This window comes from Streptomyces sp. NPDC104313 (assembly GCF_055583985.1).
This window is the reverse complement of record NZ_JBVJMW010000001.1, coordinates 673,450-730,392: the sequence shown is the minus strand read 5'-3', so window position 1 is coordinate 730,392 and position 56,943 is coordinate 673,450. Positions and strand designations below refer to the sequence as shown.

Sequence of the window (56,943 nt, the reverse complement as noted above, 5' to 3'; positions counted from 1 at the left end):
GTTCCCGATCGTGTACGACGAGGACGGCATCGCCCACGCGCTGCCCGAGTCGATGCTGCCGCTGGAGCTGCCCGAGGTCGAGGACTACTCCCCGCGCACCTTCGACCCGGAGGACGCGACCGCCCAGCCCGAGACCCCGCTGTCGCGTAACGCCGACTGGGTCAACGTCACGCTGGACCTGGGCGACGGCGCCGGACCGCGGAAGTACCGCCGCGAGACCAACACCATGCCCAACTGGGCCGGTTCCTGCTGGTACGAGCTGCGCTACCTGGACCCCGACAACGACCGGCAGCTGGTGGACCCGGCGATCGAGCAGTACTGGATGGGGCCGCGCGAGGGGCAGCCCACCGGCGGCGTCGACCTGTACGTCGGCGGCGCCGAGCACGCCGTGCTGCACCTGCTGTACGCGCGTTTCTGGTCCAAGGTGCTGTACGACCTGGGCCACATCTCCTCCGCCGAGCCGTTCCACAAGCTGTACAACCAGGGCATGATCCAGGCCTTCGTCTACCGCGACAGCCGGGGCATCGCCGTCCCCGCAGCCGAGGTGGAGGAGCGCGACGGCGCGTTCTACTACGAGGGCGAGAAGGTCAGCCGCGTCCTGGGCAAGATGGGCAAGTCCCTGAAGAACGCGGTCACGCCGGACGAGATCTGCGCCGAGTACGGTGCGGACACCCTGCGCCTGTACGAGATGGCGATGGGCCCCCTGGACGTATCGCGCCCCTGGGACACCCGGGCCGTGGTCGGTCAGTACCGGCTGCTGCAGAGGCTGTGGCGCAATGTGGTCGACGAGGAGACCGGTGAGATCACCGTCGTCGACACGGAGCCCGGCGAGGACACGCTGCGCGCCCTGCACAAGGCCATCGACGGGGTCGGCCAGGACATGGCGGGAATGCGGTTCAACACCGCCATCGCCAAGGTCACCGAGCTGAACAACCACCTGACCAAGGCCGGCGGCCCGCTGTCGCGCTCCGTCGCCGAGCGGCTGGTCCTGCTGATCGCCCCCCTGGCTCCGCACATCGCGGAGGAGCTGTGGCGGCGACTGGGCCACACCGACTCGGTGGTGCACCAGGACTTCCCGGTGGCGGACCCGGCCTACGTCGTGGACGAGACCGTCACCTGCGTCGTCCAGATCAAGGGCAAGGTCCGGGCCCGTCTGGAGGTCTCGCCCGCTATCACGGACGAGGAGCTGGAGGCACTGGCCCTGGCCGACGGTGCGGTCGTCGCGGCACTGGGCGGGGCCGGGATCCGCAAGGTGATCGTGCGCGCGCCGAAGCTGGTGAACATCGTCCCCGCGTGACGACGGCTGGGTGATGAGGTGGATGGGGCGGATGGGGTGATGGCAGCGGTGTGACGGGCCCCGTGCCTGGTGAGGGCCATCCCCTACGGGCAGGTTGGGGGTTCCGAAGGAACCCTCGGCCCGCCCGTTCCGTTTACGGTGGAGGGGCGACCGGTATCGGCGGCCGCATCGAGATATCGAGGGGCATTCATGGAAGCCGCGATCACGATCCTGGCGTTGTTCTTGGTCGCGTTCGTCGCGCTGGGTGTCTACGCGACCGTGAAGGCCGTCGGCGCGGCCAAGCGAGGCGTGGACCGCACGATCACGCAGGCCCGGCGCACGGTGGAGGACACCACGCTCCGGGCCAAGAGCTTCGGGCAGACGGGTGTCGCCGGCGAGCTGGCGCAGCTCCGGCTCGCCCTGCGTACCTCGATGCGGGCCACGCAGGACGCCCTGCACGCCGGCGCCGCCGAGGACGCGTCCCTGGCGGAGTCGGTGGCACTGTTCCGGAGGCTGAGCGAGCACGGCCTCGAACTGGACGACGAGCTGAAGCGGCTGGAGCGCGATCCTGACCGGGCGACGATCGGGGGCCTGCTTCCCAAGCTGAGGGAACGCACGCAGCGGATCACGCACTCGGCGGAGTCGCTGCGCTGGGCGGCGCGGGACCGGGCGAGGCAGTTCGCCGACGACGACCTGGACGCACTGAACGCGCAGATCGACATCGAGGCCGGCGCGCTGCGGCACTGGACCGTCGAGGAGCCGTCGCAGGCATCCGGTGCGGGGACACCCGCCTCGGCACCGGGCCACGACCCCGGGACGGACTGGCCCGAGCCGGCCGCCTCGGCGGATCCCTCGGCCGGGAACAGCAGCACGGCCGACCAGGTGTGGTCCGGACCTGCCCGCGAGGAGAGCCCGCAGGCGATCACCGCACCGGACCCGCGGCTGCGCACGACCTACCCCTGGCAGAAGTCCACCCGGCGGGAAACGACGAACTGACGCGCACCTGACCGTGCGACCCCGCCCGCACGGGTATGACCCGGCTGGATACGCTCCGAAGCGGCCATGGATGATCAGGGGGCCGGGGCCGGGGCCGGACTGCCGCGCTCCCACCAGGCCAGGTAACCTCCGGCTCATGTCCCGCCATGTCGCTATCGTCACCGATTCCACGGCCTACCTGCCGCGCCCGACGATGGAACGGCACGGCATCACCGCAGTGCCGCTGACCGTCGTCCTGGGCGATCGGGCGCTGGAGGAGGGCACGGAGATCTCGGCCCGCTCGCTCGCCCTGGCTCTGCAGAAACGCCACTCCGTGACCACGTCCCGCCCCAGCCCCGAGGTCTTCGCCGCGGCCTACCGGACGGCGGCCGAGGACGGGGCGGACGCGGTGGTGTCGCTGCACCTGTCGTCGGAGTTCTCGGGCACGTACGACGCCGCGCTGCTCGCGGCGAAGGACGCCCCTGTCCCGGTACGTGTGGTGGACACCGGCATGGTCGCCATGGCCCTGGGATTCTGCGCTCTGGCGGCTGCGGAGACCGCCGAGGCGGGCGGCGGCCCGGACGAAGCCGTGTCGGCCGCGGAGAAGCGGGCCGCAGGCACCTCGGCGTATTTCTACGTCGACACTCTCGACTATCTGCGCCGGGGCGGACGCATCGGCACGGCGCAGGCCCTGCTGGGATCCGCGCTGGCGGTGAAACCGATCCTGGAGCTCGACGCGGGACGGATCGAGATGCTGGAGAAGGTGCGGACGGCGTCCAAGGCCATTGCCCGGCTGGAGGAGATCGTCGCCGAGCGGGCGGGGACGGCCCCGGTGGACATCGCCGTCCACCACCTCGCCGCCCCGGAGCGCGCGGAGCGCCTGGCCGAGCGGCTGCGCGAACGTGTTCCCGGTCTGGTCGAGCTCCATGTCAGCGAGGTCGGCGCGGTGATCGGGGCTCACACGGGCCCGGGGCTGCTCGGCGCGGTGATCTCGCTGCGGTGATCCGGCTCCGGTGAAGGCGCTGGTCGCGTCGTGCTGAGCGGCTGATGGTGTGGAGCTTCACTCCGAGGGGTGGCCGAGTTGTCCACAACTGCCGGAGTGTCCACAGGAATCGGTGCTGTTCAGCGGGTTCGGGCGGATGTGCCTAACGTCGTGAGGCATGGCCCTTCGATCTCCTCGGGCGTCGACTCCCGACGCTCTGCCCAGTTCTGCGCCGCCGCCCGACTCCTCGTCCACCTCCACCCTCATTCCCACCTCCGCGTCCACCTCCACGTTCCTGCCTCCGCCCGACCCGTTGTCCGGGCGAAGGCCCGCACGGACGCGGCACGGATCCGGCACTCGCCCGAGCGGCCGGGCGGGTGTGGGCCCCGGCGCTCGTTCCGGGGCACGCCCCGGTGGTCGGCGGCCCGTACGAGGGCGTTCCGCCCGTGCGGCGGCGGCTGCGCGTCGCCGGGCGGATGCGCTGATGGCGAGCGCTCCCGGGCTGGGGAGCGATGTCGCTCCCGCATCGGCACGTGAGCCTGTACCCGTACCGGCACGTGAGCCTGTACCCGTACCGGCACGTGAGCCCGTACCCGTACCGGCACGTGAGCCCGTACCCGTACCCGTACCCGTACCCGTATCCGGGGCAGAGGGGGAGGGGGAGGTGCCCGGTGGCACGCCGAGTGTGCGCCGGCTCGTATCGGCCGTCCGGGAGCGGCTGCCGTTGTGGGTGCGGCTCCGGTGTGGGATGGCGCCGCGCACGCCGTTGGTGCTCGGGCTGGTGCTGATCGCCGCTGTGGGTGTCGCGGCGTTTCACTTCTGGTCCGTACGCCCGCACACCGTACGTGCGCCGGAACCGGTCGCGGACGGAGCGGCGGCGCCCGTGTTGCCACCGGATCCGTTACGGTCCGGGGCCTCCGGTCCGGCGGCGGGGGAGCCGTCCGAAGCGGGCGGGAGTGGGCCTGGAAGCGGGCAGATCGTCGTCGATGTGAGCGGTAAGGTGCGTCGGCCGGGGGTCCGTCGGCTTCCTGCGGGCTCGCGGGTGGCGGACGCGCTTGATGCGGCGGGCGGTGTGCGTGCCGGCACGGATGTGACGGGGCTCAATCGGGCGCGGGTCTTGATGGACGGTGAGCAGGTCGTCGTGGGTCCCCCGCCCGGCCCGCCGGTCTCCGGGACGGTCGGTGGCGGGCGTGCTGGGGCCGAGGGGCCGGGCGGCGCGCCGGGCGGGCCGTCCGGCCCCTCGGCACCGCTGAGCCTGAACACGGCGACCGCGGAGCAGCTGGAAACGCTGCCCGGGGTCGGGCCCGTGCTGGCCCAGCACATGATCGACTACCGCACGGAGAACAACGGATTCCGGTCCGTCGACGAGCTCCGGCAGGTCAACGGGATCGGCGACCGCCGTTTCGCCGAACTCCAGCCGCTCGTACGGCCATGAGCAGCCGGGAGGCCCGGTCCGGCCCCCGGAGCGCGGGCAGGAACATCGCCGGAAGCGGTCACCGGCCCGGCGGCGCGGGCGACGGTACGGGCAGTTCGGTGCGTGCACCACGTATCCCGGGAGCGCCGACTCGTGCGGGAACGCCGCGTACTCCGGGAACGCCGACTCATGCGGGAACGCCGAATGATTCGGGTGCGTCGGGTGGTGCCGGCCCGCGAGGGGAGGGGCCCACGGACCTGCGGCTCGTTCCGCCCGCCCTGGCGGTCTGGGCGGCTGCCGCGTCGACGCTGGGGCTGCCGGGGAGGTGGGTGGTCGCCGTGGTCGCCGCCTGTCTGGTTCCGGCGGTCGTTCTGCTGGTGGCGGCCTCGCGCACCTCGCGGGCGGGGAGGTACGCCGGACGGTCCCGGGCCGCCGCCGGGGGAGCCGTCCTGCTGTGCGCGGCGGCGGGCGCGGCCGTGGCCGGACTCCACGGGGCCGATGTGCGGCGCGGTCCCGTCCCCGGGCTGGCAGAGGAGTACGCGCGGATCGACGTCGACGTACGGGTGACCGCGGATCCCCGGACGACCCGTCCGGCGGTACGCGGCAACCACAGTGCCCCGGCCCTTCTCCTGATCGACGCCGAGGTCACGGAGGTGCGGACGCCGGACGGCCCGAGCATCCGGGTCCGGACGCCGGTGGTGCTCATGGTCGCGGCGGGCGACCACCGGGCGGACTGGCAGAAGCTGCTGCCGTCCACCCGGCTCCGGCTCGGCGGCAGGCTCTCGCCTCCCGCGCACGAGGGCGAACGCCTGGCGGCGGTCCTACGGGTGGACGACGAGGGGGCGCCCCGGATCACCGGGCCGCCGACGTGGATACAGCGCACGGCCGGGGAACTGCGCGCCGGATTGCGGGAGGCGACGGACGATCTGGACGCCGATGCGCGTGCGCTGTTGCCGGGACTGGTGGTCGGAGACACCTCCAGGGTCCCGTCCGAACTTCACGACGCCTTCAAAGCGACCGATCTGACACACCTTTTGAGCGTTTCCGGAGCCAACCTATCGATTCTGCTCTTTCTCCTCATCGGGCCGCCGGGGGCGGCGCTGAGCGCGGAACGGCGTGGTCTTGCACCTGTGCTGGGACTTTCCCTGCGGGGGACCGCGTTGATCGGCGGTGGGCTGACCCTCGCCTTCATCGTCGTGTGCCGCCCGGAACCGAGCGTGCTCCGCGCGGCAGCCTGCGGTCTCATCACGCTCCTCGCGATCGGAACGGGCCGTCGGAGGTCCCTGATTCCCGCCCTGGCGGCGGCTGTCCTTCTCCTGCTCCTCTACGATCCCTGGCTCGCCCGGAGCTACGGTTTCCTGCTGTCGGTGTTGGCCACCGGTGCGTTGCTGATCCTCGCGCCACGGTGGAGCGTCGCCCTGCGGGCGCGGCGGGTGCCGGGCAGGCTCGCCGAGGTACTGGCCGCGGCGGCGGCCGCGCAGGTCGTGTGCGCGCCCGTGGTGGTGGTCCTGGCCTCGAGGGTCAGCCTGGTGGCGGTCCCGTGCAATCTGCTCGCGGAGTTCGCGGTGGCACCGGCGACGGTGCTCGGGTTCGCGGCCCTCGCCGTAGCCCCGGTCGCCCCGTCGGTGGCCGAACTGCTGGCCAGGATCGCCGGCTGGCCGGTCGGGTGGATCGCCACGGTCGCCCGCACGGGTGCGGGCCTCCCCGGGGCGGAGGCCCAGTGGCCCGGAGGGTGGCCCGGCGCGGCGCTGCTGGCCGGCCTCACGGTGTCGGCCGTGCTCCTGGCGCCGAGGCTGGCCCGCCACCCCTGGATCTGCGCGGCCACCGGGCTGCTTCTCGTGCTGGCGGTGCTGAGGCCGGTTCCGCTGACCCGGATCATGACTGGCTGGCCGCCGCCCGACTGGGCGTTCGCGCTCTGCGACGTGGGGCAGGGCGATGCGATGGTGCTCATGGCGGGAGAGGGCGCGGGCGTGGTCGTCGACGCCGGACCCGACCCCCGCGCGGTCGACCGGTGCCTGCGCGACCTCGGGGTGACCCGCGTCCCGCTCGTGGTCCTCACCCACTTCCACGCCGACCATGTGCGCGGGTTGCCGGGTGTGCTACGGGGCAGGGCGGTGGGCGCGATTCAGACGACGAGCCTCCAAGAGCCGCCCGAACAGGCCGCGTTCGTACGGCGGACAGCGGCTGCGGCGCGGGTCCCGACGCTGCGGGCCGTGGCCGGTGAGCACCGCCGGGCGGGCCCGGTCGACTGGCGGGTCCTCTGGCCGCGCCAGGGCCCGGAGGGAGCGGGGGCGATGGTGCTGGAGCCGAACGACTCCAGCGTCACCCTGCGCGTGCGGGCGGCCGGCGGGCTGACACTGCTGCTCCTCGGCGACCTCGAACCCCTGGCCCAGCGGCAGTTGCTGCGCGGCCCGGAGGCTTCGGGCCCGGTGGACGTCCTCAAGGTGGCCCACCACGGCTCGGCCTTCCAGGATGCCGGGCTGCTCCACAGCGTACGGCCGAGGCTGGCGCTCATCTCCTGCGGCGCGGACAACCCGTACGGACACCCGTCGGCCCGCACGGTGGGCGCGCTCAGAGCGGCCGGGGCCCGGGTCCTGCGTACCGACACCGACGGCCCGATCGCGGTGACGGGCGCCGGGAAGGAGCTGCGGGCGGTCGGCCGGTCATGACATCGCGCGGGTCAGACCAGCCACGTTCCGGCGAGCATCAGGTCGCGGTCGGCGAGTTCGTTCACCTCGCGCCAGGCGCGCACGGTGTGGGGGGTGATGCGGAGGAACACCCAGACGGGGCTGCGCGGGTTCCATCGGAGCTTCGCGACGAAGGCCTCCCTTGTCGCGGCGGGAAGGTCGGCTCCCTCCAGAACGCTCGCCTCGCCCTCGATCAGCACCACATCGCGGGTGAGGCCGAGGGTGATGCGGATCGGGCCGTCGGGAGTCACGTTGGCGGCGGTGGGATTGGTCCGCCGGGTGGCCATGGCCAGGGTGCCTGTGTCGTCGTCCCAGAGGAACGACAGCGGGACCAGTGTGGGCACGCCGTCCGGGGAGGCCGTCGCCACCCACGCGTCGTCGTCGTGTCGCAGACGGTCCAGGGTGTCCTGCTTGCGCTGCTCCCGGCTGCGGGCGGAATCGGGTTCGGTCATGCCCGCCACGCTAGACCGTGATCACCGTGCCACGCCTCGGGCAAGTGTCCTCCGTCAGGAGTCCTAGGACCGGTGGTGGGACCGGTGTGGGACCGGTGGTCCCGGGGCGGGGGCGGGCGCAGACTGGGCCCATGACCTCGCAGACACCCACGGCGTCCGGCGCCTCCGGCCCGGGACCCGACAACGGCGACGACCGCGACGGCGGTGACGACAACGGCGCCAGCGCCAGCGGTGACGACAACGGCATCACCGCCACCGCCGTTGACGCCTATCTCGCCCGGATCGGCGCGGACCGTCCGGCGCGGGCCGACCTCGAAGCGCTGCGCGACCTGCAGCACCGGCATCTGCTCGCCGTGCCCTTCGAGAACCTCTCGGTCCATCTGGGCGAGGACATCGTGCTGGAGGAACGGGCGCTCATGGACAAGGTGACCGGCGGTCGCGGCGGCTTCTGCTACGAACTGAACGGCGCGTTCGGGGCGTTGCTGCGCGCCCTCGGCTTCCGGGTGGCCCTGCTCCAGGCCCGGGTCTTCGGCGACGGCGGCCGCCTGGGCATTCCGTACGACCACATGGCGCTGCGGGTGGAGACCGACGACGGTACGGGGCCCTGGCTGGCGGACGTCGGGTTCGGCGACAACGCGCTGTGGCCGCTGGCGCTCGACGACCGGGCGGATCAGGAGGACCCCCGGGGCGTGTTCCGGCTCCGCCAGGCACCGCAGGGGGACCTGGATCTGCTGCGCGGAGGATCACGGCAGTTCCGGCTCGACCTGAGGCCAAGGACGCTGCCGGAGTTCCGGGGCGGGGTCTGGTACCACCGCACCTCGCCGGACTCGCACTTCACCCGGTCGCTGGTGTGTTCCCGGTACACGGAGACCGGGCGGGTAACGCTGAGCGGACGGACCCTGGTCACCACGGTAGGTGGGGATCAGCACCGTACGGAACTGGCTACGGACGAGGAGGTGCTCGCCGCCTACCGGGACCACTTCGGGGTGCGGCTCTCCCGGGTTCCCCAGCTCCGGGAGGCGGTCGCGGTGCCGGGTCGCGATCCGGGCCGGTGACTCGCGAACGCCGCGAACGGCTGATCCACACAAGCGGAACTCGTCATTCGGACCTTCGGTAATACCTGCATATAGCTCATCGCATCTCATGGCAGATCGCTGCAGCTCGTCATATATCCACGCGCCTCACTACACCTTGGAGTAGATCCGTGCAAGACCCTTCGAGGTGATCCGTTTGCCTCGAACGCCGCAATAGTGATCGAATGCATGCTCGTCGGCGGGCCACTGATCCGACAGGGACGTCCACCCGTCAGGGGCCCGAAGCGCGAAGCGCCCTTGGGGGTACGTAGAGATGTTCGGCCGTTGGCTGGGAAACAGAGGCCAGGCGGGTGGGCGCGGTGGGGCCCTCGCCGGATTCCAGGTGCCCCGTACCGCGGGCGTGCTCAACTGCCGGGTGCTGGACCCGGTCAACGAACCGGTTCGGCAGGCCGCGTTCGTCGTGACCGACAGCACGGGTCGCAAGGTGGTAGGCGGGGAGACGGACCTCTTCGGCAGCGTTCTCGCCACGGTCCCGGCGGGCGACCACCGGCTGGCGATCACGGCCGAGGGCTTCACCCCGTTCCACGGAGCGGTGACGGTGGCCGAGGGGGCGCACGCCACTCTGGGCGATGTGACCCTCCAGGTGGCGCAGCCGCCGCAGCTGCCCGCCCCCGGAGACTGGGACATCGAACCGAGCCACTCGCAGATCGGTTTCACCGCCCGGCACATCGGGCTGGCGCGCATCCACGGCAGGTTCAACACCTTCGCCGGGGCGGTCCGGATCGCCGACCGCATGGAGGACTCGGCCATGCACGTGATCATCGACGCGGCCTCGATCGACACCAATGCGCAGATGCGCGACGACCACCTGCGCTCCGGCGACTTCTTCGACGTCGGCCGCTACCCGACGCTGGAGTTCTACAGCGAGCGGTTCGTCCACCGGGGCGGTAGCCGGTGGGGTGTCACCGGGGCGCTGACCCTGCACGGCGTCAGCCGTACCGTGACCTTGGACACCCAGTACCTCGGCATCGGCAACGGCCTGGAGGGCGAGACGCGTGCCGCCTGCCGGGCCACCACCGAACTGCACCGCGAGGACTTCACCCTCACCTGGCAGACCATGCTGGCGCGCGGGATCGCCGTGGTCGGGCCGAGCATCGTCATCGACCTGGACATCCAGATCGTTCCCAAGGGCTGAGCCGTCGGGACCGTTCCCACGGGCTGGGACGGCCGGGCGTCACGGCTTCTCCAGCCAGCCTTCGTACTCCTGCACGAACGCGTCGAGCGCGGCCGGGTCCAGGCGCCCGGCCGCGTCCTCCACGACCACCAGCCACTGGGCGTCCTCGGCGTCGTCCTCGCCGGCCAGTGCGTCCCGTACGAGCTGAGGCTCCTCGGCGACCCCGAAGCGGTCCGCCAGCTCCCCGGCCACCTCCTCCGCGGCGTCGCGGTCGGGCAGCACCAGTACATGTCTCACATCGCTCACCCGGTCATTCTCCGGTACGGGCATCCGTGCCCCGTGCCCGGGCGGCCGGGGCACGGCGCTGTCCGGGCTGTCCGGGCTGTCCGGGCTGTCAGTGGGGCGTGGGATGCTGGATCGCGATGGCCACCAGGAAGAATTCCACCGACGATCCGCTCGCGCCCCTCACCCTCGCCGTGGGCCAGGAGGACCTCCTCCTGGACCGTGCGGTGCAGCAGGTGGTGGCGGCCGCCCGTGCTGCGGACGCCGACACGGACGTACGTGATCTGGCGTCCGACCAGGTGCAGCCCGGCACGCTCGCCGAGCTCACCAGCCCCTCGCTCTTCGCCGAGCGCAAGGTCGTGATCGTGCGCAACGCGCAGGACCTCTCGGCCGACACGGTCAAGGACGTCAAGGGGTATCTCGGCGCGCCGGTCGAGGAGATCACGCTTGTCCTGCTGCACGCGGGCGGGGCCAAGGGCAAGGGGCTGCTGGACGCGGCGCGCAAGGCCGGGGCACGAGAGGTCGCCTGCCCGAAGACCACCAAGCCCGCCGAGCGGCTCTCCTTCGTGCGGTCGGAGTTCCGGACACATGGACGGTCCGCGACGCCGGAGGCCTGCCAGGCGCTGGTCGACTCCATCGGCAGCGATCTGCGGGAGCTGGCGAGTGCGGTCTCCCAGCTGGTCGCGGACGTCGAGGGCACGATCGACGAGGCGGTCGTCGGGCGCTATTACACCGGGCGGGCGGAAGCCTCGTCGTTCACCGTCGCCGACCGGGCGGTCGAGGGGCGCGCGGCGGAGGCGCTGGAGGCGCTGCGGTGGTCGTTGTCGACCGGGGTCCCGCCCGTCCTGATCACCAGTGCGCTGGCGCAGGGGGTGCGGGCGATCGGGAAGCTGTCCTCGGCCCGGGGTGGCCGGCCGGCCGATCTGGCCCGGGAGCTGGGCATGCCGCCGTGGAAGATCGACCGGGTGCGGCAGCAGATGCGGGGATGGACGCCGGACGGGGTCGCGGTGGCCCTGCGGGCGGTGGCGGCGGCGGACGCGGGGGTGAAGGGCGGGGGGGACGATCCCGAGTACGCCCTGGAGAAGGCCGTCGTCGTTGTCGCCCGGGCCGCGCGGGCGGGGCGGTAGCCCTTCGAGGGAGCCTCGGTGTGCGGAGCCCTAGGCCCGACGGTGCCGTCCTCAAGCGCTGGACGGGCTGGATGTCCCGCCCGACGGGCTGGGACGGTTTCGGACGGGCTGGATGGCCCCGGCACCGCGCTCGGAAGGCGCGGTCCCTCGTGTGAGCACCGGTTCCGCCCTCAAAGAGCCGGCACGGGCTGGAACAGCCCCACGGACGGATGCCCCACGCACGGAAGCCCCGATCCTCAATCTGGGGAGATCGGGGATCGGGGCTTCCGGTTCACACTCTTGGTGCGCCGCACCCGCGTGGCGAACGCAGGTTCGGTGTGCGGCGCGGGATGCCGGTCAGGGGCGGGAGAGAGGGCCCGTCTGGTCCGTTCCGGCGGTCACATCAGTGAGCTTCGGGAAGAAGCTCAGGCCTGCAGGGCGGCAACCTTGGACGCCAGCGCCGACTTCTTGTTGGCGGCGGCGTTCTTGTGGATGACACCCTTCGAGACAGCCTTGTCGAGCTGACGGGAAGCGTCGCGGACGGCCGTGGTGGCCTTCTCGACGTCACCGGCAACGGCGGCCTCGCGGGCCTTGCGGATCGCGGTCTTGAGCGACGACTTGACGGCCTTGTTGCGCAGGCGCGCCTTCTCGTTGGTCTTGTTCCGCTTGATCTGGGACTTGATGTTCGCCACGAAAGAGCCTTTTCAGGTTCGTTGGATCTTCTAGGTGAGCCTCGCCGCTCGTGAGAGCCACGAGGCACAGCTGCCCACGGTAGCAGTCACCCTCCGACCGGCCCAAACCGGTCACTGGCCCGCAGGCGTGGGACGATGGAGCCTACGTATCGATCCGACCGACCCGACATCGACCCGAGACACGGCGTTCGGCGTCTCAAGAAACAGGACCCTGCGTGCCCGCGACTCCTTCCAACGTGCCCGAGCCGAGCCGTACCGACCCGGCGCTGATCCGCAATTTCTGCATCATCGCGCACATCGACCACGGCAAGTCGACCCTCGCCGACCGGATGCTTCAGCTGACCGGAGTGGTCGACCAGCGGCAGATGCGTGCTCAGTACCTCGACCGGATGGACATCGAGCGCGAGCGCGGCATCACCATCAAGTCCCAGGCGGTCCGGCTGCCCTGGGCGCCCAACACGGGTGAGGACACGGGCACCACCCACATCCTCAACATGATCGACACCCCGGGCCACGTGGACTTCACCTACGAGGTCTCCCGTTCGCTCGCGGCCTGCGAGGGCACGGTCCTGCTGGTCGACGCCGCGCAGGGGATCGAGGCCCAGACACTGGCCAACCTCTATCTCGCGATGGAGAACGAACTCACCATCGTCCCGGTGCTCAACAAGATCGACCTTCCCGCCGCGCAGCCGGAGAAGTTCTCCGAGGAGCTGGCCAACCTCATCGGCTGCCAGCCCGAGGACGTGCTCAAGGTCTCCGCGAAGACCGGCGTCGGCGTGGAGGCGCTGCTCGACCGGGTCGTACGGGACGTGCCGGCCCCGGTCGGCGTCGCGGACGCCCCCGCCCGCGCGATGATCTTCGACTCGGTCTACGACTCGTACCGCGGTGTCGTCACCTATGTCCGTGTCGTCGACGGCCAGCTCAACAAGCGCGAGCGCATCCGGATGATGTCGACCGGCGCCACCCATGAACTGCTGGAGATCGGGGTGTCCTCCCCGGAGATGACCCCGGCCGACGGCATCGGCGTGGGCGAGGTCGGCTACATCATCACCGGTGTGAAGGACGTCCGGCAGTCCAAGGTCGGTGACACGATCACCTCCCTGCACAAGGGGGCGACCGAGGCGCTGGGCGGGTACAAGGACCCGAAGCCGATGGTGTTCTCGGGGCTGTATCCGCTGGACGGCTCGGACTACCCGGACCTGCGCGAGGCGCTGGACAAGCTCCAGCTCAACGACGCCGCCCTGGTCTACGAGCCGGAGACCTCCGCCGCGCTCGGCTTCGGCTTCCGCGTCGGCTTCCTCGGCCTGCTCCACCTGGACGTGGTCCGTGAGCGGCTGGAGCGCGAGTTCGGCCTCGAACTGATCGCCACCGCGCCCAACGTGGTCTACCGCGTCGAGATGGAGGACGGCACCGAGCACGTCGTCACCAACCCGAGCGAGTTCCCCGAGGGCAAGATCGACAAGGTGCACGAGCCGGTCGTCCGCGCCACGGTGCTGGCCCCGAGCGAGTTCATCGGCGCGATCATGGAGCTGTGCCAGAACCGGCGCGGCGCCCTGCTCGGCATGGACTACCTCTCCGAGGACCGGGTCGAGATCCGCTACACCCTGCCGCTCGCGGAGATCGTCTTCGACTTCTTCGACCAGCTGAAGTCCAAGACGCGGGGTTACGCCTCCCTCGACTACGAGCCCACCGGCGAGCAGTCGGCCGAGCTCGTCAAGGTCGACATCCTGCTGCACGGCGACAAGGTGGACGCGTTCTCCGCGGTCACCCACAAGGACAAGGCGTACGCGTACGGTGTGCGGCTCGTCGCCAAGCTGCAGAAGCTCATCCCCCGGCAGAACTTCGAGGTGCCGATCCAGGCGGCCATCGGCGCCCGGGTCATCGCCCGTGAGACCGTCCGTGCCATCCGCAAGGACGTCCTCGCCAAGTGCTACGGCGGTGACATCTCCCGTAAGCGGAAGCTGCTGGAGAAGCAGAAGGAAGGCAAGAAGCGGATGAAGATGGTCGGCAACGTGGAGGTTCCGCAGGACGCCTTCATCTCCGTCCTGTCGACCGACGAGTCCGCGGGTGAGAGCAAGGGCAAGAAGTAGTCCACACCCCAAGGGCCCCCACGCCGCGGTACCGGCGTGAGGGCCCTTTCGTTATGAAAACCGCGGTCCGTTGCCTCTTACGTGGCGGACAGGCGCGCTCTAGTCTGATCACGACTCGATGGTTACTGGTCAGTTAAACAAGCCCGAACAAGCAGGTTGCGCAACAGAACGAGAGCAGTAGGCAGCAGGACGACAGCAGCTGGTCGCCGTATCAAAGAAGCCGGTCGTAGCAATGCCGCAGGCCCGGAGGACGTCGTGAGCGACACACAGACCTTGATCGATAACCGGCCGCCCTCCGTGGCGGCCCTCTTCATCGACCGCGTGGCGGCGACCCCGGACGGGGAGGCGTACCGCTATCCGGTGCCGTCGGCCTCGGGCTCGGGTCCCGACGACTGGAGGTCGCTGAGCTGGGGCCAGGCCTCGGAGCGGGTCTACGCGATCGCCGCCGGGCTGATCGCGCTGGGCGTGCGGCCGGAGCAGCGGGTCGCGCTCTCCTCGGCCACCCGGGTGGAATGGATCCTCATCGACCTCGGGGTGATGTGCGCGGGCGCCGCGACGACCACCATCTACCCGTCCACGAACGCGGAGGAGTCCGCGTTCATCCTGGCCGACTCCGAGAGCCGCGTTCTTATCGCGGAGAACGCCGAGCAGCTGGCCAAGGCCCGTGAATGCCGTACCGAGCTGCCCGACCTCGCCCATGTCATCGTCATCGACCCGGCCGGCGTCGAGCCCGCCGATGACGACCCCGAGGGCTGGATCATCACCCTCGCCGAGCTGGAGTCCCAGGGCAACGAGCTGCTCGCCAGGACTCCGGACGCGGTCACCGAGCGGGTCGCCGCGATCACCGCCGACCAGCTCGCCACCCTCATCTACACCTCGGGCACCACCGGCCGCCCCAAGGGTGTACGGCTGCCGCACGACAACTGGTCCTACATGGCCAAGGCCACCGTCTCGACCGGGCTGATCAACGCCGACGATGTGCAGTACCTCTGGCTGCCGCTCGCCCATGTCTTCGGCAAGGTCCTCACCTCCGGGCAGATCGAGGTCGGCCACGTCACCGCTGTCGACGGCCGCATCGACAAGATCATCGAGAACCTGCCGGTCGTCCAGCCGACCTACATGGCCGCCGTGCCCCGGATCTTCGAGAAGGTCTACAACGGGGTCGCCTCCAAGGCCCGCGCGGGGGGCGGTGCCAAGTACAAGATCTTCCAGTGGGCCGCCGGAGTCGCCCGCGAGTACGCGAAGGTCTCCCAGGACAACTTCCGCCGCACCGGCAGGGCGTCCGTTCCCTTCGCGCTCGGCGCCAAGCACAAGGTCGCCGACGCCCTCGTCTTCTCCAAGATCCGTGCGGCCTTCGGCGGCCGGCTGCGTGCCTGTGTCTCCGGCTCCGCCGCCCTGGCCCCGGACATCGGCTACTTCTTCGCGGGCGCCGGCGTCCACATCCTGGAGGGCTACGGCCTCACCGAGACCAGCGCCGCCTCCTTCGTCAACCCGGGCGAGGCCTACCGCACCGGCACCGTCGGCAAGCCGCTCCCCGGCACCGAGGTGCGCATCGCGGAGGACGGCGAGATCCTGCTGCGCGGCCCCGGCGTCATGGAGGGCTACCACAACCTGCCCGACAAGACCGAGGAGGTCCTGGAGTCGGACGGCTGGATCCACACCGGGGACATCGGCGAGCTGTCGGCCGACGGCTACCTGCGCATCACCGACCGCAAGAAGGACCTCATCAAGACGTCCGGCGGCAAGTACGTCGCCCCGGCGGAGGTCGAGGGCCAGTTCAAGGCGGTCTGCCCGTTCGTCTCCAACATCCTGGTGCACGGCGCGGACCGTAACTTCTGCACCGCGCTCATCGCGCTCGACGGCCCCACCCTCCTCGGCTGGGCCGCCGAGAACGGCATGGGAGGCAGGTCGTACGCGGAGGTCGTCGCCGCCCCGCGGACCGTCGAGCTGATCGACGGGTACGTCAAGCGCCTCAACGAGGGCCTCCAGCGCTGGCAGACCATCAAGAAGTTCCGCCTCCTGCCGCGCGACCTGGACGTCGAGCACGGCGAGCTGACCCCCAGCCTCAAGCTGAAGCGGCCGGTCGTCGAGCGGGAGTACCAGGGGCTCATCGACGAGATGTACGCGGGCTCGCGCGAGGTGTGAGTTACGCGGGCTCGCGCGAGGCGCAGGCCTTTCGCGGCAACCGTTCCGTCCGGGGGCTCGGCCCCGGACGGGCACAGGCGGGGCGGCCGGACACCCAGGTGTCCGGCCGCCCCGTTCGCCGGTTCCTGGACGGCCTGCTCGGCCGGGAGGCGCGTAGCGCGCACGTCGACGGGCGCGCTACGCCGGCTCGTTCGCCACAGGGGCCGAGTTCAGGCCGCGGCGGCCTCGCAGGACCCTGGCGAGCACCACCACCAGCAGCCCGGCGAAGGGGATCACCAACAGGCCGGTGCGCAAACTGGTCGCGTCGGCGACGTGACCGACGACCGGTGGGGACAGCAGGAAGCCCAGGCGCATGAGCCAGGAGACGATCGTCAGACCTGATCCGGGTTCGAGGCCGGGCAGAGCGTCGGCTTCGTGCATCGCCGCGGGCACCAGGGTCGCCACTCCGAAGCCGGCCAGAGCGAAACCCAGGATGGTTCCGGGCAGCGTCGGCACCGCCAGCGCGAGTCCCATGCCGACCGTGGTGATCAGGCCGCCGGTCCGGGCCACAGCACGCTGACCGAAGCGGTCGACGAGACGGTCCCCGATGATGCGCCCGATGAACTGGGCGCCCACCAAGGCGATGAAACCCCAGGCGGCGAGTGCCGCGGAGGTTCGCAGGGTGTCCGTCAGGTAAAGGGAGGCCCAGGAGTTTCCCGCGTCCTCGACGAGAGCTCCGGCCATGGCGATCAGGACGAGTGCCGCCAGCACGTACCCGACGCGCGAGGCGCCGACCGTTCCCTCGGCGTTTCGTTGTTCCGGGCCGGTCGCCTCCGGTTCGTGGTCCGGGCCGGGCAGACGGAAGCGCCATGCGGTCACGGCGGCGAGAGCGAGGACGGTCGCCGAGACCGCGAGGTGGACGCCGAGCGACAGGCCCAGCGACATCGCTCCGGCGGCCATCAGTCCTCCGGTGACGGCGCCGATGGACCAGATCGCGTGGAACGAGTTCAGAATGGAGCGTCCGTAGAGTCGCTGCACCCGTAGACCGTGAGCGTTCTGCGCGACATCCGTCAGTGCGTCCATCGCTCCGGCCAGGAACAACGCGCCCGCGAACAGCGCAGGCGACGGGGCGAGGCCGGCGGCCAGGATCCCCATGGCCGTCAGCAGGGTGCCGACGACCGCGACCTGTGCCGAGCCCACACGGCGGATCAGCACCCCTGCCGCGAGGCCGGCCGCGATGGCGCCCGCCGGGAACGCGGCTACCGCCAGTCCGTAGGCGCCATTGCTGATCGCGAGCTCTTCCTTGATCTGCGGATACCTCGGCAGCAGGTTGGCGAACAGGGCCCCGTTGGTGAAGAACAGGACGGCTACAGCGGTCCGTGCGTGCCGCTCGGCGCGGAGAGGCCGTGCCCCGATGTCGACGGTCATGCGGACGACCATAACCTCGGAGCGTACGAACGTACACTCGCCCTGACGGTAAATCCCGACCGAGTGGTAAGTATTCTGCCCGGCGGCCCGAACCCGCGACCGTCGTCGTGGCACTCCCGCTTCTTGGCCGCCTGTGCGTACTCCGCGCCCCGCTCGCTCTCGTCCGCGGTGGTGAGCGCGCACTCGCCGGGAGTCCCGCGTCCGCCGTGTACGCGTTCGGTTAGGCTGGCCTCTCCTTGGGCGGGGGCCGGGGGCCGAGGCCCGGGGGCCCGGAGCGTGCGGGTCCAGGTTCGGGCGCCGCGGGTGAAGACCCGGCGGACCGAACGGACAGTGGCAGGGCGCAGGTGAGAGACGGCGACCGGACTCGCGCGCGTACGTAACGCGCCGGGCCGGGCGGGACCGCTCCTGCGGGTGACGAAGAACGCGGGTCTCGGGCCTGCGCGCAAGGTGGGGCACTGTGGACAGGATCGCGCTCGCGGCCGGAGCCCTGTACGTCATCGTCCTGCTCCGCGCCGGAGGGACGTTCGCCGTCGGCCGGCTCGCGGCAGCCGGTGCCCGGCGTGGCAGGTTCGCGGGGCTGACCTCTTCGGAGAAGTTCCGGCGCGCCGAGCGCGCCATCCAGCGGTGGGGCGCGCCGGTGGTGGCCGTCTCCTTCCTGACGGTCGGGTTCCAGACCGCCGCCAACTTCCTCGCCGGCAGCATGCGCATGCCGTTGCCGCGCTATCTCCCCGCGCTGTTCGTGGGGGGAGCGGCCTGGGCGCTGATCTACGCGACCGCGGGGCTCGGCGTGCTGAAGGTACTGGCGAGACTCTTCGCCGAGCGGACGGTCTTCGGGGTGTCCGCCGTGGCAGTGCTCCTGCTCGCGGTGTGCGGGGCCGTGGTGTACCGCAGAAGAAGGAATGCTCCGTCCTCCGGCGACACCGCCGCCGACGCGTCGTGAATCCGTTCCGCACGGCCGGATTCCGCCTTGTCGCGACTGATCGCCGTGGGCGGCCCGTCCGGCCGGCTGCCCGCACAGCCCGCACAGCCCAGGCCGCTTCCCGGCGACCGTGGCACCCTCGGCGCGCGCATCCGACCGGCTCGCGCACGTGTTGCCGAACGCCGCGTTCCCGGAACACGCGCTGTCCCGCAACCCCCGCTCAGGAGTGGTCGTGCACGCCCTCGCCCACGCCGAGCACGAGCTCGGTGCGGGTCCCGCCCCCACCCGGATACTGGACGCGTGGCTGGCGGAGGACGCCCAGGCTGTGCAGCTGGGGCATCTGATCTGGCACGCCGCTCTGCACTCCATCGCCTGCGGAGACTTCGCCGATGCCCGCCACCGGGCCGATACGGCGTTGCGGCGTGAGGGCGTGGGCATGCGGGCGGCGACGAACTGGCGCCTGATGCTCGTCGCGACCGAGGACCTGGAGATCCTGGCCGGTCGGGCTGCCGCCGACCCGCGCCCCGATTACCACGAGGTCCTGGCACCCGTTGTCCGGGCACTGGCGCACCTCACCGCCGGCCGCCCCCGCGCCGCGGCCGACACACTCGCCGCCCTCGGCGGGAAGACGGAACGCATCGGAGGCGTACGGGTGGAACGGGAGATCGTCCAGGACACCCTGGCCCGCGCCCTCATCGACGCCGACGACCCCACCCGCGCGGCGGCTCTGCTGCACCACCGCACCACCACCCGCCACCACCACAGCTACGAGGATCTCCTCCTGGCCCCACGCTGACGACCGGCCGTGGTTCCGCTTGCCGTCCCCGTTGCGTTTCCCGAAGCCTTGCGTTCGAATCTGCTCGATTTTCTGCCCACTTCGGTGACTCGGTGCTTATGGCTGCGGCCGGTCTGTCACGCTGTCGGTGTCGTCGGACCGTAGGAGCCGCACCGTGGCGCCCATTCCCCTGCAGCGGGACACCCCGCAGCGTTCCGGTACCCCCTGTGCCGGGCACGCGTACGGCCCGTGCCTGGCCAGCCGCACCAGCCTGCCCGGCATTCCGCTCGCCCCGTCCGCCGCCCGCCGGTTCGTGCGGGCCGCACTCGCGGAGTGGACCGGCATCGGGGTGCCCGCGGCCGTGGGCTTCAGCGACCGGCTGGCCGACGACGCCGTGACCGTCACCAACGAGCTGGTCACCAACGCCGTGGTGCACGCCGGAACCACCGTCGACCTGGTCATCGGGCTGGAGGAGGAGGGCGGTGACGAGCCGTCCGCCGCCCTCGTCCTGGAGGTCACCGACCACCACCCGGCCCGCCCGGTGAGCGGCGACGAGCCCGGGGCGGGCCCCGGACCGGCCGGGGCGCGCGCGGGGGAGCTGCCCGACCCCGCCGAGTACGGCCGGGGCCTCCAGCTCGTCGCCACCCTCGCCGACTCCTGGGGCATCACCTACCGAACCGGCCGCAAGACCGTCTGGGCGCGCCTCCCCGTCGACGACTGGAGCGCTCCGCCCGCCCCGCCCGACGGGGAGTTCCTCAGACGCGGCCTGCGTGCCGCCGAGATCCTCGCCCCCGCCCCGCGGCGTGCCGAGCGCGACGACGCCGTCTGGGACAGCCGGGGCGCCCCGGCCTTCCTCGCCGAGGCCTCCGACCTGCTCGCCGGGCAGCTCGACGAGGACCTGGTGGCGGCCATAGCGGGCCAGCTCCTGGTGCCCCGGCTGGCGGACTGGTGCGCGATCTGGCTGGAGACCGAGGGCGGGGGCCCGGCCGCCGAACCCCGGCTCGCCCGCGTCTGGCACAGCGACGAGACCGGCACCGAGCCTCTGCGCGCCGCCCTGGAGAGACAGCCCCTGCGCCTCCCGGCCGGCGCCGGCTCCGGTCCCGTTTCCGTCCCCGTGCCCTGGACCGCCCACTCCGTCGAGGAGGACCGGGAGGACACCCCCGCCCCGCCCCCGCACCCCGGCGGCCGGGACGGGGCCGCGCTCGCGTTCCGGATCACCGCGGGCGGCCGGGCGCTCGGCACCGTCCTCGTCGGCCGCGAGGGCGTCGCCCAGGTGCCGGAGGCGGTGGCGTCGCTGATCGAGGACTTCGTCCGCCGTCTCGGCCTCGCCGTGGGCGCGGCCCGCGCCTACACCCGGCAGGCCACCATCAGCCGGATCCTCCAGCGCGGCCTGCTCCCCAGCAAGGTCGCCGAGATTCCCGGAGTCACCAACGCCCTCGTCTACGAACCGAGCGACGACGGGGTGGTCGGCGGTGACTTCTACGACATCTTCCCGTGCCCCGGCGACCGCTGGTGCTTCGTCCTCGGTGACGTCCAGGGCTCCGGCCCCGAGGCCGCCGTCGTCACCGGCCTCGCCCGCCCCTGGCTGCGGCTGCTCTCCCGGGAGGGCTTCGGCGTCGGGGAAGTCCTGGACCGGCTGAACCGGCTGCTCCTGGACGACGCCATGGAGGCCGCCGAGGCCGCCGCCCTGATGGTCGCCGCGGCCGGGGGCCGGCAGCTCCACGACGGCACCCAGTCACGCTTCCTCTCCCTGCTGTACGGGGAGGTCGTGCCGCTCCCCGACGGCGGGGTCCGCTGCACGGTGGCCAGCGCCGGGCACCCCCTGCCGCTGCTGCTGCGCCCCGACGGCTCCGTATGCCCGGCCGCCGAGCCCCAGGTGCTGCTCGGGGTCGTCGAGGACGTGGCGTACGAGAGCCAGGTCTTCGACCTCGCGCCCGGCGACACCCTGCTCTGCGTCACGGACGGGGTGACCGAGCGCCGGTCGGGCCCGCTGATGTTCGACGACGGCGACGGGCTGGCCCGGGTGCTGGCCGGGTGCGCCGGTCTGCCCGCCGAGGCGACGGCCGAGCGGATCCGGCGGGCGGTCCACGAGTTCGCCGAGCGGCCGCCCGACGACGACGTGGCCCTGCTGGTGCTGCGCGCGGACTGAGGACCGGTGCCCGGTAGGGGAAGCTCCCGCGGCGAGCGACAATGGGCGGTATGCCTTCCGTACTGCCCGATGGTGAGCCCGTGCCCGACGACGGGGCGCTGCCCCGCCACGCCCTGGAAGGCGCAGCCGACCGCCCGCTCGGCTTCTACCTGCACGTCCCCTACTGCGCCACCCGCTGCGGCTACTGCGACTTCAACACCTACACCGCCACCGAGCTGCGCGGCTCCGGCGGGGCGCTGGCCTCCCGCGACAACTACGTCGCCCACCTGATCGAGGAGGTCCGCCAGGCCCGCAAGGTCCTCGGCGACGACCCCCGGCCGGTGCGCACGGTCTTCGTCGGCGGCGGCACCCCCACCCTGCTGCCCGCCGCCGACCTCGTGCGCATGCTGGCGGCGATCAGGGAGGAGTTCGGGCTCGCGGACGACGCGGAGATCACCACCGAGGCCAATCCGGAGTCCGTCGACCCGGCCTACCTCGCCGCGCTCCGCGAGGGCGGCTTCAACCGGGTCTCCTTCGGCATGCAGAGCGCCAAGCAGCACGTCCTGAAGATCCTGGACCGCACGCACACCCCGGGCCGCCCCGAGGCCTGTGTCGCCGAGGCCCGCGCGGCCGGCTTCGACCACGTCAACCTCGACCTGATCTACGGCACCCCCGGCGAGTCCGACGACGACTGGCGGGCCACCCTGGACGCCGCGATCGGCGCGGGCCCCGACCACGTCTCCGCGTACGCCCTGATCGTCGAGGAGGGCACCCAGCTCGCGCGCCGTATCCGGCGCGGCGAGATCCCGATGACCGACGACGACGCGCACGCCGACCGCTACCTCATCGCGGACGGGGCCTTCGCCGACGCCGGCTTCGACTGGTACGAGGTCTCCAACTGGGCCACCACCGAGGCGGGCCGCTGCCTGCACAACGAGCTGTACTGGCGCGGCGCCGACTGGTGGGGCGCGGGCCCCGGCGCCCACAGCCACGTCGGCGGGGTCCGCTGGTGGAACGTGAAGCACCCCGGCGCGTACGCCCAGGCGCTCGCCGAGGGCCGCTCGCCCGGCGCGGGCCGCGAGATCCTCGGCCAGGAGGACCGCCGGGTCGAGCGCGTCCTGCTGGAGCTGCGGCTGCGCGAGGGGTGCCCGCTCTCCCTCCTGAAACCCGACGGTCTCGCCGCCTCCCGCCGCGCCCTGACCGACGGGCTGCTGGACCCGGAGCCGTACGGGAAGGGCCGCGCGGTCCTCACCCTGCGCGGGCGGCTCCTGGCCGACGCCGTCGTCCGCGACCTGGTCGACTGACCCGGAGCGAGGGACTCACGGCTTGCAGTCCCTCACCGTCAGCGGCGGCGCGATCCCGGCCGGTTTGCCGCACACCAGGGTCCGCTCGGCGTCCGGCCCGGGGCGGACCACCTTGACGATGTTGAGACCGTGCACGTTGTCGGAGACCGAGGACCTCGCCCGGCTGAACGAGATCGTCCCCGTCGGCATGTTGTTGAGGTCCACCGTGTGCAGCGTCGCCCACGTCTCCGCCGCGCTCCGGCGCTTGTCGCCACGTGCGGCGGCGTCGTACAGGGCGGCCGTCGCGCTGTAGGAGATGACGGTCTGCCCGCTGGCGAACAGATCGTCCTCGTACGCCGGACGCCCCGACGCCAGCGCGATGACCTCCCCCTCGGGGTGCAGCGCCCGCAGCGTGCGGTACGAGTCCCCGTAGAAGCCGAGGTTCTTCCCCCGGTCCAGCGGGGCGAGCGAGCTGTGGTAGAGCGTGACGTTGGCCGCGATGGACGTACTGTCATCGAACGTCCCCTTCGTCAGATCGTCGCCGGTGAACACCGTCATCCGCCGGTCCGAGCACCCGGTCGTCTCCGACAGTCCCCGCATCAGCGTCGGTACGTCCTCGACCCGCCCGGCGAAGTACAGCGCGTCCGGCACCCGCTCGGCCTGGCAGATGGTCGTCAACGGGGCGTTCAGGCTCGCCCCGCCCGCCAGGTCGTACGTCACGTCCCTGCCCGGCTCGAACCCCGCGTCCTCCAGCATCTTCCGGCCCGCGTCCCGCTGTTCGGCGGTGTACCGGTCCAGGTCCCCGTTGCGGTCCTCGCGCGACAGCACGATCCCGTGCGGGCGGTCGAGGCCCTTCGCGATCTGCCGGGCGACCAGCCCCAGTACATGCGTCTGCTCCTCGTCCGTCGCCGCGAGGCCGAAGTAGTTGGGGAACTCCCGGGGCAGGTCGCTGCTGGAGTTCGTCGTGTCCACCACCGGCAGCCCGGCCTCGCGCAGCAGCCTCGTCGCCTTCTCGCTCTCCTGGGTGTTGCGGCCGAGACCGACCACCCCGACCACCGTCGGATCCCGCCGGGCCACCTCGATGATCTTCCGCACGGCGGTGAGCTGCCGCAGCATGCCCTGGCCGCCGTTGGCGGTCAGCACCCGCAGCCTCACCGACCGGCGCACGGTCTTGTTCACCGCCCGCTGCTGGAGATAGACACCGGTCAGCTCCTCCAGGCCCTTGCGGGTTGCCTCCCGGTCCTTGCCCGTGGCGGTGAGCGGACCGGCGTACACGATGCTCACGTACGCGTCTGTCGCCTCGATGTCGTCGTTCTCGTCCCGGATCGCCTGCTCGATCCGCTCGAAGGTGATGCCCTTCCCGGCGCCGTTCAGCTCCAGGCCGTTGCCCCGCGCGAAGTACACCTCGGAGGCGGTCGCCACCCCCACGCACTCCCGGTCGTCCCCCTTCCCGTTCCAGATCGCGTCCGTGTTGCGGTCGGTCAGCGGCCCGTGGCAGTACGTCTCGCGCCAGTGCCCGGCCCACAGGAACGCCCCCAGCAGACTCCCCACGACGACCACCGCGATGCTCGCCCGCGACATCACCCACCACGCCCAGGTCCGCCGCACCCGATGGGTGACGAGCTGGGCGTGCGCGTGCTCATGGGTCAGCTTCTCGGTGGACAGCGGAAGCAGCAGCACCCATGCCAGGGTCGCGGCCGCCCCCGGCGACTGGCCCAGGCTCAGATCGTCCACCCAGCGCTCGTAGCGGGCCCGCGCCCCGGACGAACCGGACGGCGCGCCGGGACCCGGCCGCTCCGGGGGCAGCGGCGGGGTGTGCCGCATGATCTCGAGGGGCTGGAGCGAGGCGAGCAGCAGCAGCGGATCCACCTCGCTGCGCCGCGACCGTACGCTGTTGATCGCGTTGATCAGCAGGATGCCGCCGTTGTCCTGCGTGGCCCGGGGGAGGAACACCACCGGCGGGACCGTGCGCTTGCTGCGCCGCCAGTCCAGGGAGTGCGGGCGGTAGTTGTGCCGCAGATCCTCCAGCAGCGCCTGCACCCTCAGCTCCAGATGGAACTGGCGTGCGTGCTCGTCGCCCGCCCCCGCGTCCGCCACCCGCTCCGCGACCGCCGCCGCCCGCGCCCGGATCACCCGCCACGAACCGCTCGGCGACAACCACGACCAGCCGTCCGAGGGGTAGCCGGTGCTGGACGCGGCCAGGGACGAGGTGGTGGCGAACCAGCGGCTGGCCCGGCGCAGCCACAGCAGCGGCGGCGCGGCCCGGCTCGCCAGGCCCACCACGGCGAGCCCGATCAGCGCGGCGGCCGCCACCAGGGCCGTCAGCAGCCAGCCGATCTCCCCGAGCAACACGCTGAGCAGGGCGATGAAGAGCGCGCCGACGAACGTCTCGGGCCGCACCGACCGCCGCAGCGAGGTCCACCGAGTGCCCCCGCGCGGCCGGCCGGACCGCCAGCGCAACCGGCTCAGCTGCTCCAGGATCCGTTCCTCGCGCTCTGCGGAGGTGTTCCCGTCGGACTGCTCGACCACCGTCGTGGTGGCCTGCTCGATCGCGCCGAGCAGCCGGGAGCGGGGAAAGGCGAAGGTCTTGTACTGGGTGTTCTCGCGGGTCTCCCACGGCTTCTCGGAGAGCGTGCGCACCATGTCGAGCGCCGCCTCGTACGGGGTCGCCCCCTCGCCGTCCAGCAGCCGCACCGGCACCCGGCGCAACTCGTTGGCCCGGTGCACCTGGTGCACGAGCTGCTCCACCCGCGCGTCGATCTCCGGACCGGTCCCGGCGTCCGCCGCCTGGACCACCACGAGCGGCATCACCGGCCGGTTGACCCGGTACCGGTCGATCAGCTGCTGTATCAGGTGGAAGACGGCCGAGGCCGCCTCGTTGTCCGCACTGTCCCGCCAGACCTCGCGCGCCATCGTCCCGTGTCCTTCCCCCGTGAGCCCCTCGGCCCGTGAACCGGCTGCCCGTTCTCCCCCCTCAATAGTCGATGGTGCTCGTGGGGCGCAGGCATTCATAGGGATCGGACGAGATCCTCTTCGACAGTCCCGCGACAGGCCGGTCCCCGGCCGGTCCCAGACCCCGGACGTCAGTCAGGAAGGGTGACGAAGTCGATCAATTCCTCAACCCGGCCCAGCAGTTGGGGTTCGAGGTCTCTGTAGCTGCGGACCTTGGACAGGATGTGCTGCCAGGCCGCCCCGGTGTTCTCCGGCCACCCCAGCGCCCGGCACACGCCCGTCTTCCAGTCCTGGCCCCTCGGCACGACCGGCCAGGCGTCGATCCCCACCGAGGACGGCTTCACCGCCTCCCATACGTCGATGTACGGGTGCCCCACCACCAGCACATGGTCGCCGGTCACCCGCCCGGCGATCCGGGACTCCTTGGAACCGGGCACCAGATGGTCCACCAGCACCCCCAGCCGGGCGTCGGGCCCCGGCGCGAACTCCCCGACGATCGCCGGAAGGTCGTCCACCCCCTCCAGGTACTCCACGACCACGCCCTCGATGCGCAGGTCGTCGCCCCACACCCGCTCCACCAGCTCCGCGTCGTGCCGGCCCTCCACATAGATCCGCCCGGCCCGCGCCACCCGGGCACGCGCGCCGGGCACCGCCACCGACCCGGAGGCCGTACGGGTGGGCCGCACCGGGCCGCCGGGGCCCGGGCGCACCAGCGTGACGACCTTGCCCTCCAGCAGGAAGCCGCGCGGCTCCATCGGGAACACCCGGTGCTTGCCGAAGCGGTCCTCCAGGGTCACCGTCGGCCCCTGGGCCGTCCTCTCACAGCGGATCACCGCCCCGCAGAAGCCGGTGGAGACCTCCTCCACGACCAGATCGGGCTCGGCGGGCACCTCGGGCACGGGGGCGGACCTCTTCCACGGCGGGGTCAGGTCCGGCTGGTAGCTGCGCATGGACACGACGATATTCGCCGTACCCGCGTCAGGGCTCATCCCACGGCGGGTCCCCGGTCGAGGTCCACGTCGAAGCGCTCCGCCAGGGACGCCCGCTGCGCCCGTACGAACGCCGCGTCCACCACCGCCCCGTGCCCCGGCACGTACAGCGCGCCCTCGCCGCCCAGCGCCAGCAGCCGCTCCAGCGCGGCCGGCCAGCGCGAGGTGATCGCGTCCCGGCCCGCCTGCGGCTCTCCCGACTCCTCGACCAGATCGCCGCAGAACACCACCGGAGGCTCGCCGTCCGTGCCCGGCACCAGTGCCGCGAGGTCATGGCCGCTGTGTCCGGGGCCCACGTTCGCCAGCAGCACCTGACGGCCGCCGCCCAGGTCGAGCGTCCAGTCGCCGCACACCTCGTGGTGCGGGACCACCAGCGTGTCCGCCGAGCGGGCCGCCTCGCCCTTCGGCACCCCGTGGCGCACCGCCGAGGCGCACAGGCTCTCCGCCCCGCCGCGCAACAGGTCCGCGACGCCCAGCGCCCCGTACACCTGGGCCCCGGCGAACGCGGCGGTGCCCAGCACATGATCGAAGTGCGGATGACTCAGTGCGATATGCGTCACCCTGCGCCCGAGCAGCGCCTCGGCCTGCCGCCGCAGCTCGACGCCCTCGCGCAGCGTGGCGCCGGTGTCGTACAGCAGTACGCCGTCCGGCCCGGCGACCAGCGCGGCGGTGGCGTCCCAGCCGGGGAGGCGCCGCCTGCCGATACCGTTTCCCAACCGCTCCCAGCCGAAGTCTTCCCAAGCGACGTCCATACCACGACGCTATCGGCAACGACCCGCGCTCCTGTGGGGGCGTGGCCGGTCGCCCTTGCCCCGGCCCCACCCCACCCCCGTACACTGACCGCGGGGATTGCTGGCACTCGAACGCACCGAGTGCCAGGCAGACGCCGAGAGACACAGCTGGAGGTGTGCGCGATGCTCAGCGAACGCAGACTCGAAGTGCTGCGCGCCATCGTCCAGGACTATGTCGGCACCGAGGAGCCGGTCGGCTCCAAGGCGCTGACCGAGCGGCACCGGCTGGGGGTCTCCCCGGCCACCGTCCGCAACGACATGGCGGTGCTGGAGGACGAGGGCTTCATCGCCCAGCCGCACACGAGCGCGGGACGCATCCCGACCGACAAGGGGTACCGCCTCTTCGTCGACAGGCTCGCGGGCGTCAAGCCGCTGTCCTCGCCCGAGCGCCGGGCCATCCAGAACTTCCTCGACGGCGCGGTCGACCTCGACGACGTGGTCGGCCGGACGGTCAGGCTGCTCGCGCAGCTGACCCGGCAGGTCGCCGTCGTGCAGTACCCCTCGCTGACCCGCTCGACGGTGCGGCACGTGGAACTGCTGGCGCTCGCCCCCGCCCGGCTGATGCTCGTCCTGATCACGGACACCGGCCGGGTCGAACAGCGTATGATCGACTGTCCCGCGCCGTTCGGCGAGGCATCGCTCGCGGATCTGCGGGCCCGGCTCAACAGCCGGGTCGTCGGACGCCGCTTCGCGGATGTCCCGCAACTGGTGCAGGAGCTGCCGGAATCCTTCGACAGCGAGGACCGGGGGACGGTTTCCACGGTTCTTTCCACCCTCCTCGAAACCCTGGTCGAGGAGACGGAGGAGCGGCTGATGATCGGCGGCACCTCCAACCTCACCCGCTTCGGACACGACTTCCCGGTGATGATCCGGCCGGTGCTGGAAGCACTGGAGGAACAGGTCGTCCTGCTGAAGCTGCTGGGTGAGGCCACGGACTCCGGCATGACCGTACGGATCGGGCACGAGAACGCCCACGAGGGGCTCAACTCCACGTCCGTCGTCGCGGTCGGCTACGGTTCGGGCGACGAGGCAGTCGCCAAACTCGGCGTGGTCGGACCGACCCGCATGGACTACCCCGGAACGATGGGAGCGGTACGCGCAGTGGCACGTTACGTCGGACAGATCCTGGCGGAGTCGTAAGTGGCCACGGACTACTACGCCGTACTCGGCGTGCGCCGCGACGCATCTCAGGACGAGATCAAGAAGGCATTCCGTCGGCTCGCCCGCGAGCTGCACCCGGATGTCAACCCGGACCCGAAGACCCAGGAGCGGTTCAAGGAGATCAACGCCGCTTACGAGGTGCTCTCGGACCCGCAGAAGAAGCAGGTCTACGACCTCGGCGGTGACCCGCTCTCCGCCAGTGGTGGCGGTGGCGCGGGCGGTTTCGGAGCCGGCAACTTCGGCAACTTCTCCGACATCATGGACGCGTTCTTCGGCAACGCCGCGCAGCGCGGGCCCCGTTCGCGGACCCGGCGCGGCCAGGACGCCATGATCCGGCTGGAGATCGACCTCAACGAGGCGGCCTTCGGCACCACCAAGGACATCCAGGTCGACACGGCTGTCGTCTGCAACACCTGTAGCGGCGAGGGCGCGGCCCCCGGCACGTCCGCCCAGACCTGTGACATGTGTCGCGGTCGTGGCGAGGTCTCGCAGGTCACCCGGTCCTTCCTGGGCCAGGTCATGACCTCGCGGCCCTGCCCGCAGTGCCAGGGTTTCGGCACGGTCGTGCCCACCCCCTGCCCGGAGTGCGCCGGCGACGGTCGTATCCGTTCGCGCCGCACGCTCACGGTCAAGATCCCGGCGGGCGTCGACAACGGCACCCGTATCCAGCTCGCGGGTGAGGGCGAGGTCGGCCCCGGCGGCGGCCCGGCCGGCGATCTGTACGTGGAGATCCACGAGCTGCCGCACGCCGTCTTCCAGCGGCGCGGCGACGATCTGCACTGCACGGTCACCATCCCGATGACCGCCGCGGCCCTCGGCACCAAGTGTCCGCTGGAGACGTTGGACGGGCTGGAGGAGATCGACATCCGGCCCGGCACCCAGTCCGGCCAGTCCGTGCCCCTGCACGGGCGGGGGATCACACATCTGCGCGGTGGCGGCCGGGGCGACCTGATCGTGCACGTCGAGGTGATGACCCCCACCAAGCTCGACGCGGAACAGGAGCGGCTGCTGCGGGAGTTCTCCAAGCTGCGCGGCGAGGAGCGACCCCTGGGCCAGTTTCAGCCAGGTCAGCAGGGTCTCTTCTCCCGCCTGAAGGACGCGTTCAACGGTCGCTGAACCGCTTTTCGCCTTTCACCGCACCGCCCGCCGGTTCCGAACCGGCGGGCGGTGCGGCGTTCGGACGAAGAACCGGTCAGGTCGTCGGCTGGCTGATTCGGCCCCGTTGCGCGAGACGTGGCACGATGCGGTCATGTCCTCCGAGTTGACCGATCTCTGCCGGTATCCGATCGTGCAGGCGCCTATGGCGGGCGGCGCGTCCGGACCCCAGCTCGCCGGGGCCGTCGCCGAAGCCGGCGGGCTCGGATTCCTGGCCGCCGGGTACAAGACGGCGGACGGGATGTACAACGAGATCAAACAGCTGCGCCGGCTCACCGGCGGGCCCTTCGGCGTCAACCTCTTCATGCCGCAGCCCACGCTCGCCGACCCCAGCGCCGTCGAGGTCTACCGTCATCAGCTCGCCGGCGAGGCCGCCTGGTACGAGACCCCGCTCGGCGACCCGGACAGCAGCGGCGACGACGGCTACGAGGCGAAGGTCGCGATCCTGCTGGAGGACCCGGTTCCGGTCGTCTCCTTCACCTTCGGCTGCCCCACCCGCGACACCCTCGACGCCTTCGCCCGGGCCGGGACGCACACCATCGTCACGGTCACCTCGGCCGAGGAGGCCCGGCGTGCCCAGCGGGCGGGCGCCGACACCGTCTGCGTCCAGGGCTTCGAGGCGGGCGGCCACCAGTCCACCCACCGCGACGACCCGCAGCTCGACCAGACCGGCACCGGGCTGCTCTCCCTCATCACCCAGGTCCGCGAGACCGTCCAGATGCCCATCGTCGCCGCCGGCGGCCTGATGCGCGGCGCGCAGATCACCGCCGTCCTCGCGGCGGGCGCGGACGCCGCACAGCTCGGCACCGCCTTCCTCATCTGCCCCGAGTCCGGGGCGCACCTGCTGCACAAGCAGGCCCTGACCAACCCGCTGTTCGTCCGCACCGAGCTGACCCGCGCCTTCTCCGGGCGGCCCGCCCGCGGCCTGGTCAACCGCTTCGTCCGCGAACACGGCCCGTACGCCCCCGCCGCCTACCCCCAGGTCCACTACGTCACCAGCGGGCTGCGCCGGGCCGCCGCCAAGACCGGGGACGCCCAGGGCATGGCCCTGTGGGCCGGGCAGGGCCACCGGATGGCCCGGGAACTGCCCGCGGGCGAGCTGATCGAGCTGCTCGCCGCCGAACTGGAGGCCGCCCGGTCGGCCCTGAGCATGAGGAGCCCCCGGTGACCGCACCGGTCTTCGTCGTCGAACGGATGCCCGCCGGGCCGGAGTACGTCCTGGAGGGACCCGAAGGACGGCACGCCGTCTCCGTCAAGCGGCTCCAGCCCGGCGAGGACGTCGTCCTCACCGACGGGATCGGCCACTGGGCGGAGGGCGTCGTGCGGGCCGCCGAGGGCAAGGACCGGCTCACGGTCACCGGCCTCGACAGCATCCACGAGGAGCCCGCGCCCGCCCCGCGGATCACCGTCGTCCAGGCGCTCCCCAAGGGCGACCGGGGCGAGCTGGCGGTCGAGACGATGACCGAGACCGGCGTCGACATGATCGTGCCCTGGCAGGCGGCCCGCTGCATCACCCAGTGGAAGGGCGAGCGCGGCGCCAAGGCTCTGACGAAGTGGCGCAGTACGGCGAGGGAGGCGGGCAAGCAGTCCCGCCGGGTGCGCTTCCCCGAGGTGGCCGAGGCCATGACGACCAAGCAGGTCGCCGCCCTGCTCGCCGCAGCCGACTTCGCCGGCGTCCTCCACGAGGACCGCGACCACGACAGCACCCCCCTCGCCACCGCCGAACTCCCGTTCTCCGGCTCGATCGTGCTCGTCGTGGGCCCCGAGGGCGGCGTCTCCCCGCAGGAACTGGCCGCCTTCGCCGAGGCGGGCGCCCGCCCCTACCGGCTCGGCCGCAGCGTGCTGCGCACCTCCACCGCCGGGACGGCCGCGACCGCGCTGCTCCTGGGGCGTACGGGCCGCTGGGGCTGAACAGCGGGCGGCGGCGGTGGATCGAGGGGCTCTGTGGCCATGAACGGTGGCTGGTGGAGCTCCCCCGGCCCTGCCCGCCGTGCTGATCGCCCTGGTCCCGTGGAGCGAACGCGGCGTACCCCAGGTGTTGTTCTGGGCCGGGCTCATACCGGTCCTCCTGACGATCTGGTTCGACCGCCCGCGCAGGCGCTGACCCGCGCAGCCCGTCCGGACCGTCCGGACCGTCCGGACCGTCCACGCCACAGGGCCCCGATAGCATGCCCGTGTACTGATTTTCGAAGACGTCTGCCCTTCGGGGAAGCGAACCGACCACCAGCGACGAGGAGGCCCGGCCATGGCGGGAGAGCCGCAGTCCGACTGCCTGTTCTGCAAGATCGTCTCGGGAGACATCCCGGCGACCATCGTCCGTGTGAGCGAGACCACCGTCGCCTTCCGCGATATCAACCCGCAGGCCCCGACCCACGTCCTGGTCATCCCGAAGGTCCACTACCCGGACGCCGCCTCCCTCGCCGCCGCCGAACCGCTCATCGCCGCGGACGTCCTGCGTGAGGCCGGAGAGGTCGCCGCCGACGAGAAGGTCGACGCCACCGGCTACCGGATCATCCTCAACACCGGCTCCGGCGCCGGCCAGACCGTCTTCCACGCCCACGCACACGTCCTGGGCGGCCGCGGCCTCCAGTGGCCCCCCGGATAACGGAAGCTCCCGACCATGTCCGTACGCGAGCTGGTGGTGCTCGGCACCGCCAGCCAGGTCCCCACCCGGCACCGCAACCACAACGGCTATCTGCTGCGCTGGGACGGTGAGGGTATCCTCTTCGACCCGGGCGAGGGCACCCAGCGCCAGATGCTGCGGGCCGGGGTCGCCGCGCACGACATCCACCGGATCTGTATCACCCACTTCCACGGTGACCACTCCCTCGGGCTCGCCGGGGTGATCCAGCGGATCAACCTCGACCAGGTGCCGCACCCGGTGACCGCGCACTACCCGGCGAGCGGGCAGCACTTCTTCGACCGGCTGCGGTACGCCACCGCCTACCGCGAGACCGTCGAGCTGGACCGGGCCCCGGTCGCCGGAGCCGGCGGAGTCCTCGCCGCCACCTCCGCGTACACCCTGGACAGCCACAGGCTCTCGCACCCCGTCGAGTCGTACGGCTACCGTCTCACCGAGCCCGACGCCCGGCGCATGCTGCCCGCCCTGCTGAAGGAACACGGCATCGCCGGACCGGACGTGGGCCGCCTCCGGCGCGAGGGCGTCCTCGGCGGCATCACGCTGGAGCAGGTCTCCGAGGAGCGGCGCGGGCAGCGGTTCGCGTTCGTCATGGACACCCGGCTCTGCGACGGGGTGTACGCGCTCGCCGAGGGCTGCGACATGCTCGTCATCGAGTCGACCTTCCTCGACGAGGACGAGAAGCTGGCCGTCGACCACGGGCACCTGACCGCCGGACAGGCCGCCCGGGTGGCGAAGGAGTCGGGCGTCCGCCACCTCGTGCTGACCCACTTCTCCCAGCGCTACGGCGATCCGGAGCTCTTCGAGGCCCAGGCCCGCGCCGCCGGTTTCGACGGCGAACTCACCGTCGCCCAGGACCTGATCCGGGTCCCGGTCCCCACCCGGCACCACTGAACCGACCCCGCGTTTCCCCATCAGCACCACCGTTTGCGAGACACCGTGCACCTCCCCAAGGCAGAACTTCACCTCCACATCGAAGGCACCCTCGAACCCGAGCTGGCCTTCGCCCTCGCGGAGCGCAACGAGGTGGCCCTGCCCTACGCCACCACCGACGAACTGCGCGCCGCCTACCGGTTCGATGACCTCCAGTCCTTCCTCGACCTGTACTACGCGCTGATGGCGGTCCTGCGCACCGAGGACGACTTCGCCGAACTCGTCGACACCTACCTTGCCCGCGCCGCAGCCCAGGGCGTCCGGCACGCCGAGATCTTCTTCGACCCGCAGGCCCACACCGCCCGGGGCGTCCCGATCGGCACGGTCATCGAGGGGATCGGCCGGGCGCTGGAGCGCAGCGAGGAGAAGCACGGCGTCTCCACCCAGCTGATCATGTGCTTCCTGCGCGACCTGTCGGCCGAATCGGCCCTCGGCACCCTGGACGCGGCGAAGCCGTATCTGCACCGGATCAGCGCGATCGGCCTGGACTCCGCCGAGGCCGGCCACCCGCCCGCCAAGTTCCGCGAGGTGTACGAGGAGGCCACCGCCCTCGGCCTGCGCAAAGTGGCCCACGCGGGCGAGGAGGGTCCGCCGGAGTACATCAGGGAGGCCCTGGACGTCCTCGGCGTCGAGCGCATCGACCACGGACTGCGCTGCCTGGAGGATCCGGAGCTGGTGGAGCGGCTGGTCGCCGACCGGATACCGCTCACGCTCTGCCCGCTGTCGAACGTACGGCTGCGCACGGTCGACACGCTGAAGGACCACCCGCTGCCGGCGATGCTGGCCGCCGGACTCCACTGCACGGTGAACTCCGACGACCCCGCCTACTTCGGCGGGTACATCGGGGACAACTTCGACGCCGTACGCGACGCGCTCGCCCTGGACCGGGAACAACTGCGCACCCTGGCCCGCAACTCCTTCGAGGCGGCCTTCCTCGACCACGACGAGGAGCGCCGGGCGCGCTATCTGTCCGAGGTCGAGGCGTACGCGTTCGACTGACTGGACTCGCCGCCCCGACCGGCCGCCCGGAGCGCGCCGCGCACCAGCCGCCCGCGCCGCAGGGCCGGTACCCGCGGCCCCGTGACGGCCTGCTCCGGTGAACCGAGCTCCGGCATCACGCCGGGCACCAGCGGCCGGCCGCCGGTGTGCAGCGCCACGGCGGTCACCGGGGCGGCGACCAGCAGGGTGGCCGCCCCCAGAATCATCCCCATCGCCGGATAGCCGGCCTCCACGGAGAGCACGCTGCCCAGCAACGGACCGCAGGCCACCCCTATGGAGGAGGCGGAACCCGCCAGCACCGCCCAGCGACCGCGCATGTCCAGGGAGGCGGCCAGCCCGATGAGGTAGGAGAGGACCACCGGGTAGAAGGCGTTCCACACGATCTCCCCGGTCGCGAACGAGGCGAGGTCCCGGGCCGATGAGCTGAGCACGATGCTCGCCGCGATGACCACGGTACCCAGCCCGATCGGCACCGCCCGGCCGAGCCGCGCGCCGAGCAGTCCCGCGCCCGTCACGCCGAGCAGTCCCGCGCCGAGCGCGGCGGCGAACACCGCGCCGACGGTGACTTCGGACAGCCCCACCTGGACCAGGCCGATGTGGCCGCTCACGCCCCACAGCGCGTTCTGCGCCATGGACCAGACGAGCATGCCGCCCGCCAGGACGAGCCCGGAGCGGCGGTGCGGGAGCCGGCCGGCGATCGGTGAGGCGGTCTCCTCGGCCGTCGCCGCATCGTCGAGCCGGGCGGTCGCGGGCCAGACGAGCAGGGCGACCAGGGCGATCGCGGCGAACGGAAGCCGGTGGCCCCCGCCCAGGTGGGGGATGGTCAGATAGAGGACGCCCGCGGTGGCGGACACGGCGAGCAGCCCGAGTGAGGACGTCCGGTGCGGGTCGCGCCGGGCGGCGATCCCGGCCGCGGCGACCGCCGTCGCCGTGCCGGAGCCGAAGCCGCCGACCACCACGCCGAGCACCACCAGCGGCACGGACCCGGTGAGTGCGGCGAACCCGTAGCCGGTGGCGGTGAGCACCAGTCCGACGCGGGCGGGGGTGCCCGGCCCTAACCGCTCGACCCGGCCGGCCAGGGAGAAGCCGGCGCCGGCCGAACTGAGGAGCAGTGCGCTGCCGACCAGGCCCGACTGAGCGGGACTCAGCCCCAGCTGGGCGCTGAGCCGGCCGACGATGGTGGGGAGCAGATAGGAGGCGAGGTATCCGGCGGTGAACACGGCCACCAGGGGCCACGCGGCACCAGGGCGCGAGGACATGGGCGTTCCTGAAGACATGCCTGAGCAGGCAGGGGGGAGGGGAGGGGAGGGTGTGGAGCGGGGAACAGCGAAGCGAGCGGGGCATGCGGGGCATGCGAAGGCATGCGAAGGCATGCGAAGGCACGGGGATATTGCGGTGGTTTACAGCGAGATGCTGAGATATACGGCTCTCGTCGGAGAAGGTCCCCGAAGGTGCCGGAGGGCAATTTGTATCAAGCGCCCCCGGCTCCCGAAAGCCGCCCCGATGTGATCTAGGTCACATCTGTGTTTATGTAGGGGAACCTCGGGTATTAGCTCATGTTTATGCAGGTCAGGCGTGCTGCGAACACATGGGCGCGGACACTGCGTTCCCCTGGCGTATCGGGCAGACTGGCCGCACCTCACACGGTCCGGATCCCGCCGAGATCCGACGCACGAACCCGGGAGCGCACGGTGAGCACAGACACTCCGGGCATCGACCCGCTCCAGGCGCTGCGCGCTCCCCGGGACCCCGCCTGCGATGTCTTTCTGACGGGCCCGGTCTTCCTCGACATCATCTTCACCGGCCTGGACAGCGCCCCCGTACGCGGCACCGAGTCCTGGGCGCGGGGGATGGGTTCCAGCCCCGGTGGCGTCGCCAACATGGCCACCGCCCTCGCCCGCCTCGGCCTGCGCACCTCCCTCGCCGCCGCGTTCGGCGACGACCACTACGGGGAGTACTGCCGGGACGCCCTCGAACAGGGCGAGGGAATCGACCTGTCGATGTCGCACACCGTCCCCGGCTGGCACTCCCCGGTCACCGTCTCCATGGCGTACGAGGGCGAGCGCACGATGGTCTCGCACGGGCACGAGGCGCCCGCTCCGACCGGAGCGCCAACAACCACGGTTCCCTCCGGACCCGCTGGACCCACCGGACCTGCTGGACCCTCCGTTCACTCCGGACCCTCCGGACCCTCCGTTCCCGCCGAAACCCCGGCCCCCGTCGGAGCCCCCGCCTTCCCGCACTGCCCGCCGCGCGCCCGCGCCGCCATCGCCTCGCTCGCCCCGGGCAGGGGCGAGCCCTGGGTGGCCGCCGCCGCCCGCAACGGCGCGCTGATCTTCGCCGACGTCGGCTGGGACGAGACCGGCCGCTGGGACCTGGACGCCCTGCCCGACCTGGCGCACTGCGAGGCGTTCCTGCCCAACGCCGAGGAGGCGATGCGTTACACCCGCACCGACTGCCCGCGCGCCGCCGCCCACACCCTCGCCGAACGCGTCCCGCTCGCCGTGGTCACCCTGGGCGCCGAGGGCGCGTACGCCGTCGACGGCCGCACCGGCGCCGCCGCGGCCGTGCCCGCCATCGAGGTGGAGGCGCTCGACCCCACCGGCGCCGGGGACGTTTTCGTCGCCGGCTTCGTGACCGGCACCCTCGCCGACTGGCCGCTCGCCGACCGGCTCGCCTTCGCCGGCCTCACCGCCGCCCTCTCGGTCCAGGAGTTCGGCGGCTCGCTCTCCGCCCCCGGCTGGGCCGAGATCGCCGCCTGGTGGCAGCTGATCCGTACCTGCGACAGCCAGGACCCCGCCGCCCTGGAGCGCTACGCCTTCCTGGACGACCTGCTGCCCACGGCGGCCCGCGCCTGGCCACTGCGGCGCGCGGTGCCCACGATCGGTTTCCGCCAGTGACCGCGCGCGGAAACGCGTCGCACGCACGTGCGCTAAAAGCACTCTGCGTTGTCACTTCCAGGTCGTAGGCTTGGTAATCCAGAGGTTGTCGAGCAGCGAGAACCCTGCAACGGGAGGTATGTGCAGGCCCGAGGGCCGGCCCATGACTCAGACACCCACACAGCCGCAGGCGCGTGCCCAGATCAGGATTCCGGCCGCACACCCCATGGTGATGCTCCTCGGATCGGGTGACTCGCTGTTGCGCGTGATCGAAGAGGCTTTCCCGGCGGCCGACATCCATGTCCGGGGCAACGAGATCAGTGCCACGGGCGAGGCCGCCGACGTCGCTCTCATCCAACGCCTGTTCGACGAGATGATGCTCGTGCTCCGCACCGGAGCGCCGATGACGGAGGACGCAGTGGAACGGTCGATCGCCATGCTCAGGGCGGCCGGCGGCGGGCAGGGAGACCCGCGGGGCGAGACGCCCGCCGAGGTGCTCACGCAGAACATCCTCTCCAGCCGTGGCCGCACCATCCGCCCCAAGACGCTCAACCAGAAGCGGTACGTCGACGCGATCGACGAGAACACGATCGTGTTCGGCATCGGCCCCGCGGGTACGGGCAAGACCTATCTCGCCATGGCCAAGGCCGTTCAGGCACTCCAGTCCAAGCAGGTCAGCCGGATCATCCTGACCCGGCCCGCGGTCGAGGCGGGGGAGCGGCTCGGCTTCCTGCCGGGCACCCTGTTCGACAAGATCGACCCGTATCTGCGCCCGCTCTACGACGCTCTGCACGACATGCTCGACCCCGACTCGATCCCGCGGCTGATGGCGGCGGGCACGATCGAGGTCGCGCCGCTGGCGTACATGAGGGGAAGAACCCTCAACGACGCCTTCATCATCCTCGACGAGGCGCAGAACACCAGCGCCGAGCAGATGAAGATGTTCCTCACCCGACTCGGCTTCGACTCCAAGATCGTCATCACCGGTGACGTCACCCAGGTCGACCTGCCGAGCGGCACCAAGAGCGGGCTGCGGCAGGTCCAGGACATCCTGGAGGGCCTGGACGACGTGCACTTCTCCCGGCTCACCTCCCAGGATGTCGTCCGGCACAAGCTCGTCGGCCGTATCGTCGACGCGTACGAGAAGTACGACAGCCGAAACGGTCAGCAGGACGGTCAGGCGGAAGGCCGCGAAGACGGCCGACGCGACCGCCGTAAAGGGAAGTAGTAGCAGCGCACCATGTCGATCGACGTCAACAACGAGTCCGGAACCGAGGTCGACGAGCAGGCGATCCTCGACATCGCCCGCTACGCACTGGCCCGGATGCGGATCCACCCGCTGTCCGAGCTCTCGGTGATCGTGGTGGACACCGACGCCATGGAGCAGCTGCACATCCAGTGGATGGACCTTCCCGGTCCGACCGATGTCATGTCCTTCCCGATGGACGAGCTGCGTCCGCCGGCGAAGGACGACGAGGAGCCCCCGCAGGGGCTCCTCGGTGACATCGTGCTCTGCCCGGAGGTCGCGAAGAGGCAGGGCGAGGAGGCCCCGACGCAGCACTCCATGGACGAGGAGCTTCAACTCCTGACCGTCCACGGGGTGTTGCACCTGCTGGGGTACGACCACGAGGAGCCGGACGAGAAGGCGGAGATGTTCGGTCTCCAGGCCGCCATCGTGGACGGCTGGCGCGGGGAGCACGGGCTCACCGGCGCGTCCCCCGCCCCCACCGTCTCGTGAGCGCGCCCCTGGTCATCGGGGTCGTGCTGCTGGTCGTCGTCGGCTGGCTGGCCGCCTGCGCGGAGGCCGGGATCGCCCGCACCTCCAGCTTCCGGGCGGAGGAGGCGGTCCGTTCCGGCCGGCGCGGCAGTGCGAAGCTCGCGCAGATCGCGGCCGACCCGACCCGCTATCTCAACGTCGCCCTGCTGGTGCGGGTCGCCTGCGAGATGTCGGCCGGGGTCCTCGTCACCTACGCCTGTCTCCAGGAGCTGCCCGAGACCTGGGAGGCGCTGGCCGTCGCGATGGGCGTGATGGTGCTCGTCTCCTACGTCGCCATCGGCGTCTCCCCGCGCACCATCGGCCGCCAGCACCCGCTGAACACGGCCACGGCAGCCGCGTACGTCCTGCTGCCGCTGGCCAGGATCATGGGACCGATCCCGCAGCTGCTGATCCTCGTCGGCAACGCGCTGACCCCGGGCAAGGGGTTCCGCAAGGGCCCGTTCGCCAGCGAGGCCGAGCTGCGCTCCATGGTCGACCTCGCCGAGGCGGAGTCGCTCATCGAGGATGACGAGCGCCGCATGGTGCACTCCGTCTTCGAGCTGGGCGACACCCTGGTCCGCGAGGTCATGGTGCCGCGCACCGACCTCGTCTCCATCGAGCGCTACAAGACGATCCGCCAGGCCCTCACCCTCGCCCTGCGCTCCGGCTTCTCCCGGATCCCGGTCACCGGCGAGAACGAGGACGACGTCGTCGGGATCGTCTACCTCAAGGACCTGGTCCGCAAGACGCACATCAACCGCGAGTCCGAGGCCGACCCCGTCTCCACCGCGATGCGCCCCGCCGCCTTCGTCCCCGACACCAAGAACGCCGGGGACCTGCTGCGCGAGATGCAGCAGGACCGCAGCCATGTCGCGGTCGTCATCGACGAGTACGGCGGCACCGCGGGCATCGTCACCATCGAGGACATCCTGGAGGAGATCGTCGGCGAGATCACCGACGAGTACGACCGGGAGCTGCCGCCCGTCCAGGAGCTGGGACACGGCTGCTACCGGGTCACCGCCCGGCTCGACATCGGGGACCTCGGCGACCTCTTCGGCCTCGACGAATACGACGACGAGGACGTGGAGACCGTTGGCGGCCTGCTCGCCAAGGCGCTCGGCCGGGTCCCGATCGCCGGCGCGTCCGCGGCCGTCGAGCTGCCCGACGGCCGCAGGCTCCGGCTCACCGCGGAATCCCCCGCGGGCCGCCGGAACAAGATCGTCACGGTGCTCGTGGAGCCCGAGCACGAGGAGACCGGGGAGAAGGAAGCGGAATGACGCCGGAACGGCTGCGGGCCTTCTGCCTGGAGTTCAACGCGAGCGTGGAGGAGTTCCCGTTCGGCCCGGAGATCTCCGTCTTCAAGGTGCTCGGCAAGATGTTCGCCCTCGCCACCCTGGACGGGCAGCCGCTCACCGTCAACCTCAAGTGCGATCCCGACGAGGCGATCCGGCTGCGCGAGACGCACCCCGCGATCGTGCCCGGCTGGCACATGAGCAAGCGCCACTGGAACACGGTCACCGTCTCCGGCGTCCCGGACCGGCTGCTGCGCGAGATGGTCGAGGACTCCTACGACCTGGTGGTCGCCGGACTCCCGAAGGCGGAGCGGCTGCGCCTGGACCGCCCGTAGAGAGTCGCCCGTGTACGGGAACGCCGTGCGTTCGGGACCCCGGAGGTCACGGTAGGCCCGTACGCGATGATCGCGCCCGGACGGAACACACTGTCCGACGACACTGACACTGACACTGACGCCGCCGCCGACACCGCCGCCGTCTCCGGCCCCCCGGCTGACCGCCGGCTGCTCCCGGGGCCGGGGTGACCTGCGCGGGCCCTCGCCCGCTTCGTATGCTCGTGCCATGACCGACACCACGGAGCTCGACGCCGAGGACCGCAAGATCATCACCTTGGCGCGCAGCGCCCGCGCCCGCAACGGGGTGCCCGAGGGCGCGGCGGTACGCGACGAGACGGGACGCACCTATGTCGCGGGCACGGTGGCGCTGGAGTCGCTGAAGCTCAGCGCCCTCCGGACCGCCGTCGCCATGGCGGTGGCCAGCGGCGCCACCTCGCTGGAGGCGGCCGCGGTCGTCTCCGCCGCCGAGACGCTCTCCGACGAGGACCGGGCCGCGGTGCGGGACCTCGGCGGACCGGACACCCCGGTGCTGCTCGCGGGCCCGGACGGGGCGCTGCGGGTCCGTGTCGCGGCGGGCTGATCCGGCGCCTGACGGCGGGCCGAGCCGGCCAGGTGACGGCGCGATCAGCGGGGCCGCGTGACGAGCGGCCCTGGCGGCCCGGGCGGAACACCCTCGGCAGGCCGATCTTGACATCATCTGATGGGCCATCAGTCGCCGCATTTCGTCTGCATTGACTTCTTTTTCGCCCGGGTCGTCAATGGCCCCCTGCCGGTACGGAAGAGCCGCCGTACCACTGTCCGCAGGAGGGCACCGAATTCATGCGACCGACCACGCGAAGATCCACCGAACAGCGGCGCCGCTGGGCCGCCGCCCTGGGCATCACCGCACTCGTCGTCACCGGGGGAGGGCTGCTCGGAGGACCGGCGCAGGCCGCCGCGACGGCCTCCGTCGCGGTGGACTTCCCCACCCACTGCATCCCGCCGCCCATCGCGGGCATCCCGCCCATCGACGGCACCACGACCGCGCGGATCACCGTCGACGACGCGACCCCGCAGGTCGGCGACACCGTCGCGGTGACCTACACCGTCCTCGTGCCCGCCGCCAGCAACCCGGTCGACCTGGCCCTGCCCGCCGACATCATGACGCCGACCGGGAAGGTCACCCTCGGCGGCGCGCAGAGCGGCAATGTCACCGTCGCGGGGCCGAAGAAGAACGCCCCGGTCCCCGGCAAGGGCACCTTCCCGTCGTTCTCCATGACGGGGACGTTCACCGTCACCGCGCCCGGCACGATCACCCTGTCGCCCGGCGACTACAACATCCACACCAGCTACATCATGGAGCTGGACACCCCCTGCACGGTGACGGGCCCGCCCGCCCCCGTGTCGGAGACCGTCGTCGCCACCGGCGGCGGCCAGGTCAACGAACGCACCGTACGGCTCTCGGCCGCCTCCGGGCAGGCGGGCGACGAGGTCACCGTCACCGGCACGAAGTTCACCCCGGGCGCGGGCGTCACCGTGGCGGGCCGCGACGGCGACGCGCAGACCGGTGACACCGCCACGGCCACCGCCGACGGATCCGGGGCCTTCACCGCCCGGCTCGCCGTCAGCGACCCGGCCACCACCGGCGTCGTCGCCTACGAGGGCGGCGCCTGGGACGCCGGGAAGGGCGCGGGCCCCCGGGCGTACACCGTCACCGGCGGCGGTGAGATCCCCGACGGCAGCCAGCGGCTCACCACGACCGTCCGGGCGGGCACCCTCTCCATGACCCAGGCCGGCGACAGCGTCCCGTTGTCCGGGGTCGACTTCGGCCGGGGCGGGGCCTCCACCGGCGAACTGCGCACGGTGACCGTCGAGGACTTCCGGGGCGGCCCCGCGGGCTGGTCGCTCACCGGCAAGGTCACCGACTTCAAGGGTCCGGGCGGGGCGCGGATCAGCGCCGACGCCCTCGACTGGGCCCCGTCCTGCGCCACGAAGCCCGGCAGCCCGAGCACCTGCGCGGCGGGCAGCGCCGGAACGGTCGGGGACGCCGGGGCCACCCTGGCGTCCACGCCCGACGGGGCGGCCACCGGAGGGGAGTTCACCGTCGACGCGGGGCTCTCCCTGGACGTGCCGGCCTTCACCGGGGCCGGTTCCTACGCGGGAGTGCTGACCCTCACGCTCACGTGAGGTCCCGACTTTCCCGGCAGTGCCACCCTCGCCGTCGGACGAGTCCCCGCTCCCGCCCGGGAGCGCCGGTCCCCGCCCCGACGTGAGGTCCTCTCCTGATCCACCGTGGGCCGGGCGCGCACCCGGCCGGCCCACCCCACCCGGACGCGACCTGGGGGTCCGTACCGTGCGCAAGCTCTCCGTACTCCTCCTGGCGGCTGCCCTGCTGCTCCTCGGCGCGCCCGCCGCCCATCCGGCCGACAACGGCAGCTGGTCCGTCCAGCCGACCTCCGGCCCGTCCGGCGAACGCCCCTCCCTCTACCTCTCCGCCGCGCCGGGCACCACCCTCACCGACCGGGTCACCGTCACCAACAGGACCGCGAAGCCGCTGACCCTGCGGCTGTACGCCGCCGACGCCTACAACACCCCGCGCGACGGCGGCTTCGCGGTCCGCGACCGCAAGGAGAAGCAGCGCTCCGTCGGCGCCTGGGCCCGCACCGACCGGGACACCGTCACCGTGGGCCCCAAGGACGCGGTCACCGTGCCCCTGACCATCACCGTCCCCAAGAACGCCGAGCCGGGCGACCACCCCGGCGCCCTGATCGCCCTGGACGAACGAGTCGAGGCCACCCGCCGGGGCGCCGTCGCCGTCGGGGTCCGCAGGGCCGTCGGCGCCCGGATCCACCTGCGGGTGAACGGGCCCACCGTCCCCGCGCTCTCCGTCGAGGACATCCGGATCGAGCGGCACCGCCCGCTGGTCCCGGGCACCGGCACGAGCCGCGCCGTCATCTCGTACACCCTCCACAACCGGGGGAACGTCACCCTCGCCCCCGCCGTCGCCCTGCGCGCCGAGGGCCTCTTCGGCCGGACGCTGCTGAAGCGCGGGCTGACGAAGCTGCCCGCCGAGCTGCTGCCCCGCCAGCGGGTCCGGCTGACCGAGACCTGGGACGGCGCGCCGCAGCTGGACCGGGCCGAGGTCGAACTCACCGCCACCGCGAAGGGCACCCGGGAGTCGGCGGCCGTCACGTTCCTGGCCGTGCCGTGGCTCCTCGCCGGGCTGCTCACCGTGCTCGTCGCCGCCGGTAGTGCCCTGTGGGCGCGGGCCCGCCGACGCCGTACGCGAACGGCCTGAGACACCTGTGACCGGTCTCGCCCGGCCCACGGTGCGGCGGCGCCGCCGGGATCGGGGAGAATGGTCGCCATGAGCGCTCGACCGAACCCAGAATCCGCTGCCGCGCAAGCGGAGACCACCTCCCCCCACCGGGCCGGCTTCGCCTGCTTCGTGGGCCGCCCCAACGCGGGCAAGTCCACCCTCACGAACGCTCTCGTCGGTCAGAAGGTGGCGATCACCTCCAACCGCCCCCAGACCACCCGGCACACGGTGCGCGGCATCGTGCACCGCGACGACGCGCAGCTGATCCTGGTCGACACCCCCGGCCTCCACAAGCCGCGCACGCTCCTGGGCGAGCGGCTCAACGACGTCGTGCGGACCACCTGGGCCGAGGTCGACGTCATCGGCTTCTGCCTGCCCGCCGACCAGAAGCTCGGCCCCGGCGACAAGTACATCATCAAGGAACTCGCGGGGATCAAGAAGACCCCCAAGATCGCCATCATCACCAAGACCGACCTGGTCGAGTCGAAGGCGCTGGCCGAACAGCTCATCGCCGTCTCCGCGCTGGCCGACGAGCTCGGCTTCGAGTGGGCCGAGATCATTCCGGTCTCGGCGGTCAAGGACCTGCAGGTGAGCCTGCTCGCCGACCTCATCGCCCCGCTGCTCCCCGTGAGCCCGCCGCTCTACCCGGAGGGCGACCTCACCGACGAGCCGGAGATGGTCATGGTCGCGGAGCTGATCCGCGAGGCGGCGCTGGAGGGCGTACGCGACGAGCTGCCGCACTCCATCGCGGTCGTCGTCGAGGAGATGCTGCCGCGCACGGACCGCCCGGCGGACAAGCCGCTGCTGGACATCCACGCCAACGTCTACATCGAGCGCCCCAGCCAGAAGGGCATCATCATCGGCCCGAAGGGCCAGCGGCTGAAGGACGTCGGCACCAAGTCCCGCAAGCACATCGAGGCGCTGCTCGGCACGCCGGTCTTCCTGGACCTGCATGTGAAGGTCGCCAAGGACTGGCAGCGCGACCCGAAGCAGCTGCGGAAGCTGGGGTTCTGAGCCCGGACCACGTCCGGCGGCCGGAGGCCGGCGCAGCCGTGCGAAGCCGCTGAGGCCCGGGGCCGAAGGGGGCGAGTGCGGTCGTGGGGGGTCCCGAAGCAGCTGCGGAAGCCCGGGTTCCCGCTCTCGTACGGCACGGGTGCCGATCTCACGCGCCCTCCTTGAGGACGCGTGAGATCAGCGTGCGCTGCGCCCCGGTCAGATCGGGGTCAGCGCAGTACATGGTGCGGCCGTCGACCGTGATCTCGTACCGGAAGCCGTCCGGTGCCCCGGCGGGCGGGGCGGCGGACGCCCCGCCGAGAGCCTTCTCGGCGAGCGACCGCCACTCGCCGGCGTCGGCCCGGCCCTCGGTATCGACCCCACCGCGGCGGGCGATGCCGGCGAAGCCGCCGGTCCGGCTGACCTGAATACGCATGGGGTCCTGTCTATCGGGGGCCGCGCGGGCGCTCAACCCCGCCTGCTGGAGCGGCCGCGATCCGACCGCGTCGAGGCCGCCTCCCGGTCGGACCCGGTCACGCCCGGGCCGCTCGCTCCGGGGCCGGTCGCTTCCGGGCCAGGTCACTCCCGGGTCGAAACGCCCACCTCCGACCAGGCCTTGAGGACCGCCTCCCGCTCGCCACCCGCGCCGAAGCGGTCGCCCGCCGCCGCGACCGTCAGCCGGGCGAACTCCGCGAAGTCCGCGTTCGCCGTCAGCTCGCCGCCGGTCAGCACGTCGAACCAGATCTGCCCGGCGCGCTCCCAGGCGTTGCCGCCCAGCACGGTGGCCAGGAGATAGAACGCACGGTTGGGGATGCCGGAGTTGAGGTGGACCCCGCCGTTGTCCTCCTCCGTCTCGATGTACTCGTCCATGGAGCCCGGCTGCGGGTCCTTGCCGAGGACGTCGTCGTCGTACGCCGTGCCCGGGGCCTTCATCGAGCGCAGCCCGACCCCGCTGACCCGGGGCGCCAGCAGCCCGGCCCCGATCAGCCAGTCGGCCTGCTCCGCGCTCTGGCCCAGCGAGTACTGCTTCACCAGGGAGCCGAAGACGTCGGACACCGACTCGTTGAGCGCGCCCGACTGGCCCTCGTAGCGCAGGTTGGCGGTGTGCTGTGTCAGACCGTGGGCCAGTTCGTGGGCGATCACGTCGACCGCGACGGTGAAGTCGAGGAAGATCTCGCCGTCGCCGTCCCCGAAGACCATCTGCTCGCCGTCGAAGAACGCGTTGTTGTACTCCTCGCCGTAGTGCACGGAGCCGATCAGCGGCAGACCCTTGCCGTCGATCGAGCTGCGCCCGTACGCCGAGAGCAGCAGCTCGAAGGTGGCGCCGAGGCCGGCGTACGCGCGGTTCACGCTGGCGTCCGAGGTGGGCTTGTCGCCCTCGCCGCGGACCTTGCGGCCGGGCAGGGCGGTGCCGTTCCCGCAGTCGTACAGGGTGCGGTGGGGCTTGGTGGGGACCGCGCCCGCGCCGGGGGCGGTCGTGACGGAGGCGAGGGCCGTCGTCCGGCGGCGATCGCGGCGGAGACCGTCGGCCGCCAGGGTGCGGCGGGCCGGATCCGCGAGGCGGGCGTCGGCGGACCGCGACAGGTGATCGAGGACGTGGGGCGGAACGATGCTGCAGAAGACGGGGTGGAGATCGCCGTCGGTTCGAAGGTGCATGAAACGACTGTGGCACTCCGTCACAGCGCTGTCACTGGTTGCGACGGTGATTGACGAAATGGAGTGATGAGTCACTGTTTACCCGTCATCGATGCCTGGTCCCGCATACTGATACGGCCCGACACCACGGGCCACACTCGGTTACGCTCGTCGCATCATGCGTTTCGGGCTGCTTCTCCTTAGCTGCCGCGGCGAGGGTCCCCAGTCGTAGGCCGACCCCCTCCCCGCGGAGTCTGGTGCTGTAGCGACACAGTCGGCCGACCCCCGCTGGACCGAGGAGCCCTACGCCATGACCACCGTGAATCCCGCTGGTAACACCGTGAATCCCGCCGGTGATTCCGTCGGCCGCCCCACCCCGGTCACCAACGCGACGCAGCTCCAGAAGCCGTCCGGGATGCCGGTCCACAAGTACCGCGGCTACGAGGCCGTGGACATCGCCGACCGCACCTGGCCCGACAACCGGATCACCGTCGCGCCCCGCTGGCTGTCCACCGATCTGCGCGACGGCAACCAGGCGCTGATCGACCCGATGTCCCCGGCGCGCAAGCGCGAGATGTTCGATCTGCTGGTCGCGATGGGCTACAAGGAGATCGAGGTCGGCTTCCCGTCCTCCGGCGAGACCGACTTCAACTTCGTCCGCTCCATCATCGAAGAGGGCGCGATCCCCGAGGACGTGACGATCTCCGTCCTGACGCAGGCCCGCGAGGAGCTGATCGAGCGGACCGTGGAGTCGCTGGTCGGCGCGCACCGGGCCACCGTCCACCTGTACAACGCCACCGCCCCCACCTTCCGCCGCGTCGTCTTCCGCGGCTCGCGCGAGGAGGTCAAGCAGATCGCGGTGGACGGCACCCGGCTGGTCATGGAGTACGCCGAGAAGATCCTGGGCCCGGAGACGATCTTCGGCTACCAGTACAGCCCGGAGATCTTCACCGACACCGAACTGGACTTCGCCCTGGAGGTCTGCGAGGCCGTCTGCGACGTCTGGCAGCCGGAGGAGGGCCGCGAGATCATCCTCAACCTGCCCGCCACCGTGGAGCGTTCGACGCCCTCCACGCACGCGGACCGCTTCGAGTGGATGTCCCGCAACCTGACCCGCCGCGAGTTCGTCTGCCTGTCGGTCCACCCGCACAACGACCGGGGCACCGCCGTCGCCGCCGCCGAGCTGGCCATCATGGCCGGCGCCGACCGCATCGAGGGCTGCCTGTTCGGCCAGGGCGAGCGCACCGGCAACGTCGACCTGGTCACCCTGGGCATGAACCTCTTCTCCCAGGGAGTCGACCCGCAGATCGACTTCTCGCAGATCGACGAGGTCCGCCGCACCAGCGAGTACTGCAATCAGATGGAGATCCACCCGCGCCACCCCTACGCGGGCGATCTGGTCTACACCGCCTTCTCCGGCTCCCACCAGGACGCCATCAAGAAGGGCTTCGACGCCATGGAGCGCGACGCCGCCGCCCAGGGCGGGACGGTCGACGACATCGAGTGGGCCGTGCCGTATCTGCCGATCGACCCGAAGGACGTCGGCCGCTCCTACGAGGCCGTCATCCGGGTCAACTCGCAGTCCGGCAAGGGCGGTATCGCCTACGTCCTGAAGAACGACCACAAGCTGGACCTGCCGCGCCGGATGCAGATCGAGTTCTCCCGGATCATTCAGGCCAAGACCGACGCCGAGGGCGGCGAGGTCACCCCGACGCAGATCTGGTCCACCTTCCAGGACGAGTACCTGCCGAACGCCGACAACGCCTGGGGGCGTATCCAGCTCCGCTCCGGCCAGACCACGACCGACACCGACGGCCGGGACACCCTGACCGTCGAGGCCACCGTCGACGGCGCGGACACCGTGCTGAGCGGTACGGGCAACGGCCCGATCTCCGCGTTCTTCGAAGCGCTGCAGGCCATCGGCATCGACGCCCGGCTGCTGGACTACACCGAGCACACGATGAGCGAGGGCGCCAGCGCCCAGGCCGCCTCGTACATCGAGTGCGCGATCGACGGCAAGGTCCTGTGGGGCATCGGCATCGACGCCAACACCACCCGCGCCTCGCTCAAGGCGGTCGTCTCCACGGTCAACCGCGCGGCCCGCTGACCCGTCCGGCCCCTCCCGGACAGCCGCGCACCCCTCCTCGCGCGGACGTCCGGTTCGACCCCGTACGACGGCATTGACGGACCCCGACCGCCCGCTCCGGGTGGTCGGGGTTCGGCCATATCCGGGGGTTGTGACGTCCCGGAGGCTGACGCCGCATCGCGTGTGTGGCTAACATCACGTCCAACACACGGCGCTGTTGCCGGAGCGTTACGGAGGTGTGCGAAGTGCGGTCAGCCAAAGGACAACGCGCTCTGAGGCCGGTCCTCTGCGGCGTTCGCACCATCTGGGACGCCGTCGGCGACGGCGCCTTCTTCTGCCCCGGCTGCGGGGGAGACCGCAACTACCGTCGGCTCACCGGCCGCCGCCGCCTCACCGTCCTCGGTGTCCCGCTGGTCGGCCGGGGCGAGACCGAGCCCGTCGTCGAGTGCGCCGCCTGCCTCACCCACTACGCCCCCGAGGCGCTGGACCACCCCACCACGACCCGGTTCTCGACGATGCTCCGTGAGGCCGTCCACACCGTCACCCTGGCCGTCCTCGCCGCCGGAGGCACCACCTCCCGCACCGTCCTGGAGGCCGCTGTCGCCACCGTGCGCGACGCCGGGCTCGACGACTGCACCCAGGAGCAGCTGTTCACCGTCGTCGAGGTGCTGGCCGCCGACACCGGGCGGGGCTCCGGTTCCGACCCGGCCGCCGAGGCCTGCGGCCCGACCCTCGCCATCGAGCTGCACGAGGTGCTGGCCCCGCTCGCCCCGCATCTGGCCGCCGCCGGCCGCGAGTCCGTCCTCCTCCAGGGAGCGAGGATCGCGCTGGCCGACGGGCCCTACCGCACCGCTGAGCGCCAGGTCCTGACCACGGTCGGCAGCGCCCTCCAGCTCCCCGCCGACGACATCGCCCGCCTGCTGGCGGCAGCCGACCGCACGCCCTCGTAGCGCCGCTCGCCCGCCCCCGCACGCCCGTGACGGCCCTCGGCCCCCGCCACGGGCCCCAGGTGGGCGACAATGGGCCCATGAGCTTGTTCCGGGACGACGGCGTCGTGCTGCGTACGCAGAAACTGGGCGAGGCCGACCGGATCATCACGATCCTGACCCGCGGCCACGGCCGGGTGCGGGCCGTCGCCCGCGGGGTGCGCCGCACCAAGTCCAAGTTCGGCGCCCGCCTGGAGCCCTTCTCCCACGTCGACGTGCAGTTCTTCGCGCGCGGCAGCGAGCTGGTCGGCCGCGGGCTGCCGCTCTGCACCCAGAGCGAGACGATCGCCCCCTACGGCGGCGGGATCGTCGCCGACTACGCCCGCTACACGGCGGGCACCGCGATGCTGGAGACCGCCGAGCGGTTCACCGACCACGAGGGCGAACCGGCCGTCCAGCAGTATCTGCTGCTCGTCGGCGGCCTCCGCACCCTCGCCCGGGGCGAGCACGCCCCCCACCTGATCCTGGACGCGTTCCTGCTGCGCTCGCTCGCGGTCAACGGGTACGCGCCCAGCTTCGAGGACTGCGCCAAGTGCGGAATGCCCGGTCCGAACCGGTTCTTCTCCGTCGCGGCGGGGGGCGTCATATGCGGTGACTGCCGGGTCCCCGGCAGCGTCGTACCCTCGGCACAGGCCCTGGCCCTGCTGAGCGCGCTGCTCAGCGGCGACTGGGCGACGGCGGACGCGTGCGAGGCGCGTCATGTCAGGGAGGGGAGCGGGCTGGTGTCCGCCTATCTGCACTGGCATCTGGAGCGCGGACTGCGCTCGCTGCGGTACGTGGAGAAGTGACGCGGTACGTGGAGAAGTGACGCGGCACGTCGAGAGGTGACGCGGCACGTCGAGAGGTGACGCGGTGCGTCGGGCAGACGACGCGGTGCGTGGATGAAGTGACACAGGGAGACTGAGAAGCTCATGGCAGTACGCGGGATCCTCGGCGGCCGTAACCGGCGCACGTACAAGACCCCCGAGCCGCACCCCACGGGCGCGACGCCTCCGAAGATCCCCGGCGAGCTGGTGCCCCAGCACGTCGCCGTCGTGATGGACGGCAACGGCCGTTGGGCCAAGGAGCGGGGTCTGCCCCGCACCGAGGGCCACAAGGTCGGTGAGGGCGTCGTGATGGACGTTCTCAAGGGGTGTATCGAGATGGGCGTGAAGAACCTCTCGCTCTACGCCTTCTCCACGGAGAACTGGAAGCGCTCGCCGGACGAGGTGAAGTTCCTGATGAACTTCAACCGCGACGTGATCCGCCGCCGCCGTGACGAGATGGACGAGCTCGGCATCCGGATCCGCTGGGTGGGCCGCATGCCCAAGCTGTGGAAGTCCGTCGTCCAGGAGCTCCAGGTCGCCCAGGAGCAGACCAAGGACAACGACAGGATGACGCTGTACTTCTGCGTCAACTACGGCGGACGTGCCGAGATCGCGGACGCCGCGCAGCGCATCGCCCAGGACGTGGCGGCCGGGAAGCTCGACCCGGCCAAGGTCAACGAGAAGACCTTCGCGAAGTACACGTACTACCCGGACATGCCGGACGTGGACCTCTTCGTGCGCCCCAGCGGCGAGCAGCGCACCTCGAACTACCTGATCTGGCAGAGCGCGTACGCCGAGATGGTCTTCCAGGACGTTCTCTGGCCGGATTTCGACCGTCGGGATCTGTGGCGGGCCTGTCTGGAGTACGCCCAGCGCGACCGCCGCTTCGGCGGGGCGGAGGCGGTGGAGGCGGCGAAGGCCGCTGAGGCCGCCAAGGAGTGACGCGAAAAGTGACGTGAAAGAGGCGGGTCCGGGACGTTGTACGCGTCCCGGACCCGCCTCTTCTTCCTTCGTTACGCCTTGCTCGCGGCGCACTCCGCGCACGTGCCGAACACCTCGACGGTGTGCGCGACGTTCACATAGCCGTGCTGGGCGGCGATCATCTCGGCCCACTGCTCGACAGCCGGACCCTCGACCTCCACGGCCTTGCCGCAGAGCCGGCAGACGAGGTGGTGGTGGTGGTCACCGGTCGAGCACCGCCGGTAGACGGACTCGCCCTCGGCGGTGCGCAGGACGTCGACCTCACCCGCGTCGGCGAGGGACTGCAAGGTCCGGTAGACCGTCGTCAGGCCCACGGAGTCGCCGCGGTGCTTGAGGACGTCGTGCAGCTCCTGGGCGCTGCGGAACTCGTCGACCTCGTCGAGCGCCGCCGCCACCGCCGCCCGCTGCCGGGTGGACCGGCCGCGTACCGGCGCTGCGTTCGTGCCACTGATCGGCGCCGTGGCCACAGCTGCCTCCTCGTGTCGCCCGTACATGTGTCGGGCCATTGTGCCAGCCCGGCCGGGCACCCCCGGCGAACACGTACGGTGCGACGCCGTCACACGCACAGCTGTCACGACCGTCACACCCGTACGTCGTCCCGCTCCCGGCGGGCCCCCGGTACTTCCAGGGTGCACTCGGTCCCCTTCGCCCGGCCCGCCCGCGCCCGGCGTCTCGCGAGCGGAGCGGCGAGCGCGGTCAGTGCGACGAACACCGCGATGGCCAGCAGCACGATCGTCGCGCCGGGCGGAACGTCCTGGTAGTACGAGGTCACGGTGCCGGTGAGGGTCACGGCCGTGCCGATCGCGACCGCCAGCACGAAGGTGACCTTGAAGGACTTGGTGATCTGCTGCGCCGCCGCCACCGGCACCACCATCAGCGCGCTGACCAGCAGCAGGCCGACGACCCGCATCGCGACGGTCACGGTCACGGCGGCGGTCACCGCGATCAGCAGGTTCAGCATCCGCACCGGCAGCCCGGACACCCGGGCGAACTCCTCGTCCTGGCTGACCGCGAACATCTGCCGCCGCAGCCCCACCGTGACCAGCACCACGAAGGCGGCCAGCACACAGATCGCGATGACGTCCGACTCGGAGACCGTGGCCAGCGAGCCGAAGAGGTACGAGGTCAGGTTGGCGTTGGAGCCCGTGTCGGACAGGTTGATCAGCATGACGCCGCCCGCCATGCCGCCGTAGAAGAGCATCGCCAGGGCGAGGTCGCCGCGCGTGTGCCCGTACCAGCGGATCAGCTCCATCACGACGGCGCCGGCCACGGCGACGGCGGTCGCCATCCAGACCGGGCTGGTGGAGAGCAGGAAGCCGAGGCCGACGCCGGTCATCGCGATGTGTCCGATGCCGTCGCCCATCAGGGCCTGCCGCCGCTGCACCAGGTAGATGCCGATGGCGGGCGCGGTGATGCCGACCAGGACGGCCGCGATGAGCGCCCGCTGCATGAAGGGAGGGTTCAGGAATTCCAGCATCATCAGGTCAGCAGTCCCGTCCGTTGGGGCTCGGCGGCCGCGTGGGGGTGTACGTGGTCGTGGCCGGGCAGGGCGTGCTGGCCGAGCGCCTCGGGCGGCGGCCCGTCGTGCGTCACACAGCCGTCACGCAGGACGACGGCCCGGTCGATCAGGGGCTCCAGCGGGCCCAGCTCGTGCAGCACCAGCAGCACGGAGGTGCCCAGCGCCACCTGCTCGCGCAGGGTCGAGGCGAGGATCTCCTGGCTGGCCAGGTCGACCCCGGCCATCGGCTCGTCCATGATCAGCAGCTCGGGCTCGGAGGCCAGGGCGCGGGCTATCAGGACCCGCTGGTGCTGGCCCCCCGACAGCGCGCTCACGGAGTCCTTGGCGCGGTCGGCGAGGCCCACCAGCGCGATGGCCCGGTCCACGGCCGCCCGGTCCGCCTTCCCGGGCCACCGCAGCCCCGTACGGGACAGCCGGCCGGAGGCGACGACCTCGCGGATCGTGGCGGGCACGCCGCCCGCGGCGGTGGTGCGCTGCGGGACGTAGCCGATCCGGCCCCACTGACCGAAGCGGCGCAGCTCGGTGCCGAACAGTTCGACGGTGCCGCCGGTCAGCGGGACCTGCCCGATGACGGACCGTACGGCGGTGGACTTGCCGGAACCGTTGGCGCCGAGCAGCGCGACGACCTCGCCGCGGTGCACGGTCAGGTCCACCCCGCGCAGCACGGGGCGTGCGCCGAGGGTGGCCGTGGCGCCGCGCAGCGCGATCACGGGCTCGTGAGCGGGCTCGCGGGAGGCGTCCCGGGCGAGTTCGTGGGTGGTGTTCTCACGCTCCGGCATGAGCGCCTCCGTTCCAGGGGTGATGCGGTTCCACAGGGTGGTGCGGGTCACTTCGCGCCGAGTGCCTTCTGGAGCGCGGCGAGGTTGGACTCCATGACCTCGATGTAGTCAGCGCCCTGGGACTTCTTCGTGATTCCCTCCAGCGGGTCCAGAACGCCGGTCTTCAGCCCGGTGTCCTTCGCGAGGGTCGTCGCGGTCCTGTCGCTGGCGAGTGTCTCGAAGAAGACCGTGGTGGCCTTGTCCTTCTCCGCGATGGTGTGGATCTCCTGGATCCGGGCGGGGCTCGGCTCGGCCTCGGGGTCGATGCCCGCGATGCCCTGCTGGGTGAGCCCGTAGCGCTCGGCGAGGTAGCCGAAGGCGGAGTGGGTGGTGATGAACGTCTTGGTGGAGGTGTTCTCCAGCCCGGTCCTGTACGCCGTGTTCAGCTCGCCCAGCTCGGCGACGAGGGCATCGGTGTTCTTCTTGTAGTCGGCGGCGTGGTCGGGGTCGGCCTTCTCCAGCGACTTGCCGACGCCCTTGGCGACCTCGGCGTACTTCACCGGGTCCAGCCAGATGTGGGGGTCGGCGCCGCCCTCCTCGCCGTGGTTGTGGCCGTCGCCCTCGGAGTGCTCCTCATGGGCCTCCTCGCCCTCGTGCCCGTGCTCCTCTTCCCCGTGGTCGTGGCCGCTGACCTCGGAGCCGTGGTTCTCCAGTGTGGTCAGGGTCGCGGCGTCGACGGTGTTCCGCACACCGGACTGCGCGATCGCGTCGTCCACGGCGGGCTGGATGCCCTTGAGGTACAGCACGTAGTCGGACTCGCTGATGGAGCCGATCTGGCGGGGGGTGAGCTCCAGGTCGTGCGGCTCGACACCCGGCTTGGTGAGGCTGGTGACCGCGACGTGCTCGCCGCCGATCCTCTCGGTCAGGAACTGCATCGGGTAGAACGACGCCGTCACCTTCAGCTTGCCGTCGCTGCCCCCGCCCGCCGCGTCGGAGGTGGAGCAGGCAGAGAGGGCGGTCAGACCGAGGACGACTGCTCCGGCGACGGCGGTGGCGGGTATGAGGCGGCGTACGTTCATGACAGTCATTTTCAACTAAAGTGGAAACGATTGTCAACAAGGACGATGAGATGCCCGGAAGGTCACATAGGGGCGCCGGGAGGATCGCCGGGAAGATCCTTCACGTCCCGCCGATTTGATCCCAGGGGTGCGCCCGCCGGTAATCTGAGGCATTCGCCGTTCGTCACCGTCGTAATGAAGAGAGCACCGTGGCCGCCGACAAGATCGACACCATCGTCAGCCTGAGCAAGCGCCGTGGCTTCGTCTACCCCTGCAGTGAGATCTACGGTGGCCAGCGCGCCGCCTGGGACTACGGGCCGCTGGGCGTCGAGATGAAGGAGAACCTGAAGCGTCAGTGGTGGCGCTACATGGTCACCGCGCGCGAGGACGTGGTCGGTCTCGACTCGTCGGTCATCCTGTCCCCGGACGTCTGGGTCGCCTCGGGGCACGTCGCCACCTTCTCGGACCCGCTCACCGAGTGCACCTCCTGTCACAAGCGCTACCGCGCCGACCACCTGGTGGAGGCGTACGAGGAGAAGCACGGCAAGCCGCCGGTCAACGGTCTCGCCGACCTCAACTGCCCCAACTGCGGCAACAAGGGCACCTTCACCGAGCCCAAGCAGTTCTCGGGTCTGCTCTCCACCCACCTCGGCCCGACCCAGGACTCCGGCTCGGTCGCCTACCTGCGCCCCGAGACCGCCCAGGGCATCTTCACCAACTTCGGCCAGGTGCAGCAGACGTCGCGCAAGAAGCCGCCGTTCGGCATCGCGCAGATGGGCAAGTCCTTCCGGAACGAGATCACTCCGGGCAACTTCATCTTCCGGACCCGCGAGTTCGAGCAGATGGAGATGGAGTTCTTCGTCAAGCCGGGCGAGGACGAGGAGTGGCAGCAGTACTGGATGGACCAGCGCTGGAACTGGTACACGGACCTCGGCATGCGCGAGGAGAACATGCGCTGGTTCGAGCACCCGAAGGAGAAGCTCTCCCACTACTCCAAGCGCACCGCCGACATCGAGTACCGCTTCCGCTTCGGCGGCAGCGAGTGGGGCGAGCTGGAGGGTGTGGCCAACCGCACCGACTACGACCTCAAGGCGCACTCCGAGGCGTCGGGCACCGACCTCCAGTACTACGACCAGGAGGCCAACGAGCGCTGGACGCCGTATGTCATCGAGCCCGCGGCCGGTGTCGGCCGCGCGATGCTGGCGTTCCTCCTGGACGCCTACGTCGAGGACGAGGCGCCCAACGCCAAGGGCGTCATGGAGAAGCGCACCGTGATGCGCCTCGACCACCGCCTGGCCCCGGTCAAGGCCGCGGTCCTGCCGCTCTCCCGCAACCCGCAGCTCTCGCCGAAGGCCAAGGGCCTGGCGGCGGACCTGCGCAAGAACTGGAACATCGAGTTCGACGACGCCGGCGCCATCGGCCGCCGCTACCGCCGTCAGGACGAGATCGGCACCCCGTTCTGCGTCACCGTCGACTTCGACACCCTCGACGACAACGCGGTGACCGTGCGTGAGCGCGACACCATGAAGCAGGAGCGCGTCTCCCTGGACCAGATCCAGGCGTACCTCGGCTCGCGTCTGCTCGGCTGCTGACACCCGCACCCGTGCGTGAGGCCCCCGGTTCCGGGTACGGAACCGGGGGCTTCGTCGTCCACCGGAGCCCCGCCGATCCGGGAGGTACGCGATGCCGTCCAGCACCACCAGCAAGGTCAGCAGATTCGACCAGCACGGCCGCGAACACGTCGTGCGGGTACGGAAGTCGGGCACGACCCGCCAGTTGACCTGCTCCACCTGCGCGTGGCGGCGCCCGGCGCAGTTCCTGCCCTGGCTGAAGGCCGAGGAGCATCTGGCCGAGGCCCATCGGGCGACGGTCGACCCGACGGCCTGAAAACCCGGTGCGGGGCGCTTCGGGAGCGGGGTACGGTTTCCGCATGTATTCGTTCTTCCAGATCTACGAGTGAGAGCGCGGCGGGTCGCAGCGCCCGCCGCCCACCGGATCGATCTCGATCACCCGATCACTTCCATCCTCATTTCTCACCACGAATGGGAGAACGCCGTGGCCAAGAGCCGCAACAACCTCCTCGGCGTCGGCGGACAGCGCAAGAAGCTGTCCCGCGCCGAAC

At 71.5% G+C, this 56,943-nt stretch carries 52 protein-coding genes (2 of these 52 cut by a window edge); 38 read left to right on the top strand and 14 right to left on the bottom strand.

What is annotated here, in order from left to right:
* From leuS to ACZ60Q_RS03260, 5 genes are all read left to right on the top strand, one after another.
* On the top strand, window positions 1-1,297 hold the end of the coding sequence (gene leuS / locus ACZ60Q_RS03280) for a leucine--tRNA ligase (RefSeq protein WP_469627589.1). It extends 1,577 nt beyond the left edge of the window; the window shows 1,297 of its 2,874 coding nt (coding positions 1,578-2,874); its start codon lies off the left edge, out of view; its stop codon occupies window positions 1,295-1,297.
* Between the two features lie 189 nt (window positions 1,298-1,486).
* On the top strand, window positions 1,487-2,272 hold the full coding sequence (locus ACZ60Q_RS03275) for a hypothetical protein (RefSeq protein ID WP_469627586.1): 786 nt from the start codon (window positions 1,487-1,489) through the stop codon (window positions 2,270-2,272).
* Between the two features lie 136 nt (window positions 2,273-2,408).
* Window positions 2,409-3,254 (top strand): DegV family protein, encoded by an 846-nt coding sequence (locus ACZ60Q_RS03270; protein ID WP_469627583.1) that lies wholly within the window; start codon window positions 2,409-2,411, stop codon window positions 3,252-3,254.
* Window positions 3,255-3,411: 157 nt separating this feature from the next.
* A complete protein-coding gene (locus tag ACZ60Q_RS03265) occupies window positions 3,412-4,668 on the top strand; it encodes a ComEA family DNA-binding protein (protein ID WP_469627580.1) in 1,257 nt (418 codons plus the stop codon).
* A gap of 308 nt (window positions 4,669-4,976) precedes the next feature.
* The gene (locus tag ACZ60Q_RS03260; protein WP_469627577.1) at window positions 4,977-7,316 is read left to right on the top strand and encodes a ComEC/Rec2 family competence protein; all 2,340 of its coding nucleotides are present in this window, start codon (window positions 4,977-4,979) and stop codon (window positions 7,314-7,316) included.
* Between the two features lie 11 nt (window positions 7,317-7,327).
* Here ACZ60Q_RS03260 and ACZ60Q_RS03255 read toward each other — a convergent pair whose 3' ends face one another.
* Entirely contained in the window at window positions 7,328-7,786 is a 459-nt protein-coding gene (locus ACZ60Q_RS03255) for a pyridoxamine 5'-phosphate oxidase family protein (protein ID WP_469627574.1), read from the bottom strand.
* Window positions 7,787-7,917: 131 nt separating this feature from the next.
* On the opposite strand from ACZ60Q_RS03255, the gene ACZ60Q_RS03250 reads away from it, so the two are divergent.
* Both ACZ60Q_RS03250 and ACZ60Q_RS03245 read left to right on the top strand, forming a co-directional pair.
* Window positions 7,918-8,841, top strand: coding sequence for an arylamine N-acetyltransferase family protein (locus ACZ60Q_RS03250; protein ID WP_469627571.1), 924 nt, complete (start codon window positions 7,918-7,920; stop codon window positions 8,839-8,841).
* Window positions 8,842-9,133: 292 nt separating this feature from the next.
* The gene (locus ACZ60Q_RS03245) at window positions 9,134-10,015 is read left to right on the top strand and encodes a YceI family protein (protein WP_469627568.1); all 882 of its coding nucleotides are present in this window, start codon (window positions 9,134-9,136) and stop codon (window positions 10,013-10,015) included.
* Window positions 10,016-10,054: 39 nt separating this feature from the next.
* On the opposite strand, the gene ACZ60Q_RS03240 is transcribed toward ACZ60Q_RS03245, so the two are convergent.
* Entirely contained in the window at window positions 10,055-10,300 is a 246-nt protein-coding gene (locus tag ACZ60Q_RS03240; protein WP_469627565.1) for a hypothetical protein, read from the bottom strand.
* A gap of 116 nt (window positions 10,301-10,416) precedes the next feature.
* Between ACZ60Q_RS03240 and holA the strand changes: the two genes are divergently transcribed.
* Window positions 10,417-11,403 (top strand): DNA polymerase III subunit delta, encoded by a 987-nt coding sequence (holA, locus tag ACZ60Q_RS03235; protein WP_469627563.1) that lies wholly within the window; start codon window positions 10,417-10,419, stop codon window positions 11,401-11,403.
* A gap of 404 nt (window positions 11,404-11,807) precedes the next feature.
* Here the strand turns inward: holA and rpsT are convergent, their stop codons facing one another.
* Window positions 11,808-12,074: a 30S ribosomal protein S20 gene (gene rpsT / locus ACZ60Q_RS03230; protein WP_018961227.1), complete on the bottom strand. Its 267-nt coding sequence runs from the start codon at window positions 12,072-12,074 to the stop codon at window positions 11,808-11,810.
* A 215-nt stretch (window positions 12,075-12,289) separates the two neighbouring features.
* Between rpsT and lepA the strand changes: the two genes are divergently transcribed.
* A complete protein-coding gene (lepA, locus tag ACZ60Q_RS03225) occupies window positions 12,290-14,164 on the top strand; it encodes a translation elongation factor 4 (RefSeq protein WP_469627561.1) in 1,875 nt (624 codons plus the stop codon).
* 255 nt (window positions 14,165-14,419) lie between these two features.
* Entirely contained in the window at window positions 14,420-16,309 is a 1,890-nt protein-coding gene (locus ACZ60Q_RS03220; protein ID WP_469627557.1) for an AMP-dependent synthetase/ligase, read from the top strand.
* 177 nt (window positions 16,310-16,486) lie between these two features.
* On the opposite strand, the gene ACZ60Q_RS03215 is transcribed toward ACZ60Q_RS03220, so the two are convergent.
* Window positions 16,487-17,716, bottom strand: coding sequence for an MFS transporter (locus ACZ60Q_RS03215; protein ID WP_469627555.1), 1,230 nt, complete (start codon window positions 17,714-17,716; stop codon window positions 16,487-16,489).
* A 457-nt stretch (window positions 17,717-18,173) separates the two neighbouring features.
* On the opposite strand from ACZ60Q_RS03215, the gene ACZ60Q_RS03210 reads away from it, so the two are divergent.
* The 4 genes from ACZ60Q_RS03210 (at window position 18,174) to hemW (ending at window position 22,842) form a co-directional block, all read left to right on the top strand.
* Window positions 18,174-18,656 (top strand): DedA family protein, encoded by a 483-nt coding sequence (locus tag ACZ60Q_RS03210; protein WP_469627552.1) that lies wholly within the window; start codon window positions 18,174-18,176, stop codon window positions 18,654-18,656.
* A 148-nt stretch (window positions 18,657-18,804) separates the two neighbouring features.
* Window positions 18,805-19,431, top strand: coding sequence for a tetratricopeptide repeat protein (locus tag ACZ60Q_RS03205; RefSeq protein ID WP_469627549.1), 627 nt, complete (start codon window positions 18,805-18,807; stop codon window positions 19,429-19,431).
* A gap of 154 nt (window positions 19,432-19,585) precedes the next feature.
* Window positions 19,586-21,559 carry a SpoIIE family protein phosphatase gene (locus ACZ60Q_RS03200; RefSeq protein WP_469627547.1) on the top strand — a complete coding sequence of 658 codons (1,974 nt, stop codon included), beginning with the start codon at window positions 19,586-19,588 and terminating at the stop codon, window positions 21,557-21,559.
* A gap of 41 nt (window positions 21,560-21,600) precedes the next feature.
* A complete protein-coding gene (gene hemW / locus ACZ60Q_RS03195) occupies window positions 21,601-22,842 on the top strand; it encodes a radical SAM family heme chaperone HemW (RefSeq protein ID WP_469627544.1) in 1,242 nt (413 codons plus the stop codon).
* 15 nt (window positions 22,843-22,857) lie between these two features.
* Here the strand turns inward: hemW and ACZ60Q_RS03190 are convergent, their stop codons facing one another.
* The 3 genes from ACZ60Q_RS03190 to ACZ60Q_RS03180 all read right to left on the bottom strand — a co-directional run bounded on the left by ACZ60Q_RS03190 (window position 22,858) and on the right by ACZ60Q_RS03180 (window position 27,514).
* Entirely contained in the window at window positions 22,858-25,734 is a 2,877-nt protein-coding gene (locus ACZ60Q_RS03190) for an ABC transporter substrate-binding protein (protein WP_469627542.1), read from the bottom strand.
* 170 nt (window positions 25,735-25,904) lie between these two features.
* The gene (locus tag ACZ60Q_RS03185) at window positions 25,905-26,723 is read right to left on the bottom strand and encodes a DUF3097 domain-containing protein (RefSeq protein WP_469627539.1); all 819 of its coding nucleotides are present in this window, start codon (window positions 26,721-26,723) and stop codon (window positions 25,905-25,907) included.
* Between the two features lie 35 nt (window positions 26,724-26,758).
* Window positions 26,759-27,514 (bottom strand): MBL fold metallo-hydrolase, encoded by a 756-nt coding sequence (locus ACZ60Q_RS03180; RefSeq protein WP_469627537.1) that lies wholly within the window; start codon window positions 27,512-27,514, stop codon window positions 26,759-26,761.
* 162 nt (window positions 27,515-27,676) lie between these two features.
* Between ACZ60Q_RS03180 and hrcA the strand changes: the two genes are divergently transcribed.
* From hrcA to ACZ60Q_RS03140, 8 genes are all read left to right on the top strand, one after another.
* Window positions 27,677-28,693: a heat-inducible transcriptional repressor HrcA gene (gene hrcA / locus ACZ60Q_RS03175; protein WP_361868511.1), complete on the top strand. Its 1,017-nt coding sequence runs from the start codon at window positions 27,677-27,679 to the stop codon at window positions 28,691-28,693.
* Entirely contained in the window at window positions 28,694-29,830 is a 1,137-nt protein-coding gene (dnaJ, locus tag ACZ60Q_RS03170) for a molecular chaperone DnaJ (RefSeq protein WP_469627533.1), read from the top strand.
* A 133-nt stretch (window positions 29,831-29,963) separates the two neighbouring features.
* Window positions 29,964-31,037 carry a nitronate monooxygenase gene (locus ACZ60Q_RS03165; protein WP_469627530.1) on the top strand — a complete coding sequence of 358 codons (1,074 nt, stop codon included), beginning with the start codon at window positions 29,964-29,966 and terminating at the stop codon, window positions 31,035-31,037.
* The gene (locus tag ACZ60Q_RS03160) at window positions 31,034-31,780 is read left to right on the top strand and encodes a 16S rRNA (uracil(1498)-N(3))-methyltransferase (protein WP_469627527.1); all 747 of its coding nucleotides are present in this window, start codon (window positions 31,034-31,036) and stop codon (window positions 31,778-31,780) included. The genes ACZ60Q_RS03165 and ACZ60Q_RS03160 overlap by 4 nt, the downstream gene beginning before the upstream one ends.
* A gap of 46 nt (window positions 31,781-31,826) precedes the next feature.
* Window positions 31,827-31,973, top strand: a complete 147-nt coding sequence (locus ACZ60Q_RS03155) for a hypothetical protein (RefSeq protein WP_469627524.1) — start codon at window positions 31,827-31,829, stop codon at window positions 31,971-31,973.
* Between the two features lie 141 nt (window positions 31,974-32,114).
* On the top strand, window positions 32,115-32,474 hold the full coding sequence (locus ACZ60Q_RS03150) for a histidine triad nucleotide-binding protein (RefSeq protein ID WP_469627521.1): 360 nt from the start codon (window positions 32,115-32,117) through the stop codon (window positions 32,472-32,474).
* 15 nt (window positions 32,475-32,489) lie between these two features.
* On the top strand, window positions 32,490-33,401 hold the full coding sequence (locus tag ACZ60Q_RS03145) for a ribonuclease Z (RefSeq protein ID WP_469627519.1): 912 nt from the start codon (window positions 32,490-32,492) through the stop codon (window positions 33,399-33,401).
* Between the two features lie 45 nt (window positions 33,402-33,446).
* Window positions 33,447-34,439 (top strand): adenosine deaminase, encoded by a 993-nt coding sequence (locus ACZ60Q_RS03140; protein WP_469627997.1) that lies wholly within the window; start codon window positions 33,447-33,449, stop codon window positions 34,437-34,439.
* On the opposite strand, the gene ACZ60Q_RS03135 is transcribed toward ACZ60Q_RS03140, so the two are convergent.
* Window positions 34,403-35,698, bottom strand: a complete 1,296-nt coding sequence (locus tag ACZ60Q_RS03135; protein ID WP_469627516.1) for an MFS transporter — start codon at window positions 35,696-35,698, stop codon at window positions 34,403-34,405. The genes ACZ60Q_RS03140 and ACZ60Q_RS03135 overlap by 37 nt on opposite strands.
* 432 nt (window positions 35,699-36,130) lie before the next feature.
* On the opposite strand from ACZ60Q_RS03135, the gene ACZ60Q_RS03130 reads away from it, so the two are divergent.
* The 9 genes from ACZ60Q_RS03130 to era all read left to right on the top strand — a co-directional run bounded on the left by ACZ60Q_RS03130 (window position 36,131) and on the right by era (window position 45,013).
* On the top strand, window positions 36,131-37,339 hold the full coding sequence (locus ACZ60Q_RS03130; protein WP_469627513.1) for a carbohydrate kinase family protein: 1,209 nt from the start codon (window positions 36,131-36,133) through the stop codon (window positions 37,337-37,339).
* A gap of 142 nt (window positions 37,340-37,481) precedes the next feature.
* Window positions 37,482-38,546 carry a PhoH family protein gene (locus tag ACZ60Q_RS03125; protein ID WP_469627510.1) on the top strand — a complete coding sequence of 355 codons (1,065 nt, stop codon included), beginning with the start codon at window positions 37,482-37,484 and terminating at the stop codon, window positions 38,544-38,546.
* A 12-nt stretch (window positions 38,547-38,558) separates the two neighbouring features.
* On the top strand, window positions 38,559-39,056 hold the full coding sequence (gene ybeY, locus ACZ60Q_RS03120) for an rRNA maturation RNase YbeY (RefSeq protein ID WP_352241441.1): 498 nt from the start codon (window positions 38,559-38,561) through the stop codon (window positions 39,054-39,056).
* On the top strand, window positions 39,053-40,351 hold the full coding sequence (locus ACZ60Q_RS03115) for a hemolysin family protein (protein ID WP_469627506.1): 1,299 nt from the start codon (window positions 39,053-39,055) through the stop codon (window positions 40,349-40,351). Before ybeY ends, ACZ60Q_RS03115 begins: the two co-directional genes overlap by 4 nt.
* Window positions 40,348-40,701, top strand: a complete 354-nt coding sequence (locus ACZ60Q_RS03110) for an MmcQ/YjbR family DNA-binding protein (protein ID WP_469627503.1) — start codon at window positions 40,348-40,350, stop codon at window positions 40,699-40,701. Before ACZ60Q_RS03115 ends, ACZ60Q_RS03110 begins: the two co-directional genes overlap by 4 nt.
* Window positions 40,702-40,927: 226 nt before the next feature.
* Window positions 40,928-41,281: a cytidine deaminase gene (locus ACZ60Q_RS03105; protein ID WP_469627501.1), complete on the top strand. Its 354-nt coding sequence runs from the start codon at window positions 40,928-40,930 to the stop codon at window positions 41,279-41,281.
* A 239-nt stretch (window positions 41,282-41,520) separates the two neighbouring features.
* Window positions 41,521-42,867 (top strand): beta-xylosidase, encoded by a 1,347-nt coding sequence (locus tag ACZ60Q_RS03100; RefSeq protein WP_469627499.1) that lies wholly within the window; start codon window positions 41,521-41,523, stop codon window positions 42,865-42,867.
* Window positions 42,868-43,033: 166 nt separating this feature from the next.
* Entirely contained in the window at window positions 43,034-43,978 is a 945-nt protein-coding gene (locus ACZ60Q_RS03095; RefSeq protein WP_469627497.1) for a DUF916 domain-containing protein, read from the top strand.
* A 60-nt stretch (window positions 43,979-44,038) separates the two neighbouring features.
* Entirely contained in the window at window positions 44,039-45,013 is a 975-nt protein-coding gene (era, locus tag ACZ60Q_RS03090) for a GTPase Era (RefSeq protein WP_469627494.1), read from the top strand.
* A 148-nt stretch (window positions 45,014-45,161) separates the two neighbouring features.
* On the opposite strand, the gene ACZ60Q_RS03085 is transcribed toward era, so the two are convergent.
* Window positions 45,162-45,428: a protealysin inhibitor emfourin gene (locus ACZ60Q_RS03085; protein ID WP_469627491.1), complete on the bottom strand. Its 267-nt coding sequence runs from the start codon at window positions 45,426-45,428 to the stop codon at window positions 45,162-45,164.
* A 143-nt stretch (window positions 45,429-45,571) separates the two neighbouring features.
* The gene (locus ACZ60Q_RS03080) at window positions 45,572-46,648 is read right to left on the bottom strand and encodes a M4 family metallopeptidase (protein ID WP_469627488.1); all 1,077 of its coding nucleotides are present in this window, start codon (window positions 46,646-46,648) and stop codon (window positions 45,572-45,574) included.
* 289 nt (window positions 46,649-46,937) lie between these two features.
* Here ACZ60Q_RS03080 and leuA point away from each other — a divergent pair, with 289 nt between their 5' ends.
* From leuA to ACZ60Q_RS03060, 4 genes are all read left to right on the top strand, one after another.
* Entirely contained in the window at window positions 46,938-48,734 is a 1,797-nt protein-coding gene (leuA, locus tag ACZ60Q_RS03075; RefSeq protein ID WP_469627485.1) for a 2-isopropylmalate synthase, read from the top strand.
* A 224-nt stretch (window positions 48,735-48,958) separates the two neighbouring features.
* Window positions 48,959-49,663 carry a TerB family tellurite resistance protein gene (locus ACZ60Q_RS03070; protein WP_469627482.1) on the top strand — a complete coding sequence of 235 codons (705 nt, stop codon included), beginning with the start codon at window positions 48,959-48,961 and terminating at the stop codon, window positions 49,661-49,663.
* Window positions 49,664-49,740: 77 nt separating this feature from the next.
* Window positions 49,741-50,487 (top strand): DNA repair protein RecO, encoded by a 747-nt coding sequence (recO, locus tag ACZ60Q_RS03065; protein WP_265601715.1) that lies wholly within the window; start codon window positions 49,741-49,743, stop codon window positions 50,485-50,487.
* 123 nt (window positions 50,488-50,610) lie between these two features.
* Window positions 50,611-51,447, top strand: coding sequence for an isoprenyl transferase (locus ACZ60Q_RS03060; protein WP_469627479.1), 837 nt, complete (start codon window positions 50,611-50,613; stop codon window positions 51,445-51,447).
* A gap of 71 nt (window positions 51,448-51,518) precedes the next feature.
* On the opposite strand, the gene ACZ60Q_RS03055 is transcribed toward ACZ60Q_RS03060, so the two are convergent.
* The 4 genes from ACZ60Q_RS03055 to ACZ60Q_RS03040 form a co-directional block, all read right to left on the bottom strand.
* Entirely contained in the window at window positions 51,519-51,953 is a 435-nt protein-coding gene (locus tag ACZ60Q_RS03055) for a Fur family transcriptional regulator (RefSeq protein WP_003969280.1), read from the bottom strand.
* Window positions 51,954-52,066: 113 nt separating this feature from the next.
* Complete coding sequence (locus ACZ60Q_RS03050) at window positions 52,067-52,966, bottom strand: metal ABC transporter permease (RefSeq protein ID WP_469627475.1); 900 nt, start codon at window positions 52,964-52,966, stop codon at window positions 52,067-52,069.
* A complete protein-coding gene (locus ACZ60Q_RS03045; RefSeq protein ID WP_469627995.1) occupies window positions 52,966-53,784 on the bottom strand; it encodes a metal ABC transporter ATP-binding protein in 819 nt (272 codons plus the stop codon). The genes ACZ60Q_RS03050 and ACZ60Q_RS03045 overlap by 1 nt, the downstream gene beginning before the upstream one ends.
* A gap of 47 nt (window positions 53,785-53,831) precedes the next feature.
* Entirely contained in the window at window positions 53,832-54,842 is a 1,011-nt protein-coding gene (locus tag ACZ60Q_RS03040) for a metal ABC transporter substrate-binding protein (RefSeq protein WP_469627472.1), read from the bottom strand.
* A gap of 188 nt (window positions 54,843-55,030) precedes the next feature.
* Between ACZ60Q_RS03040 and ACZ60Q_RS03035 the strand changes: the two genes are divergently transcribed.
* The 3 genes from ACZ60Q_RS03035 to ACZ60Q_RS03025 all read left to right on the top strand — a co-directional run.
* On the top strand, window positions 55,031-56,413 hold the full coding sequence (locus ACZ60Q_RS03035; protein WP_469627469.1) for a glycine--tRNA ligase: 1,383 nt from the start codon (window positions 55,031-55,033) through the stop codon (window positions 56,411-56,413).
* Between the two features lie 91 nt (window positions 56,414-56,504).
* Window positions 56,505-56,708 (top strand): hypothetical protein, encoded by a 204-nt coding sequence (locus tag ACZ60Q_RS03030; RefSeq protein WP_469627466.1) that lies wholly within the window; start codon window positions 56,505-56,507, stop codon window positions 56,706-56,708.
* Between the two features lie 168 nt (window positions 56,709-56,876).
* Window positions 56,877-56,943: the 5' end (the start) of a DUF6243 family protein gene (locus ACZ60Q_RS03025; protein ID WP_469627463.1), read on the top strand. The gene runs 155 nt beyond the window's last position; only the first 67 of its 222 coding nucleotides appear in the window; the start codon lies at window positions 56,877-56,879; the stop codon falls past the right edge of the window.

Excerpts from the sequence above, each read along its gene's own strand:
- ACZ60Q_RS03250 (WP_469627571.1), top strand. The coding sequence starts at position 7,918 with ATGACCTCGCAGACACCCACGGCGTCCGGCGCCTCCGGCCCGGGACCC.
- ACZ60Q_RS03265 (WP_469627580.1), top strand. The coding sequence starts at position 3,412 with ATGGCCCTTCGATCTCCTCGGGCGTCGACTCCCGACGCTCTGCCCAGT.
- ACZ60Q_RS03255 (WP_469627574.1), bottom strand. The coding sequence starts at position 7,786 with ATGACCGAACCCGATTCCGCCCGCAGCCGGGAGCAGCGCAAGCAGGAC.
- ACZ60Q_RS03040 (WP_469627472.1), bottom strand. The coding sequence starts at position 54,842 with ATGAACGTACGCCGCCTCATACCCGCCACCGCCGTCGCCGGAGCAGTC.
- ACZ60Q_RS03190 (WP_469627542.1), bottom strand. The coding sequence starts at position 25,734 with ATGGCGCGCGAGGTCTGGCGGGACAGTGCGGACAACGAGGCGGCCTCG.
- ACZ60Q_RS03275 (WP_469627586.1), top strand. The coding sequence starts at position 1,487 with ATGGAAGCCGCGATCACGATCCTGGCGTTGTTCTTGGTCGCGTTCGTC.
- ACZ60Q_RS03060 (WP_469627479.1), top strand. The coding sequence starts at position 50,611 with ATGGCAGTACGCGGGATCCTCGGCGGCCGTAACCGGCGCACGTACAAG.
- hrcA (WP_361868511.1), top strand. The coding sequence starts at position 27,677 with ATGCTCAGCGAACGCAGACTCGAAGTGCTGCGCGCCATCGTCCAGGAC.
- ACZ60Q_RS03215 (WP_469627555.1), bottom strand. The coding sequence starts at position 17,716 with ATGACCGTCGACATCGGGGCACGGCCTCTCCGCGCCGAGCGGCACGCA.
- ACZ60Q_RS03045 (WP_469627995.1), bottom strand. The coding sequence starts at position 53,784 with ATGCCGGAGCGTGAGAACACCACCCACGAACTCGCCCGGGACGCCTCC.
- ACZ60Q_RS03125 (WP_469627510.1), top strand. The coding sequence starts at position 37,482 with ATGACTCAGACACCCACACAGCCGCAGGCGCGTGCCCAGATCAGGATT.
- ACZ60Q_RS03100 (WP_469627499.1), top strand. The coding sequence starts at position 41,521 with ATGCGACCGACCACGCGAAGATCCACCGAACAGCGGCGCCGCTGGGCC.
- recO (WP_265601715.1), top strand. The coding sequence starts at position 49,741 with ATGAGCTTGTTCCGGGACGACGGCGTCGTGCTGCGTACGCAGAAACTG.
- ACZ60Q_RS03185 (WP_469627539.1), bottom strand. The coding sequence starts at position 26,723 with ATGCGCAGCTACCAGCCGGACCTGACCCCGCCGTGGAAGAGGTCCGCC.
- ACZ60Q_RS03105 (WP_469627501.1), top strand. The coding sequence starts at position 40,928 with ATGACCGACACCACGGAGCTCGACGCCGAGGACCGCAAGATCATCACC.
- era (WP_469627494.1), top strand. The coding sequence starts at position 44,039 with ATGGTCGCCATGAGCGCTCGACCGAACCCAGAATCCGCTGCCGCGCAA.
- holA (WP_469627563.1), top strand. The coding sequence starts at position 10,417 with ATGGCCACCAGGAAGAATTCCACCGACGATCCGCTCGCGCCCCTCACC.
- ybeY (WP_352241441.1), top strand. The coding sequence starts at position 38,559 with ATGTCGATCGACGTCAACAACGAGTCCGGAACCGAGGTCGACGAGCAG.
- ACZ60Q_RS03080 (WP_469627488.1), bottom strand. The coding sequence starts at position 46,648 with ATGCACCTTCGAACCGACGGCGATCTCCACCCCGTCTTCTGCAGCATC.
- ACZ60Q_RS03150 (WP_469627521.1), top strand. The coding sequence starts at position 32,115 with ATGGCGGGAGAGCCGCAGTCCGACTGCCTGTTCTGCAAGATCGTCTCG.
- ACZ60Q_RS03270 (WP_469627583.1), top strand. The coding sequence starts at position 2,409 with ATGTCCCGCCATGTCGCTATCGTCACCGATTCCACGGCCTACCTGCCG.
- ACZ60Q_RS03110 (WP_469627503.1), top strand. The coding sequence starts at position 40,348 with ATGACGCCGGAACGGCTGCGGGCCTTCTGCCTGGAGTTCAACGCGAGC.
- ACZ60Q_RS03030 (WP_469627466.1), top strand. The coding sequence starts at position 56,505 with ATGCCGTCCAGCACCACCAGCAAGGTCAGCAGATTCGACCAGCACGGC.
- ACZ60Q_RS03165 (WP_469627530.1), top strand. The coding sequence starts at position 29,964 with ATGTCCTCCGAGTTGACCGATCTCTGCCGGTATCCGATCGTGCAGGCG.
- ACZ60Q_RS03245 (WP_469627568.1), top strand. The coding sequence starts at position 9,134 with ATGTTCGGCCGTTGGCTGGGAAACAGAGGCCAGGCGGGTGGGCGCGGT.
- ACZ60Q_RS03145 (WP_469627519.1), top strand. The coding sequence starts at position 32,490 with ATGTCCGTACGCGAGCTGGTGGTGCTCGGCACCGCCAGCCAGGTCCCC.
- ACZ60Q_RS03050 (WP_469627475.1), bottom strand. The coding sequence starts at position 52,966 with ATGATGCTGGAATTCCTGAACCCTCCCTTCATGCAGCGGGCGCTCATC.
- leuA (WP_469627485.1), top strand. The coding sequence starts at position 46,938 with ATGACCACCGTGAATCCCGCTGGTAACACCGTGAATCCCGCCGGTGAT.
- hemW (WP_469627544.1), top strand. The coding sequence starts at position 21,601 with ATGGGCGGTATGCCTTCCGTACTGCCCGATGGTGAGCCCGTGCCCGAC.
- ACZ60Q_RS03135 (WP_469627516.1), bottom strand. The coding sequence starts at position 35,698 with ATGTCCTCGCGCCCTGGTGCCGCGTGGCCCCTGGTGGCCGTGTTCACC.
- ACZ60Q_RS03085 (WP_469627491.1), bottom strand. The coding sequence starts at position 45,428 with ATGCGTATTCAGGTCAGCCGGACCGGCGGCTTCGCCGGCATCGCCCGC.
- ACZ60Q_RS03180 (WP_469627537.1), bottom strand. The coding sequence starts at position 27,514 with ATGGACGTCGCTTGGGAAGACTTCGGCTGGGAGCGGTTGGGAAACGGT.